Consider the following 57671-nt stretch of genomic DNA (forward strand, 5'->3'; position numbering starts at 1 on the left):
GTGTACGTCTCAGAGTGTTTCTAATCACAAGGGACGCGGTGCGCCGTGTGGGCGGTTTTTAAGGATGTCCCGTTCCATCCGGGCCTCGGCCAGCTCCCGACGCAGCTCCCGGTTCTCCGCAGCCAATGCGCTCAGGCTCGCTTGACTATGTTGTATCGCTCGACGGGTTGCCGGTGTCGTTGTGGCGCTGCCATGTAGAACCTGTCCCATAGGTCATCCTTTCGTAGCTGGCTATAGATTAGACCAACACACTGTAGGACTAAACACCTAGCCTTCTTGACTCATATACTCAAAAAATCTTGAACAGATTCAAACAGCAAATTGAGTACACTTAGTACACTAATTTTCTCTGCTCAGGCTCAAAGGAGCTGATCCTAGAGAAAAACCTAACTCGACCCGCTCTTTACATCAACTCCCGCCATGTTGCACGCTCGATACGGACACCTTTGGCTGGTGGAAGAATTGTGTTTGACTCACATTTCTCGCTACCTATCTCGCAATGAAGCAGAACACCGCTAGAAGCTGAGTTGTTAACAACATAGGTCGTATAGACACCTGAGGTATTACTTTCCTTTAGCGCGACCCCACTACCTGCACCCGCTCCCAACACCCCACCGACTGCACTAATAACATTCGCCGCATCAGTAAAGGGATTCGTGTTACTGATAAATGATGTTTCCGTCGGAATACCATTCACTTCATAACCACTAGCATATGCAGTCTCTGTACCAAACTTCAGTGCATCTCCGCTATCAGACCTCCCGCTCTTGTTAACATCGACAAAACTATACTTTTTATCCTTGTAGCGCACTGTCGAGCCCGTCAAAGGATCCAAACCCATTATCCACCCTTTGCCACCAGGTAAACACTTCTCATTGGATTGGGTGATCCCGGTACCAAAAATAACTTTATCAGAGAACACCAATGGTGAAGAAACAAGACGCTCAGTCGGGACAGGCAAGTTCATATACCAACCCTTAACCGAGCTCAGACTAGGCTCCACTTTCAAGTCAATTACATTGTCGGTAACATGGCGATAGCTCCCAGATCGCTGATCTGTCGCTGTAGCAGTCGCAGTCGCATCGATCTTTTGCTCAACCAGCTTGGTCATATCCACTGTTATTGGCGTTTGATCCATGATATCAAGCACACCATAGAATGCTTGCATTGTCGTGGTTAGTCGATCAGCATCCGTCAACAATTTACCAGTGCCAAACAAAATCAAATTACCACGAACAGGTTTTTCTCCCGAACCTGCCGCTTCACCCAGCACTTGTAGTACAGCTGGCCGCTGAATAATCGGCTGCCCAGCCGGTGTCTTGAATATGGGTGAAGAGGCCACCTTGAATTGGGCAGGGTCGGTACTCGTCAAATCAAAGCGCCACATATTGCCATTCTCATCACCAGCATACACATAGTCGAGAATACCATCGAATTTATCATCCAATCCCGCGGGAGATGACAATCCCGTACTACCCGCAGGTAAATCAATCTTCTTAATCAATGCACCCGTCGCCGCATTTAAGATATAGAGTGCTGATGACTTGGTCGCGGCCTTCTTTCCTCCGACCGCAGTATCGTCATAATCATTTTCATATCCATTTGTTAAAATCACTGCCGGTGTCGTACCTAGACTAGAAGTCCGGACATTATAAATAATCGGCGTCCCAAATGAATAACCAACTTGGGTATCCTTCTGATCGTTCCATTCCCATTTAACGGTATCTGTTGCATTAGCAAAATTAACTTCACTGGTCACATCTAAGGCAAAGTAGCCCTGCCCCCCCTGACCTAATCCGCCAACTAATAAAGTACGCCAATCACTCCCAACCTTGATATCAGCAGTTACCGTATTACCATTAACATGATAAACATGAGGTGCTGCAATCTTCCCATACTCTGGATTAGCAAGTGTTTTTAGCTTTGGATAGATCATTGAGGGGATATAACCAACCACCTCAGACATCTGACTAGTATTAAAACCATGCATCATTCCATCATTCGCCCCGATAAAAACCATACCACGGCTTTTCTGAGCAGCTTTGAATGATTCATAAGTCGGGTCTGTTGAGAAGGCCACTGGTGGCCCAACAAAGACCGGTTGACTATCAATAATATCGCCTAACAAGCTAACACGCGTACGCAGCCCTGCTTCAGTTTTGCTACCCCGCAGAAAGCGTATTATCTGCTGCTGTTCGGCAGTAGTGGTACCTAGTAAGGTTTTCTGAGCGGGTAACATCGCTGTTAATCCCGCAGAATCATTAAACTCAAATGACTTTGTTACACCAGACTCCGTTTTAGCAGAATATATTTTTCTAGCAGCAATACTTGATACATTACGCGCATTTAAAATAGCCCCGGCCTCTACTTTAGTAGTAAGGTCAATCACCCCAGCTTCTGAAATTGGGTAACGACGTAGCTCTCCATACCACCCATCCGGATTAAATACTGGTTGATACACATAGTTACTTGCAGATTTAATCGCTGACTCCACAGCCAAACCACCGGCATTAGAAATCGAAGCCTTAATACCAGAAACTGCGTCTGTCAGTGCAGCGGTGAGAGATGCTTCATTGTCTGCCGTAAAATATTTACCCCCACCCACAGTAGCAGCTGCTGGCAGCACTTCATTTGTGACACCAAAGCCAATGGTATAGGTTTGCAAGCTTTGCTTTTTAAATGCCTCATCATTGAATGACTTTCCATCCAAATCGAACCCAGATGTCTTGAAGTCAGCATCTGCTGCATACTTCACCACATCACGCAACGCCCGGAATCGATTTCCAGTATTACCAAAGTCTCGTGCGACTGTTGCACCTTCTAAAACAGCAGGACAATCTGCACTTGCAGCTGTGCATACAGAGAAATTCTTGTTAACCTGTTTATTGCTAGAGTCATAAGTAATATAGGGTAATGCCACTCTACCACTGCCCGGAAGATTATCCTCACCTGAAGCATCACCATCCGTTATTACAATAACAAAGTTTTTCTGACACCTATATTTAATAGGACTAGTGTAATTACCTGATATTTTCGAATAGTATGAGGAATCCCCAGCAAAGTAACGTGTTACTTCTAGCATGGCTTCACCTAATGGTGTTGCCGTTCTCGCCTTTATATTACTTATTGAACTAGTCAGAATATCTAAATTACTAGTACCATAGGTTTTTTCTTCCGGTATAAGTACCGAATTACGCAGGATACCTGACTCGGTACGCTCATTACCACCAATCGTAGTATCATCTTTTACATCAAAAGAGAATATTCCCCAACCAAGCGACTGATTATTCTTAATCAGTGAAGTAGCCACCCGTTTAGCAATATTCATTTTTGTGTTGGGTGTTATCGTGGCGCTGTCCAGATTAGTACGCCATTGATTTACATTATAATTGATGCAATTTGGCCAATTAGCGTCCGGATTCCCATAACAATCCGCTGCACGCATCCATTGATTCTGGCTATCCTGCAGCATACTGGCTGAGTTATCGATTAGCAGGACGATATTTGGCGCAACAGATGTGGAAAGTGTCGGAGGCAGTGAAGGATAGGGCTCTGCAGCCAGTACCTCGACGGAATTAAGTAAGAACGCCATTCCAACAAACGTACACAGTGGCTTGATCTTGAACTTACGCATCGTGGATTCCTCACTTTCTACAACCGTCCAGGGGAATAGCTGTTCAAGGTCATCTATTTGATGGCTTGGATAAACCACAGTCGGCAGTGCATTTGGCCTTGCCGGCGTTTCGAAAACATAGTATGAGCAATGGTTAAAATGCTCCGCATCGGCCTGACAAGCGTTGCAATCCAACACACCAACGGCATTTCATTTAACCCCGCCAATTACCGATATCCGGTCTATGCCGCGTTAGACAAAGGGCTGGCTTACTTTATATGCCACTCAAGCCAGTATTGCCGAATAGCAAGGCCCTTTTAAGGCTCAAACTATTTACCTGTAGCTAGTTGTCCACATGTGAAGGACCCAATGCATAAAGCCCCGACATCCCAATACTGCTAAGAACGTCGGGGCGATGTAGCGTAATTACAGCTTGGATAGTTTCTTAGAACCTGTTCAAAGTCTGCTGCACGTCAGTAGTACGGCGTCGAAAACATCCTCGGAATGCTCATTTACCCTATGTAAACTCCGCTTCCTCAGTTGTTTTCGCCTTGTCTTGCATTAGCTTGCAAGACTCTAAACAGGTTCTTAAAAGAACCCGAGCGGGTCTTCGCTATAGCTGACCAACAGATTTTTCGTTTGTTGGTAATGATCAAGCATCATCTTGTGATTCTCACGCCCAATACCAGACTGTTTGTAGCCACCAAACGCCGCGTGGGCGGGATAAGCGTGGTAGCAGTTGGTCCATACCCGGCCAGCTTCTACGGCACGTCCAACGCGAAACGCCGTGTTCATGTCACGCGTCCATAGCCCTGCCCCTAAGCCAAAACTTGTGTCATTGGCGATATGGATCGCTTCCTCTTCATCGCGGAATTTGGTGACCGAAAGCACTGGACCGAAAATTTCCTCCTGGAAGATACGCATCTTGTTGTGGCCAGCGAATACAGTTGGCTTTACGTAGTACCCGCCTTCCAGCGGCCCACTAAGCATCTGGCGACCACCGCCAATCAAACACTGCGCACCCTCTGCCCGCCCGATATCCATATAGCCCAGTATCTTGTCCAACTGCTCTTGCGATGCCTGGGCACCAATCATGGTGTCACGTTCCAGTGGGTTGCCTTGTTTAATTACAGCTACACGCTTGAGGGCTTTTTCCATGAACTGATCGTAGATGGACTCATGAACAAGCGAACGTGACGGACAGGTACAGACTTCCCCCTGGTTCAAGGCGAACATCACGAAGCCTTCGACGGCTTTGTCCAGATAGCGGTCGTCCTTGGCGCATACATCACCGAAAAAGATGTTTGGCGACTTCCCACCCAACTCCAACGTTACGGGTATCAGATTCTGGCTGGCATACTGCATGATCAGCCGCCCGGTACTGGTCTCGCCGGTAAAAGCGATCTTGGCAATACGCTTACTGGACGCAAGCGGCTTACCAGCCTCCAACCCAAAGCCATTCACTACATTCAGCACACCCGGCGGCAACAGATCGCCAATAATCTCCAGCAATACCAGAATGGATGCCGGCGTCTGCTCTGCTGGCTTAAGCACCACGCAATTACCTGCTGCCAAGGCTGGGGCAAGCTTCCAAGCCGCCATCAATATCGGGAAATTCCATGGGATGATTTGCCCGACAACACCTAACGGTTCGCGAAAGTGATAGGCGTAAGTGGTATGGTCTATCTCGCCGATACTACCCTCCTCGGCGCGCAAACAACCTGCGAAATAGCGGAAATGATCGATTGCCAGCGGGATATCTGCTGCCAAGGTCTCACGAATCGGCTTCCCGTTATCCCATGTCTCAGCAGTCGCAAGCCGTTCCAGATTCGCCTCCATACGGTCGGCAATCTTCAGCAGAATGCCTGAACGAACCGTAGTGGATGTTTTTCCCCATGCTTGCTTCGCCGCATGTGCTGCGTCCAGCGCGCGTTCGATATCAGCTTCGTTCGACCTGGGGACCTCGCAGAATGCCCTACCGGTAATCGGTGTGATGTTTTCGAAATACTGGCGACTCAGCGGCTCAACCCACTGACCATTGATGTAATTGCCGTAGCGGGATTTAAAGAGAGCGGTCTGACCAAATTGGCCCGGCTCGAGAGCATGCATGAGGGTCCCCTATTTTTTTATGCGTACGCCCAATGCGCAGCAGATAAGAGATCGCAGCAAACATGCCACCTTGGCAAAGGCATAAATACAACGTTACTAACACCCTGATAAAAAATAAGTATTCCCTCGCCGTCCCCTAGATCGCCAACACGCCACAACCGCTAGCCCCATAATCGGCTGCAAATGAATAGATTTGCCTGTCGCAGACTGCGACAAAAACATGTCGCACAGACATTGCAAGCGACAATGTGACGAGGAGAATGCTGTGCCAAACGCCAACAGCACATTGTTATCCCTGGCTCGCCAACGGTTTTTTGATCGTGGAGAATTACCGGCCGGGAGCGTACCGGATGCGATTCTGCGCTCCTGGCAACGAAGTAGCATGTTGATACGGACTACAGTACCTGATCCCGTACTGACAAAACTGCAATTGCGTGAACACCAGGAACGTCATACCGCGCTTTGCCGCGCGATCCAGCCTGTACAAGAACGATTGATGGCGGAAGTATTACAGTTTGGCGGCATGGTAGCCCTGGCCGCGCCAGATGGGCTGATTCTGGATACAGCTGGCGATCTTGCTTTTTTAAGTAATGCCAACCGGGTGGCGCTCAAACCAGGGAATAATTGGTCGGAAGCAAGCAAAGGCACCAACGCGATTGGTACTGCACTGGCCGAACGTAGCGCTATCGTGGTCTCTGGAGCAGAACACTATCTAGACAGTAATCGTATCCTGAGCTGCACAGCCACCCCATTGCTTGGGGCAGATGGCAACTTGGCCGGTGTCCTAGACATATCCTGCAAGGCAGGTCGATTGCCTGCCGGTATGCCATCAATGTTGCGGCTCGCTGCAGGCTTGGTGGAATACCAGTTGTTGGTTGAGAGCGCAGGCCCCCTGCCCCGCTTACATTTTCGTTGCCCATCCCCGCTCTCCGGCAGCTACAGGGAAGGTGTATTGGTCATCGATAACGACCATATCATCCACGCTAACGACAGTGCCCTGCATCTGCTTGCTACCCAACGTACCCAGTTGATTGGTTCATCCCTGACAGACTGGTTCTGCAAACCGCCGGCCAGCCATCGGGGAAGCCAATCGCAGACCTTTCATACCCATACCGGTTTGGCACTGATCGGGCATTGGGTAAATGCGCCCCCACGCATTACTACTGCCAATCTTAAGCCGACCCATACGACGTTAAACCCATTGAAACTGCTACTCGATAAAGGGGTGCGAGTATTCAATACCGGGCTGAGCATCCTCTTGCAGGGTGAAACCGGCGTAGGAAAAGAAGTGTTTGCACGCCAGCTGCATACCGCCAGTCAACGACAACAGGGGCCGTTTGTCGCGGTTAACTGTGCCGCACTGCCAGAAAACCTGATCGAATCGGAATTGTTCGGTTACGAAGAAGGCGCCTTCAGTGGCGCACGCAAGCGCGGCATGCCCGGCCGGGTACGGGAGGCCGTGGGCGGTGTATTGTTCCTGGATGAAATAGGCGACATGCCGCTTGCCCTGCAAGCAAGGTTGTTACGTGTGTTGCAGGACAAAACGGTCACCCCATTAGGTGGCGGAAAGACGGTGCGGGTCGACTTCGGGCTGATCTGCGCCACACACCGCAATCTTAACGAATTGGTTGCTACAGGTCAGTTCCGGGCCGATCTCCTTTTTCGCCTGCGTGAATTCGATATTGAACTCCCCTCACTGCGCCTACGTGACGACAAGGCCAAGCTGCTGGATGAGTTATTTACAAAGCTCGGGGGGACAGCCAATGGCTTACAGCTCGACCTCGCTGCCCGCCAAGCCTTATTGCAGCATGCGTGGCCCGGCAACATACGCGAACTGGTCAGCACACTGCGCACGTTGATTGCATTGGCTGACCCAGGCAGTACGCTTACCATTGCCGATTTACCCGCAACCATCCGACCAGAAGTTCAGCCAACCCAGAACCTGACAGCTTTGACGCACGATGCCATAGCCACAGCGCTGGCCAACCATAAAGGGGGCGTCAATGCTGCTGCCAAGCAGTTAGGTATTCATCGCAGCACGCTGTACAGATACCTTGCGCGTAATGACACCAACACCTCATAAGAACCTGCTTACGATCTTACTGCGCAGCTGTGATCAGGGCTTATGTGCTGCTCGAAATCCTCATGTACAAAAGTACACTCCGGTTTCTGCGCTGCTCTGCACCCTGCTGACAACTGCTCGCGACAGATCGTAAACAGGCCTTAAGTCTTTATACACTTTGAATAGGCTCTTAACTGACCTTGCGCCAACCCGCCACAAACAGGCACCCCCAACCAAAGAGGAACGCCAAGCCACCGAGCGGAGTGATCATGCCCAACTTCGGTGTTGCGGTAAGCGTAAGTAGATAGAGACTGCCGGAGAACAATACGACGCCAGCCACGAAAGCATTGGCAGCCCACTGCCCCAATCTGCCCAGCCGTTCGCTATAACCGGCCAGCACCAGTAAGGCGAGGCTATGGATAAACTGGTAATGCACCCCGGTTTGGAACACTGTCAAATGGGCTGGCGACAGCGTTGCCTGCAAGCCGTGCGCGGCAAATGCCCCCAGAGCCACACCGCTACCGCATCCCAAAGCCGCCAACATCAGCCAGCGTCGATTCATCTTTTATATCTTTCGAAAGCAGAAAACGCCTTGCAGGCTACGGCAAAGCTGCTTATTCGCCTACGGTAGGGATGTTTGCTATCGCTTGTACCACCTATTCAGCCAACGGTTTGCGCATCTGGCAATAGGCGGGGCCTGCAGAGCCTGGAGGGAAACAATTCATGGTTAGCAATGCCTAGGCCATCCCTAGAAACCCAGACGCATCGGCGGAACATATTGCTTCCCATGTCTGTCCACGCCCTGCTGCAAATCTATGGTTTGTGCCGATGGGTCATCGAACGCCCCCGTAGTACATCGCTCGTCATCACCCAAAAGTACATCCCTTATATGCAGATGCCGCACCAATGCGATCCACACGCCACAAAGCGATGCACTGAATCTGGGAAACGCTTTATTTACAGTACTTTTGTGCACAGGTAGAAATGCCACCGCACAAGGAGAGAGAACACATGTCACAGCACAATCAGGATTGGCTGGCTCGCAGCCGTCGGGCCGTCTGGCACCCCTGTACACAAATGAAACAGCACGAGCAGCTACCCATTGTTCCTATCGCACGGGGAGAGGGTGCATGGCTCATCGACTTTGAAGGCCGGCGATTCCTCGACGGTGTCAGCAGCTGGTGGGTAAACCTGTTTGGGCACGCCAACCCTCGCATCAACGTTGCGTTGATGGACCAGATGAATACGCTGGAACACGTGATTCTGGCAGGCTTTACTCAAAAACCCGTCGTGGAGTTATCAGAAAAACTCGGTGAACTGACTGGTTTGGGTCACGCATTCTACGGCTCGGATGGCGCAAGTGCGACCGAAATCGCTCTGAAGATGAGCTACCACTACTGGCGCAATCGTGGTCAGGAGAAGAAAACAGGGTTTGTCAGCCTGAAAAATAGTTACCACGGCGAAACTCTTGGGGCGCTAAGCGTAACGGACGTACCGCTGTTCAGCGCGACCTACGCACCATTGCTGCGGGAAACACACCGGGTGATGTCACCTGACTGGCGTCTGGCTGAACTGGGCGAAAGTGCCGAAGCCTATGCACTACGGGCAGCCGATCAATTGGAGGCTCTGTTCAAGCAACATGCCACCGATCTGGCGGCCTTTATTGTCGAACCGCTCTGCCAGGGCGCGGCAGGTATGGCGATGTACCATCCGGTTTATTTGCGTCGTGTACGCGAACTCTGTGACGAATACAACGTACATCTGGTTGCCGACGAAATCGCAATGGGTTTTGGACGTACCGGTACCCTGTTCGCCTGTGAGCATGCCGGCATCAAGCCCGATCTCATCTGCTTATCGAAAGGCATTACTGGTGGCTATCTGCCACTATCGGCAGTACTTACCACTGACGAAATCTACGCAGCCTTCTACGCTGATGATGTAAGCCGGGGCTTTTTACATAGTCATAGTTACACAGGCAATGCCCTGGCATGTCGTGCCGCGTTGGAGGTCCTGCACATCTTCAAAGACGAAGACGTCTTGGCCACCAACCGACAAAAGGCTTCAATCGTTGCGCCTGACTTTGCACGGCTTAGCGCACACCCACGCGTACGAAATGCACGTCAGCTGGGCATGATCTGGGCATTTGATGTCACCGATACTCAACCGGGGTTCGCCGGTAGACTGTTTACCGCCGCTTTGGCACATGGTGTGCTATTACGACCCATTGGCAGTACGATTTATTTAATGCCACCTTACGTGGTTACCGTCGCAGAATTGCAGCAAGTCTTTACTACCTTGCTCACGTTGCTCGACGAAAACATAAGCTAGGTGCTCAGTGGTGGGCAGTTACCAAAGGGGATGGCAGCCCACCCACAACAGCATTATGGGAACCTGTTCAAAGCGGGTTTCAATAAACGGTAGCAACATAATTCTGCCAGCAAGCCACTCGTATCCTTTAATTACAAAACAAGCGCACCTCCACTGCAGATATCCATGTCAATTGCTCTACGTGTGCCGGAACCCATTACCGGCCGCTCCATTGCCGTCGAAACCAATCCCCAGGCCCTGAAAGCCTGGCTGGTCTCCCTGTCATCCGCTAATGCGGCCGAGACAGCGCGCGCTATCTTCGATGCACTGACAACGCTGAACCGCATCCGGCTTGATGGCGACAACCGCCTCAAGCTGCTCGAGCAATATCAGACGAACATCAACATGCTCGATGTTCCGTTGGAAGCCACTTATGCATCCGCCACCGCGCCGGCAAAGGAAAAAGCCAAACATGCCGCCATTCTGGCGCGCAATCTGCAATTGGAACTGGCCAATGGCTACAAGCTGGTGTTGCTCGAACGGTTGAGTGCGCGCTTTGGCTTTGGCAAACGCGATGTGCCTGATCTGATTCACCACCTGCTGATTACCTACCAGCGGCTGATGTGGATATGTTGCAAAAGCTACAGTCCCGTACCTACCGGCGTCTGGCTGGAAACCCATGCGCTCTTCCGCCATGCCATCCAGCACAAGATGATCGATGGGCCGGAAGAGGCGGATCATCAAAGCAAAACCATAGGGGGCTGCTATAAGCAGATTCTGCTGCTGGCGTTGTCCGACCCCTATCGCTATCACCCGCTCGAACACGACAAGATCAACGATCTGATCCAGAACTATGGCTCGGCAACCCAGTTCCAGCCTTTGAACGATCACCCCCACCCCGCTGGACTTTTCCTGGTGCGTCTGGACCAGGACCAGCCTCCAGCCTTCTTTGGGCAGCGTCCACAGGAAGTGGAATCCAGTAATTCCATCATGCTCGTTACCATCGAGATGGCAAAGTTGCTGCAAAAAGCGCTGCATTCTGTTGAGCAGAAATTCCCTACCGCCAGCGACCGCAGCAAAGCACAGGCATGGATGGACCTATTGCGTCGCGTATCCCGCCAGTGGAGCATTTCTCCCAAACGGGTATTTCAACGCATACGCGCCAACAGCCCGGTACAGATGACCGGCGGCCTTCGCATGACCAACTATCAACTGAACAACGCCCAGCCGCTGTTCGAGCCGCTGCTACTCGACGGCGGTCTACCTTCTGAAGAAAGGCAACTGACCTTCCAGGATGGCGAGCACACCCAACCGGACAACTGGGTCGTATTGAACGAAAGCCCAGGGGGCTTTGCACTGAGACTGAAGCCGATTCCCCAGCATGGCATCTACCGCGTCGGCGATGTTGTCGGTCTACGCAGTCAGGGAGTGGAAGATTGGATGGTGGGCTGCGTACGCTGGATGCAAACCACGGAGCTTGGCGATGCTGTAGAAGTCGGCATCCAGGTGCTCGCCCCGCATGGCAACTCAGGTATGTTACGACCTACCGTGGCGCATACGGGCGGAACACTGCAGCCTTGTCTACAACTGCCAGAAATACCCGCCATCAAGCAGTCATCACTGATTCTTGCACCACGCGGCACCTTTACACCCAATCGTGAACTGGCCATTTACACCAACGATGGCGAGCAGCTGGTGCAGGCTTCCCGTTTGGTTGAGCAGGCGGTGGGGTTTGATCTGTTTGAATATACCGTTAGCGCTTAGAATCTATCCACGATCTTACTGTGCAGCCGTGATCAGGGCTTATGTGCTGCTCGAAAGCCTCATGTACACAAGTACATTCCGGTTTCTGCGCTGCTCTGCACCCTGCTGACAGCTGCTCGCAACAGATCGTAAACAGGTTCTTAGAACCAGCTCAAGTCTGCTGCGCGTCGGCAATACGGCGTTGAAAATCCCCTCGGAATGCTCATTTACTATTAGTAAACTCCGCTTCCTCGGGCATTTTCGCCTTGTCTTGCTTTAGCTCGCGAGACTTTGGACAGTTTTTTATTACGCAGCCGAATTCAGGGGTTATGTGCAGCTCGAAAGCCTCATGTACACAAGTACATTCCGGTTTCTGTGCTGCTCTGCACCCTGCTGACAGCTGCTCATGACAGATCGTACCAATACCAAGTCTGTTGTGAACCAGCACCTACCCCAAGGGCGTCAGAGCTTCAGCCTGGGCGACATGCTCGGCATCTTTGCGATACCTCAGTTTGGCCAGCTCGGCTAGATTCACCTCCAATGTCTGGTTGATCAGATCGAACCTTTCAGACAGTACAACATGCAACCCGTCAGCAGCCCGCGGCGGTACAACCGGTCGGGCAATCAGCAGATGGTAAAGCGCCTGCAGCGTAATGCGCTCCAATGGGCAACCCAATAGCCATCCATCGCTGCGGGTGGACTGCACCCAACCTCGCATGGACAAGAGTTCAAGCAATTCATGCAATTCATCCTGCCCCAGTGCCAGCGCACGACGTAGGCGGCCCAAGCTGGGTGCCGCACCCTGTTCGCGAGCTTCTTCCAACTTCAATAACAAACGTACTGCATCGTATAAACGCTGGCCGGGGTCAGCCCGTTTACGCCATGCCTCCCCATGCCAATAAGACAGGCTCGCACTTAATACGGCTCCCGCCAATACAATCACCCAGATCAGGTACAACCAGAGCAAAAAGATAGGCAGACTGGCAAATGCGCCGTAAACCAATTTGAAGGTGGCGAATTTCTTGATGTAAAGGCCGAACAAACCCTTCATCAACGTCAGCGACAAAGTGCTGAAAAACGCAGCGGTAACAGCGTGGCTTTGCGGAACCGGGCAATTGGGCACTACGCGATACAACAAGGTGAAACCGAGCAATGCCAGCGCAAAGCCACTGCCCTGCATCAGCGTCGCGAAGCCACCATCCCCCCCGGCCTTGCCGGATATCCACCCAGTCAACGTAAGCCCCACGCCCAGCAATATCGGCCCCAGCGTCAACACGCCCCAATAGGTCAATGTCTTCAACATCCAGGGGCGCTGGCGGCGAATGCGCCAGATACGGTTGAATGCGCGGTCTATGGTCGCCATCATGGCCAGTGCCGTCACACCCAACGTAGCCATACCAACTGCCGTGAGCTTGCCGGTATTCTCGGTAAATTGGCGCATCGGCCCGGTAATCACTTTGCCAGCGGAATCGGGCACCAGATTTTTCAATAGAAATATCCGTACCTGGCTGGAGACATCGTCAAACATCGGGAATGCCGACACTACCGTCAAGGCGATAGTCAGGAACGGCACCAATGCTAGCAAGGTGGTGAATGTCAGGCTGCCGGCGGCTTCCAGGCAGCGGTCATCCCGCAGGCGGCGCAGTACGAAAAGCGCGAAATCCAGCGGTGCCGGTAAGCGGGAAGTGACTTTGCGACGATAGTCAGACAGTCTGGTCATACGGTGAAAGCAACGATTCTGAAATGGTCACGACTATCCATGAAATATGCCAGATGGCAAAGCCCTATAATCCTGCCTTTATTGTCTTCTTGAAGATGCCGCATGGCCGATATCCTGATCCTCTATTACTCACGTCACGGTGCTACCAAGCAACTCGCCCAGCTTGTCGCCCGTGGTGTTGAATCGGTGCCGGGCTGCAATGCCCGCTTGCGCACCGTACCGGCAGTCTCCACTGTAGTGGAAGCTGTGGAACCTGCCGTGCCGGATGCCGGCGCCCCTTATGTGGAACTGAGCGACCTGAAGGAGTGCTCTGGCTTGGCGCTGGGCAGCCCGACCCGTTTTGGCAACATGGCAGCACCGCTCAAATACTTTCTCGACGGTACAAGCAGCGACTGGTTGGCCGGTACGCTGGTCGGCAAACCCGCCGCCGTCTTTACCAGTACCAGCAGCCCACACGGCGGGAATGAATCCACCCTGCTCACCATGATGCTGCCCTTGCTGCACCATGGTATGTGCGTGCTCGGCATCCCCTACAGCGAACCGGGGCTGACGCTCACAGAAGGTGGCGGCACCCCCTATGGCGCAAGCCATGTGGCCGGTCATGATGGCCGCCGCGCTGTCGATGAACACGAAAAAGCGCTCGCCATGGCACTAGGTAAACGCTTGGCGGAAACCGCTGTGAAACTGGCCTGCCCTTTATGATGACCGCCGCACTGAATACCAACGATCTGGTCCGCCTGAGCCGTAACAGTACGCTCGCAGGCATGCTGGCCCTGCTGGTCCTGTGTTTCCTATGGGAAGCTTGGCTTGCTCCATTACGACCCGGTTCGCTGCTCTGGGTAAAAGCCCTACCACTGCTTCTCCCGTTGCCCGGCGTATTGCGCGGCCGGCGCTATACCTATCAATGGCTGTCCATGTTCATCCTGATCTGGTTTATCGAGGGTGTGATGCGTGGCTGGAGCGATAGTGGCGCGCTGCGTTACCTGGCCCTGATGGAAGTGGCGCTTAGTGTGTGGGTATTCTGTTTCGCCGTACTGTATGCACGCCTCACACGAGCCCCCGCATGAGCCCCTTCCCCCTGCTGCGTCTTCTGTCGCATGAAGATTTCCGCCCCGGCCCACAACTGGCCGAAGTACTAGGCGTATCGCGCGCGTCGGTTTCACTTGCGCTCAAGGGCGCCGCCGAAATGGGGGTAGAGGTTCAAGCAGTAAAAAGCCGCGGCTATAAGCTTGCTCATCCGCTCGATTGGGTCGATGAAACCGTGGTTGCCCGCCATCTTGCGGAAAACGCCCGGTTTTTTGACCTGCATTGCTTTGATGAGATCGACTCGACCAATCTCGCCTTGATGGCCAAAGCCCATACTGGCGCGCCATCCGGCCTTTGTTATGCCGCAGAGCGTCAAACCGCAGGGCGTGGTCGCCGTGGCCGGGCTTGGCATGGTGCACCGGGCGACACGCTGATGTTCTCGCTGTTGTGGCGCTTCAATCTGGGCGTGGCCGACTTGTCCGGCCTCAGCCTGGCAGTTGGACTGGCCGTTATACGGGCCCTGCAGAAACATGGTGTGAATGGTGCAATGCTCAAATGGCCCAATGACATCGTAGCCCCTGGCGGCAAGCTGGGCGGCATCCTCATCGAGCTTTCCGGCGACGCGCTCGGCCCTTCTGCAGTCGTTATCGGTATCGGGCTGAATGTCGGCTTACGCGATAATGCACGCAAAGCGCTCGACCAAGCCGCCGAAGCGCTGCATACGCTAGGCTACAGGGCAGACCGCAATACTTTGCTGGCCGCTATCCTGACCGAACTGGCAAGCCTGCTGCCCGCATTCGAACGCCATGGCTTCGCTCCCCTCCGCGATGAGTGGGAAGCATGCCATGCCATGCAAAACCAGACTGTCAGACTATTGATGCCGAGTGGCGATGTCCTGCAAGGCATTGCCCGTGGTGTAAGCAACCATGGCGCACTGCGCTTCGAAACGCCGGGTGGCGAGCAGCAATTTCACAGCGGCGAAGTCAGCTTGCGGAGTGTGGTATGAGTGCGGTTTTACTATTGGATGCTGGCAACACGCGACTGAAATGGGCACTGGTATCTGGCAGTCAATGGCTGGCGGAAGGTATTGCCGACTATGCCACGCTGGATACATTCCAGGCCCATCTGGCCAATCTACCTGCCCCGACACGTATTCTTGGCAGCAATGTGGCAGGCACTACGGTAGCAGCCAGTATCGCAGCATTGTTCCCGCAACATCAGCTGGAATGGCTGCAAAGCAAGCCAACGGAAACTGGGCTGCATAATCAATACCGCGAACCAAGCCAGCTCGGTTCCGATCGTTGGGCTGCAATGATCGGTGCCCGTTCGTCAAGCACTGGCGACCTGTTGGTTGTGATGGCCGGCACCGCCATGACAGTGGACGCCGTCATAGCAGAGGGCGACTTTCTTGGCGGCATCATCACCCCGGGTTTTCGCCTGATGCGTGAATCACTGGCACACGGCACTGCAGACCTTGGCCTGCCTGAGGGAACAACCGCTGCCTTCCCCCAATCCACCGGAGAAGCCATCGTCAATGGTGCGCTCGCGGCGTTAGCTGGCGCCATCGCCGGGCAATACGCACTGCTGACGCAACGAACCGGCCGTACTGTCCGCATCGTCCTGTCGGGCGGTGATGCTCCTCTTATTACAAGCAAGTTAACACCTGCGCTGGCCGAACAACTGATGCCCATCGATAATCTGGTACTGCGCGGGCTGAATTGTCTGGCGCAACTCGACCCTACCCAGGAAACCCAGTAATGAAATGGCTGTTTGTACTGCTACTCATCGGCAATCTGCTGTTCTATGGGTACACCCAACTGGAAACCCCTGTGCAGTCCGTTGACTGGCGCAGCAAGGAAATCAATGCCGATCAGCTAAAGCAGATCGCATTCAATGAAGTCCAGATTGCCGGAGGCGATAAGAAGTCTGGCGAAAACGCCCCTCCTGGTGGGATTACACCACCCGATGCCGCCCCCCCCAAAAAACCGGAGCCGAAACCTGAGGCAAAGCCGGCAGCCTCTCCTGGCCCAATGGGATGTTTTGCTTGGCATGGGTTATTGGCTGCCGACCTGCCCAATGCCCGTAAAAAGCTGGCTGCGCTGCAACTGGGGGGGGAAATAAAACTGATCAATAACGAAGCCGCGAACCCAACACGTTTCTGGGTCTATATCGCACCCCGCCCCTCTCTGGAAGATGCCCAGAAAAAAACAGAGGAGCTCAAGGCTCTCGGTATCTCGGACTTCTTTGTGGTCAACGATGGCTCACAATGGAGCCGTGCCGTGTCGTTGGGTCTTTATTCAACGCGTGAGGCTGCACAACGTCGGCTGGAAACACTCAGGCAGCAAGGTGTTCGCTCAGCATCGATGCGCGAGAAGGGTGAAGGAGACAACGCCACGCTAATGGTGAGAAATGTTCCAAAGTCCGCGCGGCTGAACCTGGGCCGAGCAGCGATGAATTTTCGTGGTAGTTCGATCAGTGAAGTTGATTGCTAAACGCCAAAAAGCTTTTGTTACACGCATAAAAACGGCGACCAATCGGTCGCCGTTTTCACATTGCCAAGCGACAGACAACGCTGACAATCACATTGAAGTGACATTTCTATCAAAAGCCAATAGTCAGGCCCACGTTCAACACAGGCCAAGCCTTGAAGCCCTTCAAGCCATCCTCAAGCTTGCGACGCTCTGATTCGAGGTCATTGCGGATGTTGATACACTGGGCTGCTGGCAGATTACCGCAGCTCACATTCAGATTGGCTTTCGCACCGCCTTGCAGAATCACGCCCAGGTCGCCGTAGAAGTTCACCCCTGCACCCGACACATTGCCGTAACCCACACCAAAATATGGCGCAACGCGGTTCTTGGCCTTGACATCACCATTAATGACGACACCGTCCGCATTATAGGTGTTGCCATTGAGCTGGAAGTTGCCATTGGTTGGCTTGCCTTTCAGAGAGAACTTATTCCCGGAAGCAACCAAGCCTGCGGTCAGACGGAAAGGTCCCAAGGGATGCCAGTCGATCAGACCACTTAGGTTGTTGAGCTTCATGCGCGCGTTGTAATCGATGTTCGACTCTTTTACCGTGCCATTGAGATTCAATGCGCTAAAGCCAACCCGCGCCGAAAATGTGGGGAAGATATCCCAAGCGACATCGCCACCCAAACCCGTCGTACCCGCACGTACGCCAACACCTGCGGCGTAGCTGTTACCTGCGATCAATGCCAGCATCAGCGGCGCAATCATTTTCTTCATACCAGTTCCTTCAAATAAACGTACCTTGATATTCAAGGCTTAAACAATTCACAAAAACACACCCCACTCAACCACAAACCAGGTTGGGTCACATCACGGTTTCAATTGGATAAGACACACTATAAGAAGGTTCGGAGGCTATCAGACAGCGCGCTTGACGAAAATAAGGTCCCACACCCCATGCCCGAGGTTAAGACCCCGTTGTTCAAACTTGGTCAACGGACGCCAGGCCGGGCGCTCGGCATAGGTCTGTGCTGTGTTTTGCAGCTGGGCATTGGCAGACAGCACTTCCAGCATCTGTACTGCATAGTCTTCCCAATCGGTAGCCATATGAATATAGGCGCCAGGTTTCAGACGCTTGACGATGCGCTCAAGAAATTCCGGCTGCACCAGGCGGCGTTTGTGATGCCGCTTTTTCGGCCAAGGATCGGGGAAATAGAGGTGGAAGCCATCCAGGCTGTTTTCGGCCAGCATATGCTCAAGCACTTCAACCGCATCGTGGCGCATGACCCGGATATTCGTCAGCTGCTTTTCTTCAATCAGCTTCAGCAGATTCCCCACCCCTGGGCCATGAACCTCGATGCCCAGGAAATCGGTATCCGGACGAGCTGCAGCGATATCGGCGGTCGCCCCGCCCATACCAAAACCGATTTCCAATACCTTGGGCGCGGTACGACCAAAGGCCGTATCGAGATCAATCAACTCAGGGCGATATTCGATCCCCCAAAGTGGCAAACCCGCCTCTACAGCGCGGGTCTGAGCTTCGGAAAAATGGCCTTGCCGCAATACAAAGCTGCGGATATGGCGGTGTTTCGGGTCTTCCATCTAAAGGCTTTCTGAAATTCAAATCCAATATGAACCTGTTTACGCTCTTTACTGCACAAGCGGTTGGCGCTTATGTGCTGCTCACGACAGATCGTAAACAAGCTTTAGGCAATCATGCCCACAGTGGGTGAGCTGGGGCTGGCCGAATAGAACTTTTTCGGCATCCGCCCAGCGAGGAAAGCTTCACGACCCGCTTCGACGCCTTTTCTCATGGCGCTTGCCATCAGTACCGGGTCTTGTGCTGCAGCAATCGCCGTATTCATGAGCACACCATCGCAACCGAGCTCCATGGCAATTGCTGCATCCGATGCAGTACCAACCCCAGCATCAACAATCACCGGCACACGGGACTGTTCGATGATGAGTTTGAGATTCCAGGGGTTGAGAATGCCCATGCCCGAGCCGATCAAGCTGGCCAAGGGCATGATGGCACAGCAACCGATCTCTTCGAGCTGCCTGGCAACAATAGGGTCATCCGAGGTATAAACCATCACATCGAAACCCTCCTTGACCAGCGTTTGGGCAGCTTTCAGCGTTTCCAACACATTGGGGAACAGGGTATGTGGGTCACCCAGCACTTCCAGCTTGACCAATTTGTGGCCATCGAGCAGTTCACGCGCCAAGCGCAAAGTACGCACAGCATCATCCGCGCTATAGCAGCCTGCGGTATTGGGTAGGTAAGTGAACCGATCGGGTGGCACAAAATCAAGCAGGCTGGGTGTATTTGCTTCCTGACCGATGTTTACCCGGCGGATGGCGACGGTCACAATCTCTGCGCCAGAAGCATCAATCGCTGCGCGTGTCTCTGCAAAATCCTTGTATTTACCAGTGCCGACCAGCAAGCGTGAGCCGTAATCGCGGCCCGCTATGGAAAGGGGCATGCCTATTTGCATGGGGAACTCCTAAGAACCTGTTTACGATCTTAGAACCTGTTCAAAATCTGCTGCGCATCAGCAATACGGCGTTGAAAACCCCCTTGGAATGCGCATTTACCACGCGTAAACGCCACTTCCTTAGTTGTTTTCGCCTTGTCTTGCTCTAGCTAGCAAGCTTTGAACAGGCTCTATACTGCGCAGCCTTGCTAAAGACTCATGGGCTGAAAAATCGGAACACCTTCCGAAAAATCAGATGGGCATGAATCCGGTGCCGCAATTGAAACCAGCCAATATCAAGCGTCAACCACCACCCACTGCCACGACGATTTCCAACTTATCGCCAGACTGCAGCAGGGTTTCGTTGAACATGCCCTTGGGCACGATCTCACCATTACGCTCAATGGCAATACGACGGCCTGCGTGGCCCAACTGCGTAATCAGCGCAGCAAGCGTCAAGGCGGTAGAGAATTGATGGCTGACGCCATTGATTTGGATGTCGATCACGATAATGCGGGTAGGAAAAACAGATTGCGATTTTAATCAAGAATGGCCGCCGCTGCCCTTGAGCCGATGAATGCGAACAACACGTTCCAGGCTGCGCAGCGCTTGCATGACGCGGGCGAGATGCTGACGGTTCTCGACCTGCACGGTGAAACTAATTTCGGTGTAACGGTCGCCATCGGCGTCCTTGTCCATGCGCACATTCTCGATATTGGCGGCGGCATCTGAGATAGAAGCGGCGATTTCCGCCAATGCCCCACGCTCATGCATGGCCAATACCCTGATCTGCACATCGAAAAGCTTACCGATCGGCACGTCCCATTCCACTTCCAGGAGCTTATCCGGGTCGAACTTGCTGTGCCTGCCCACCACCTGCGGGCAATCATGGGTATGGATCACCAAGCCCTGGCCCTGCTTGATCAGGCCGATGATAGGGTCACCGGGGATAGGGTTACAGCAGCGCGAGAATTGCACCGCAACACCTTCGGTACCGCGGATCAGAATTGGGCCGCTATTGGCTTCGCCTTCCGACAACAGCCCAGCAAGGGTCAACAACCGTTGCCCAACCACTACCCCCAGACGTTTGCCCAGGCCGATATCTGCGAGGATCTCATCACGCTTGGATGGTGCATTTTCCTTCAAATAACGATCCCATGCCTCGGCAGGCAGCTCGGTCACCTGGTTCATCAAGGCGCGTACCGATTGGTTTAGCATACGCTCACCCAGCGTCACTGCCTCCTCATAACGCATGGTCTTGAGGAAATGACGGATGTGCGAACGTGCCTTGCCGGTCACGACAAAATTCAACCAACTGGGGTTGGGTCGCGCAGTGGTGGCGGTGATGATCTCGACCTGGTCCCCTGTTTTCAAGGTTGTACGCAAGGGCATCAGGTCGTAATTGATACGCACGGCGATGCAGCGATTACCGATATCCGAGTGCACCGCATAGGCAAAGTCAACTGCACTGGCGCCTTGCGGCAACGTCAATATCTTGCCTTTGGGCGTGAAGACATAGACTTCGCCGGGGAACAGGTCGACCTTGATATGTTCGAGGAACTCCACCGAGTCACCCGACATCGACTGGATCTCAAGCAGCGACTGCAACCATTGGTGGGTCTTCTGCTGCACATCGCTTACACCATCGTCACCGGACTTATACATCCAGTGCGAAGCGACCCCCGCCTGCGCCACCTTATGCATATCGTGCGTGCGTACCTGCACTTCGATAGGCGTACCGTAAGGACCGGAAAGCGCAGTGTGCAGGCTCTGGTAGCCGTTGGGCTTTGGAATGGCGATATAGTCCTTGAACGTACCGGGCCGAGGCTTGTACAAGCCGTGCAAAGTACCCAAAGCCAAGTAGCAGGTGGGTACATCTTTGACGATGACCCGGAAACCATAGATATCCAACACCTCGGAAAAACTCAGGTGCTTTTCCTGCATCTTCTTGTAGATGCTGGCCAGATGCTTCTCCCGGCCATAGACGGTCGCCTCAACTTGCGCTTCCGCCAGCTTATGCTTGATCGCATCGAGTATCTTGCTGACAACCTCACGTCGGTTACCGCGCGCAGCTTTCAATGCCTTGCCCAGCACCTCATAGCGCATCGGGTGCAGATACCTGAAGCTCCAATCCTCCAGCTCCTGATAGATGCCGTGCAAGCCGATACGGTTGGCGATAGGGGCATAGATTTCCAGCGTTTCAGCCGCAATGCGCTTTTGCTTGTCCTCGCGCATATGGCTGAGGGTCCGCATATTGTGCAAGCGGTCAGCAAGCTTCACGAGGATAACGCGCACATCACGCGCCATCGCCATCAGCATCTTACGGAAGTTCTCCGCCTGCGCTTCCTCTTTACTCTGGAATTCCAGCTTCTCAAGCTTGGACAGACCATCGACAAGGTCGGCAATCGGCTTACCGAAGCGCTCCGTCAGTTCGATCTTGGTGACACCCGTATCTTCCATGGTGTCGTGCAGAAAGGCCGCCATCAGGGCCTGTGCATCCAGGTGATGGTCTGCCAGGATATCGGCGACTGCCAGGGGATGGGTGATATAAGGCTCGCCACTCTTACGCAGCTGCGTCTTGTGGCATTCGGCGCTGAACTTGAAAGCAGCTTCGAGCAGCGGTAAATCTTCAGGCTTCAGGTAACCGGCCACCTTGGCCAGCAAAGTATTGGCATCCTGCGCCACACGGGTGGCGTATTCCTCAGGGACTGGCAGTTCGGCGGCGTATAGCATAGCTGCAAAGGGACAAAAAGCGGGCTCGGGCCCGCTTTTTGTCTACCTGCCTATCTTTAGCTGCGTGTACGCGTCAGCATTTCCAGGCCGATCTTACCTGCGGCCATTTCACGCAGGGCAACCACCGTCGGCTTATCGCGACCAGCGCCTTCCACCAGCGGTGTGGAACCATTGGCCAGCTGACGGGCACGGTAGGCCGCAGCGAGGGTCAGGTCGAAACGGTTAGGGATACGATCCAGACAATCTTCAACAGTAATACGGGCCATTTCACTACTCCAGATAAACGACCGGCATGGCGGCCGGCACGAAAAACAATTGGGCTCAGCCTTGCAGGCTGGCAATCAGGTCGCGGTGACGATCAGCCTGCGCGATATAACGCAAGCGTTCCGCCCGTACTACACCGATGATGTCACGAACGGCTTCATCGATATGCTCGTTGACGATCACATAATCAAATTCACCAACGTGGGTGATTTCCTGACGGGCATTCGCCAAGCGCTTGACGATGGCATCTTCGCTGTCTGTGCCACGGTTACGCAGGCGGCGCTCCAACACCTCAGCGCTCGGCGGCAGAACAAACACACCAACTGAGTTATCGAATACCCGGCGCACCTGCTGGGCGCCTTGCACATCGATCTCAAGCAGGATGTCCTGGCCACGGCTCATGGCATCGTTGATCCATTTTTGCGAAGTGCCATACAGGTTGCCATGCACTTCAGCATGCTCAAGAAACTCACCACGGCTTGCCATGGCGAGGAATTCCTCGCGGCTGACAAAATGGTATTCACGCCCATTTTTCTCCCCTTCACGCGGTGCACGCGAAGTAAAGGAAATGGACAACTGTACCTTGGAATCCGCTGCCAGCAACGCGTGAACCAGGGTTGCCTTGCCAGCGCCCGAAGGCCCCGCAAGGATGAAAAGCTTGCCTTTGCTCATTTGCAGTATCTCATTGATTCGAACGGCTTCATTGCAGCGTAACACAATCGCCACGCCGCCACAGCTATCTGCTATTGCTAAATGGTTCACAGCGTAGTACAGAGGAACCGGGCACGCCTTCCACAAGGGCCTGGCGCATACGAATGTCAGGACTTCACCCCTCGCGACACGCTTGTCTACTCGATGTTCTGCACCTGCTCACGCATCTGTTCAATCAACACCTTCAATTCCAACGATGCCTGGCTTGTCTCGACCGCTACCGACTTTGAGCCCAAAGTGTTGGCTTCACGATGCAATTCCTGCATCAGGAAATCCAACCGTTTGCCGACTGCACCACCGGCTTTCAGGATACGGCGCAGCTCGGTAATATGGGTAGTCAGCCGCGTCAATTCCTCAGCGACATCGATTTTCTGTGCAAACAACGCAACTTCCTGACGGACGCGATCGTCATCGGCACTGCCAAGCGCTTCGACAAGACGCTGCTTCAGCTTCTCGTCATAAGCGGCCACAATGGCTGGCAGGCGTGGCTGCACTTCAGCAACGATTGCCGCCATCTTGTCCACGCGCTCCACCATGGAAGCGGCAAGTTTCTCGCCCTCCCGGCCCCGCGTCGCCGCAAAATCCGCCAGCGCCAGATCCAGCAACGCCAATGCAGTCTGCTGCATGGCTTCAGGCGTTACCGAATCGGTCACCAGCACACCAGGCCAGCGCAGGAGCTCTCCCATACGCAGGTCTCCTGCGTTAGGCGCTACTTCATGAGCTTGGTTCGACAGAACGACCAGTTGCTTGAGAAGATCCGTATTCAACTGCAACCGCGGCTGGGTTTCGGCACGCGCAGAGAAACCGATCCGACAATCCAGTTTGCCACGCGACACCCTACCGGCCAGCTTCTCGCGCAGCTGATTTTCAATCAAACGTAACTCTTCTGGCAGACGCAAGCTAAGATCGAGGAAACGATGGTTTACTGCGCGTAACTCAACGCTCAGCAGCCCACCCGCGAGCTCCCTGGTGGCAACGGCATAGCCTGTCATACTTAGGATCATGCGGAACTCCAAATTCAGGTTCTATTGACTATGGGGAAAGCCGGTTTCAGCCGACCATGCCCCAGAAGCAAAGGAAAACAGCGTGCAGCCCAGTCAATCTATGTTAGCGGCTTTGGCAAAGCACACAGATGCAGAGAAGAAGGCTAGCCTGCTGTTTTATCGGGACAATAAGTTGCTACATGTTGTTCAGCCACCCCTATTGCACCGCATCCGCAACACAGTTGCCCACTTCGACCCCCGGCGGATGCAAATGGCATACAGACATCCGCCAGACCAAATAAGATATGCGCCCGCTTTGACTTTGTTGCGAGGCAAAACCACAATCTGCAGCAGAAGCAACAAAAACACCGGATCGAAGTGGCCCGGATTCTACCACAGCGACCAAGCATGCCCTGATGCCACCACCGAGTAATCTACCGCTAGAGCGCGGCTATCAGCTGCTCAACTACACCATCGTCAAGCAATTGTCGGCGGGCGGGTTTTCCATCGTCTACTTGGCGCACGATGAGCACGACCAACCTGTTGCCATCAAGGAATACCTGCCCAACGCCCTGGCGCTGCGTAGCGAGGGCGAACGCGTAGTCGCCACCTCGGCCGACAATCTGGCTTTGTTCCGGCACGGAATGAAGTGTTTCTTCGAAGAAGGCAAAACGCTGGCGCAGATCCGCCACCCGAATATTGTGCGTGTAATCAACTTCTTCCGCGCCAATGAAACCGTTTACATGGTGATGGAATATGAGCGGGGCCGGACGCTGCAAAAGGAAATTCAACTGACGGAAGGCGGCGTAAAAGAAAACATGATTCTTTACGTGTTCGCCCATCTTTTGAATGGCCTGCGTGAAGTGCATTTGAAGAAAATGCTGCACCTCGATATCAAACCCGCCAACCTGTACATCCGTCGTGATGGCAGCCCGGTGCTGCTCGATTTTGGTTCCGCGCGCGAAGCCTTGAATCAAACGGCGCTAAGTAAATTCACCCCCATGTATACCCCTGGGTTCGCCTCGCCCGAGCAATATGCCGACCGGGATAAGCTCGGGCCATGGAGTGACATTTACAGCGTAGGTGCAACTTTATTTGCCTGCATGTGCGGCATGGCGCCACAAGCGGCGGACCAGCGCGTGAAAGATGACCGTTACCAGTCAGTCAAAAAAGCCTGGTCAGGCCGTTACTCGCCCCGCTTGCTGGAATTGGTTGACTGGAGCTTGCAGCTCGATCCGCTGGCTCGGCCCCAAAGTGTGCGCGAAGTACAAAAAATCCTGGTCGACATCGCAACTGAACCCATGGTCAAGCAGGGGGGACTGCTTGCTAGCCTCAAGACCACCGTGACCCGCTTTGGTCGCATGGATGTCTTGGCAAGGGGCAAGGGAGAAACAAAATGAAATTCACCATATTCCAAGAAACACGCCGGGGGGCGCGCCAGTACAACCAGGACCGCATGTGCTATTCCTACAGCCGCGATTCATTGCTGATGGTCGTAGCCGACGGGATGGGCGGGCATTTGCACGGTGAAGTCGCAGCGCAGGTCACGGTTGAATTGATGGCGGAACTGTTCCAGAAGAAAGCCAAGCCTACCATCCAGAACCCACATCAGTTCATGGCTGATGGCTGCATGAAGTGCCACGATGCCATTTTCAATTACGCAGCCAACCACAGCCTGCTGGAAACCCCACGCACGACGGTGGTCTCCGCAATCATTCAGGATGGTGTGCTGTACTGGGCTCATGTCGGTGATTCGCGCCTGTATGTCATCCGCAATAACCAGGCAGTTGTGCGTACCCGCGATCATTCCAAGGTACAGCAGTTGGTGGAACAGGGCCGGCTGACCGCCGCCGAGGCCGAACGGCACCCGGAAAAGAACAAAATCTATAACTGCCTGGGCTCGATGTTTCCACCCGAGGTGGAAATAGGCGGCAAAATACCACTGAAGGATGGCGACACCATATTGCTCTGTACGGACGGACTATGGGGTGGCGTTACCCAGACAGAGCTGGAACAGATGCTGACAGACTATCCCGTCCTGTATGCCTTGCCTCAGTTGCTCGACCGCGCAGAAATCCGCGGCGGCCCTCATTGTGACAACCTGACCGTTGTCGGCATAAATTGGCACGATGAGGATGACTCCAGCAGTAGCGGCAGCCTCTCCACCAAACAGCTGTCCGACGGTGAAGTTACCACCAAGCTCAATACCCTGAGTGCCGACAAGTCACTAAAGGACAGCAAGGAAATCACTGAGGCTGATATTGAAGCCGCGATTGAAGAAATCCAGAACGCGATCAATAAATACTCCCGCTGATTGCCTGCCCTAGAAAAATCCTCCAAACACCGTGCAAATCACTTTACACGGTGTTTGTTTTTCAGAAGCCTGTCGCGCTGCACTCTAGCTGTTTGAGGCTGCGATATACTCAGCACCTTGATTTGCAAGGAGGTCTACCCATGCGCCCATCCGGCCGTACACCACAGCAGCTTCGTACTGTTCGTATCACCCGTAACTTCACCCGTCATGCCGAAGGTTCGGTGTTGATCGAAATGGGTGACACCAAGGTCATCTGCACCGCGTCAGTAGAGGAAAGCGTGCCGCCGTTCCTGAAGGGCATGGGCGAGGGTTGGGTTACCGCCGAATATGGCATGCTGCCACGCTCCACCAACAGTCGCATGAAGCGCGAAGCCGCCAGCGGCAAGCAAAGCGGCCGTACGCAGGAAATTCAACGCCTGATCGGGCGCAGCCTGCGCGCGGTTGTCGATCTCAAAGCATTGGGTGAAAGGCAGATCAGTATCGACTGCGACGTGATCCAGGCAGACGGGGGCACCCGCTGCGCCAGCATTACCGGTGCCTTTGTCGCACTGCAAGACGCCATCAACAAGCTGATTGCAACCGGAAAATTGACGAGCAGTCCCATCCGTGAACACGTGGCCGCCGTATCAGTCGGTGTTTTCAAAGGCCAGCCGGTGCTTGACCTCGACTATATCGAAGACAGCGATTGCGATACTGATATGAACGTGGTGATGACAGCAGCCGGTGGTTTTGTTGAGCTCCAGGGCACCGCCGAAGGTGCGCCCTTTAGCCGCAGCGAGATGAACGCCTTGATCGAACTGGCGGAAGGCGGTATTCGCGAACTCATCGCTGCCCAACGAACTGCGCTAGTGAATTAAACGTCTGCTTTGGTGTGCCATGCCCATCGGATTCCGTGCAGGACGGCAACAAACCGGCTATCAGACCTTCACTTTTCTGCATGTGAAGTGGCCTGCATGGCTCGGTGGGCGTTTACTTGGGTTTGATGGGCACCTGATTCTTTACCCGACGGGCAGCCATATCCCACCCCATGTCGACAAAGTAAGCGATGGCTGCCATTACCGTATCAACCTTGTACTGTGGCAACCTGCCCGAGGTGGGAAATTTGAATGCCACGATGCGCAGGACCGCCCTTGCTGGTCAGTCGGCCAGCGTCTGTTTTTCTTCCGCCCCGATCAGATGACACACAGCGTCAGCCAATGTGAAAGCAGGCGTGTTGTATTAAGCCTCGGTTGGGCATTGCGCGATATGAAATGAGAGCCTGTTTACGGTCTTACAGTACGGTGGCCGCTGCTCAAAGTAGACCGTAAACGTGCCCTCACAACGCTAAGCTATCTATCCTGCACCTCTACCATGCGCTACCGGCTTGTCGCTCGGCAAAGGTATTTCGGAACCCACAGGCTGGTTCAACTTCTTCACATCCTCCCGCATCGCTTTAAGCAACGAGACAATGTAAAGCAGCAGCACCACTGAAAATGGCAACCCCGCCAGCACCACCACCGTTTGCATGGCAGCAAAATTGCCGGCGAACAACAGGCCTATCGTCACCACCGTCACGACAATCGACCAGAAGATGCGCAGCCAGTTCGGGGCATCTTCATCCAACTCTCTCCCGGTGCGCGACAGATTGGCCAACATCACCGAGCCCGAATCGGCCGGGGTGACGAACAATACAAAGCCAACGCAAATCGACAAGCCGATCACCAGCTTCGCAAACGGATAGTGCGCAAGCAGAAGATAGATAGACATGGCAGGCTGTTCCAACGCAGCCTTGGCGAGCACCGTGTCTTGCTGGTTCATCACCAGATCAAGCGCGCTATTACCAAATACCGATAGCCAGACCAGGGTGAAACCCAGCGGAATCAACAACACGCCACAGACAAGCTCACGCACGGTACGGCCACGGGAAATACGGGCGATGAACATGCCGACGAATGGTCCCCATGAAATCCACCATGCCCAGTAAAACAGGGTCCACAACCCCATCCAGGCCTCGCTCTTACCAGACTGACCGGTATACACGTACAGATCGAACGTCTTCAACACCAAGCCATTGAGGTAGTCCCCCACATTCTGGACCAGGCAGTTGAGCAGATGCAGCGTGTTGCCCGAAAACAAAACAAACAACAACAGGCAGCAGAACAGCACGATATTGAGGTTGGACAGCCGGCGAATGCCACGTTCGATGCCCGACACCGCAGCCAACGTCGCCACAAGGCTCATCAAAAGAATCACCGCCAGCAAACCACCTTGGCTGCTCATCCAACCGAAGAGGTAGTTCAAGCCTGAATACACCTGCAAAGCCCCAATGCCCAGATTGGTCACAAGGCCCAGCAAAGTCACGCAAATACCAAAGCAATCCACAGCATTGCCCACGCCGCCTTTCATCAGGCGCTCACCAAAAATCGGATAAAGCGCCGAGCGCAAAGCCAGTGGCTGGTTATGCCTGTAAGCGAAATACCCCACGGCCAAACCTACCAGCGCATAAATCGCCCAACCGTGCACCCCCCAGTGCAGAAAGGTCAGCTGCAATGCCTGGCGAGCAACCTGCTGAGTATTTGGCGCCCCCTCAGGAGGATTGAAAAGATGGTCGATCGGCTCAGACGCGGCGAAGTACAACAGCGAGATACCGATGCCTGATGAAAACAACATACCTGTCCACGCCATGAAACTGAATGCGGGTCGTTCGTGGTCAGCCCCCAGTTTCAATTCACCGAAGCGGGAAAAAGCGACATAGATCACAAAAAACAGGTATATCCCGATCGCCAGCATGTAATACCAGCCAAAACCTCGCGAAAGCTGGCTTTGTGCCTTCGAAAGCCAGTTACCGGCATTATCGGGAAAAAGAATCAGCAACAGGGTCAGAGCCAGACTCAATATCGTCGAGCCCCAAAAAACCACAGGGTTCAGCTGCGCATGCCCTGTTGCTTTTGTTATGGGTAAAGCAGTTGTCATCCAGGTGTCTCTCCATGCTTTACAAGCCATTGTTTTGTTGTATTGGCAAATCGGCGTAAAACCGCATACCGCCAGCCTGCGGCAGGCAATCTACCGTTCGATGACAAGCCGGTCTATGTTTTTTTGTTTGAGTGTTCAATAAAAATACAATAGGGTTAGCAGATTGCCCGGCGAGGTTGTAACCGTTCGCAAGAACTTGTTCACAATCTGTAGCGAGCAGTTGTCAGTAGGGTACAGAGCAGCACATAAGCCCTTGTCACAACTGCGCCGCAAGATTGTGAACGGTTCTAAGAACCTGTCCAAAGGGCAGCCGAACTATGCCGATAACCCAAGGAAACCATAATGCCCCGATTCGCAGAACAACAGCTCTATCTGGGTGGGTGTTACGTGAATGCCCGCAGCGGAAATACCTTCGAAACAATCAATCCTACCAATGGCGAAGTGCTGGCAAAGGTGCAGAGCGCTGGCAGGGAAGATGTGGAATTGGCCATTGCCAGTGCAGTCGAAGGGCAGAAGCGTTGGGCAGCAATGCCAGCCATGCAACGCTCCCGTGTTATGCGACGTGCGGTGGACATTCTGCGGCAAAACAACAATGCGCTCGCAGAACTGGAAACCTTGGATACCGGCAAGCCGCTGGCTGAAACCCTTACAGTGGACATCCTGAGCGGCACAGATGTATTGGAGTACTACGCTGGGCTGATCCCGGCCATTGAAGGTACACAGATTCCCCTGCGTGAAAGCAGCTTCATCTATACCCGTCGCGAACCGCTGGGCGTGGTGGTGGGCATCGGTGCGTGGAATTACCCCATCCAGATCGCCTTATGGAAATCGGCCCCAGCACTTGCAGCCGGCAATGCAATGATCTTCAAACCCAGCGAGATCACACCGCTTTCAGCGCTGAAACTGGCAGAAATCTACACCGAAGCTGGTTTGCCCGATGGCCTGTTCAACGTGCTCAATGGCCGTGGACCTGAAGTAGGCCAATGGTTAACCGAACACCCAGCCATCGCGAAGGTTTCCTTTACCGGCGGCACAGCGACGGGCAAGAAAGTCATGGCCAGCGCCTCGAGTTCCTCGCTGAAGGAGGTGACCATGGAGCTGGGGGGGAAATCCCCGCTCATTATCTGTGCGGATGCCGATCTGGACCGTGCAGCCGACATTGCTGTCATGGCCAACTATTTCAGCGTCGGCCAGGTTTGTACCAACGGCACCCGTGTTTTTGTACCGCGCACACTGCAAGCCGCCTTCGAAGCCAAGGTGGTCGAACGCGTACGGCGCATCCGTATGGGCGACCCGCTGCAACCCGAGACCAACTTCGGTCCGCTATCGAGCTTCGGCCACCTCGACAAGGTGCTCAGCTATATCGAACTCGGCAAACAACAAGGTGCCCGCTTACTGATTGGCGGTGAACGCCCCACCGCAGCGCCATTCGCAAACGGTGCTTATGTCACCCCGACTGTCTTCAGCGAATGTACCGATGATATGGCCATCGTCCGCGATGAAATCTTCGGCCCGGTGATGAGCATCCTCGCCTACGACACGGAAGAAGAAGTCATCGCGCGCGCCAACAATACAGACTATGGCCTGGCAGCCGGCGTCGTCACGCCATCACTCGCGCAGGCGCATCGCATCATCCACCAGCTGGAAGCCGGCATCTGCTGGATCAATACCTGGGGCGAATCCCCTGCGGAGATGCCGGTTGGCGGTTACAAGCAATCGGGCGTAGGTCGTGAGAACGGATTGTCGACGCTCAATCATTACACCCGCATCAAGTCGGTGCAGGTGGAGATGGGTGAGTTCACTTCTGTCTTCTAGGACCTCTCCTCGCGATCTTACTGCGCAGCCGTGATCAGGGCTCATGTGCTGCTCGAAAGCCCCCGCAAGGGGGACGCCGAACTGCTACGGCGCAAGCGCCAAGAAGTTCGCAGCCTCATGTACAAAAGTACATTCCGGTTTCTGCGCTGCGCTTCACCCTGCTGACGCCTGCTCGCGACAGATCGCACACAGGTTCCCCACCCACGCTTCACGCAGCAGATACCTAAGTACGCTTTCACATTAAAGATAAAAGAGAGGGGTCAAAACGGAGACCCCCCCTCTCCACCAATACGGAGAAGAGACATGGAATTTGATTACATCATCATCGGTGCGGGTTCCGCAGGTAATGTGCTTGCCACACGGCTCACCGAAGACCCAGACGTAACGGTGCTGCTGCTGGAAGCCGGCGGCCCCGACTACCGGTTCGACTTCCGTACCCAGATGCCCGCAGCCCTCGCCTATCCATTGCAAGGGCGGCGCTACAACTGGGCGTATGAGACCGAGCCGGAACCCCATATGAATAACCGCCGTATGGAATGCGGACGAGGCAAAGGCTTAGGCGGGTCCTCGCTCATCAACGGCATGTGCTACATCCGCGGTAATGCGCTCGACTTTGACAATTGGGCCAAAGCACCCGGGCTGGCGGACTGGACCTATCTGGATTGCCTGCCGTACTTTCGCAAGGCCGAGTCACGCGACATCGGCGCCAACGCTTACCACGGTGATGATGGCCCGACCAGTGTCGCCACGCCCAAAGCCGGCAATAACCCCTTGTTCCACGCTATGGTGGAAGCCGGCGTGCAAGCGGGTTATGCCCGTACTGACGACCTTAACGGTTACCGGCAGGAAGGCTTCGGGCCAATGGACCGTACCGTCACCCCCACAGGGCGGCGCTCCAGCACCGCCAGGGGTTACCTCGACCAGGCGCGTGACCGTGACAACCTAACCATCGTCACCTACGCGCTGACCGACCGCATCCTGTTCAGTGGCAAACGGGCTATCGGCGTGGCTTATCTGATCGACGACTCCCAGAAACCCGTAATTGCGCATGCCACACGGGAGGTATTGCTCTGTGGCGGCGCGATTGCCTCTCCGCAAATCCTGCAACGCTCTGGGGTAGGTCCTGCCGCGCTATTGCAGGAGCACGCCATCGCACTGGTGCATGACCTCCCCGGTGTGGGTGCAAATTTGCAAGACCACTTGGAGATGTACCTGCAATACGCCTGCAAGCAGCCAGTCTCCCTGTTCCCTGCACTGCAGTGGTGGAACCAACCTGCCATCGGCGCGGAATGGTTGATGCTCGGCAAAGGCATCGGTGCGAGCAACCAGTTCGAGGCAGGGGGATTTATCCGCACACGTGACGAATTCGAATGGCCGAATATCCAGTTCCATTTCCTGCCTGTGGCCATCAATTACAACGGCAGCAATGCCGTCAAGGAACATGGCTTTCAGGCGCATGTGGGTTCAATGCGCTCTCCAAGCCGTGGCCGCATACACATTAAGTCACGCGATCCGCGCCAGCACCCCAGCATCCTGTTCAATTACATGTCTACCGCACAAGACTGGCAGGAATTCCGCGACGGCATTCGCATCACCCGTGAAATCATGTCCCAACCGGCGCTTGAACCCTACCGCGGCAGAGAATTGAGCCCGGGGGCTTACCTCAAATCCGACGAAGAGCTCGATGCCTTTATTCGAGCCCGTGCCGAAACCGCCTTCCACCCCTCCTGTTCATGCAAGATGGGCGAAGACGACATGGCTGTTGTGGATGGCCAAGGCCGCGTACACGGGCTAGAAGGATTACGGGTGGTCGACGCCTCCATCATGCCGCGCATCATCACCGGCAACCTGAACGCCACCACCATCATGATCGCCGAGAAAATTGCCGATCGGATTCGAGGGCGCACACCGCTGGCGCGCAGCCATGTGGCGTATTACGTCGCGAAAGACGATGTGACCTGCCAACTACCGGAATTTGCAACGGTGTGAGAACGACTTGTGCCCCCCACCATAACGAGTGATGGGGCACTGACTCCTCAATCAGGAGCTGGCTAGACCTAGAAACTGCCTACGATCTGTCGCAAGCAGCCGTCAGTAGGGTGAAGCACAGCGCAGAAACCGGAATGTACTTGGGTGCATGAGGCTGCGAACTTCTTGGCGCTTGCGCCGTAGCAGTTCGGCGTCCCCCTTGCGTGGTGGGCTTTTCGAGCAGCACATGAGCCCTAATCACAGCTGCGCAGTAGGATCGTAAAGCTTATTACTGCTGTTGCTCTTTTTTGTTCCAAATCTCCATCAACTCCAGTATTTCCGGCAAATGGCTTTCGAATTCCTTCACCAACCGCGGTTCGAAGTGGGTACCTGAACCTTTGTGTATCTCAACCATGGCGTTATCCACGCTCCATGCCGGTTTGTAAGGGCGCCTCATGGTCAATGCGTCAAATACATCCACAAGGGAGACTATCCTGGCTGACTCGGGAATCGCCTCCCCGGCCAACGCCATCGGGTATCCGGAGCCATCCCATTTCTCGTGGTGATAACGTGCGATTTCAGCTGCCAGGACAAAAATCGGACTGTTAGACCGGCTCAATATCCGGTAGCCGATCTCTGGGTGCTGCTTCATGACCTCCCATTCTTCAGACATCAGCTTGCGCGGTGCTTGCAGAATGGCGTCGGGAATGCCGATCTTGCCCAAGTCGTGCATCGCCGCGGCATATTCGAGCCGTTCCGCCATCACGTCGGGCCACCCCGCTGCTGTCGCCAAAGCCCGGGCATAAGCTGCCATACGCCAGATGTGCACACCGGTATCGTTATCGTTGTAGTGCCCTGCAGCACCCAGCATGTAGATTGCTTCACGCTGGCTGTCCTCCAGTTCCTTGGCTCGCACCAACGAAAGATGGGTCTGAATTCTGCGCAGTACCACCGGGCCGGATACCGGCTTGAGGATATAGTCCACCGCACCGGCGTCGAACCCCAGCGACTCGTCTTCCACATCCCCCATCGCTGTCACGAAAATCACCGGGATATCCTCGGTGAGCTGGTTCGACTTGATCACCCGGCATACCTCATAGCCATTCATGCCCGGCATAGCGACATCAAGCAGCACCAAGTTGGGCATATGCTTTGCCACGGCTTCGAGCGCATGCTCACCGTTTGTGGCGAAGATCAATTGATAGTGGTCCTTCAGAATCTGCCTTAAAAGTTGCAGATTGTTGGGCTCGTCATCTACCACCAGGATTTTCTTTTGCATGGCTTAACGCTCCTCAATGGCCGCTAACTTGTTAGCCAATGCCGTCGCCTCGACTTTTGCCTCCTCAAATCGAAACGCCTCAAGCTCTGTCCTGATCGGCGCAAGGTCACCCGCCCTTACATAGCGGGCAAGCTCATCAAGAATGGGTTCGACCACATCCGGATTCAGTTCGTCCAACGCCTGTACCAAGGATGAAAACAATTGGCTGAGCGACTCCGCACTATGTGCCAGGGGCGGCGCAACCGCACTCTGGTCCGGCATTCGCAGCCGGCCTATTGCCGTGCAGGCACTATCCAGCATGCGCTTCAGGTCATCTACCCGAGATCGGGCCACGTTGATACGCCCGACTTTCAAGTCCGTATCGATTTCAGACGCCAGCCCAGCAACGCCTTCGATATACAGATTGCCTGCGACGCCCTTCAGCGCATGCGCCATGGCGCGAACCGGCTCGTAGCTCTCGGAGTCGAGAGACAAGAGCCGCGATATTTCCCCACCGTCGTTGCCATGTTGCGCCACGAACGAACCCAGTGCCTTGGCATAGACCGGTGCGCCCCCCCATACCTTGAGCGCCCGCCGTACATTGACTACACCCTCGATAGGGGTGAAATCCATGTCGACAGGTAGTTCGATATTGAATTTCTGCGAGACATTCGGCTTGCCCTTCCCCTCCGGCACGACCTGCTCCATTGAAGCAAACAAGCGGTTGAAGTCGAGCGGTTTGGCTTCAACGACATCCATGCCAACAGAAAGACACTTGCGATAATCGTCGTTCATCACACTGGCCGTCAGCGCCAGAATCGGGATGTGCTCACCGGTGTACTTTTCCCTGTCACGAATCTTGGCCGTCGCAGTCCAGCCATCCATCTCAGGCATCATGACGTCCATGAGGATCAGGTCAAAACCACCCTTCATATAAGCCTCAAGGGCCTGTTTGCCATCCGGGAACCATTCCACCGTGTGGCCTTGGCGCTTCAACCGCAATATCGCCAAGGTGGCATTGGCCTGTATGTCCTCAGCCAGCAGCACATGGAACAACCGTGGCGACACATACTCATCCACCATCGCATAGCCGCTTTCGTACAGGCAGTCGGCATCTGCCGGTGCTTCAGGCAAACGGGCCGTGAAATGGAAGGTGGAGCCCTTCCCGGGTTCACTCTCGATCCAGATCTTCCCTCCCATCATCTCCACAATCTGCTTGGAGATAGTCGTACCCAACCCCGTGCCGCCAAACCGCCTCGTGGTGCTGACATCCGCCTGGGTAAATGCCTCAAACACACTGGCGGTTTGCTCAGGCGTCATCCCGATACCGGTATCCTGCACAGCAAGCGCCACGACATCCCGCTCTTCCGTTGCTTTTGCCAAAATGGTGACGCTACCTCGTTCGGTGAATTTGATCGCATTGCTGACCAGATTCAGTATCACCTGTCGTAACCTGGCCGGGTCACCTATTACCCGGGCAGGCAGGCCCGTTTCGTATTCCAGGTGTACCTTGAGGTTCTTTTCAGCAGCCCGATGTTCGATCGTGGTCAGCGCGTCCGCCAATGCATTGGGCAGGTGAAAGCACACGTTCTCCAGGGTGAACTTGCCGCTTTCAAGTTTCGAAACATCCAGTACATCGTTGATGATGCCCATCAAGGCATTGGCCGACCGCAATATGGTCTGGACGTATTTCTCCGCTGATGCCGACAGGCTGTGATCGTGCAGCACGAACTCGGCAAAGCCGATGATGGCATTCATCGGGGTACGTATTTCGTGGCTCATATTGGCCACGAACGCCGCCTTGGTCCTGGCGCCAGCTTCCGCATCTTCCTTGGCGCGCTTGAGTTCGGTAACGTCGGCAATGATGCCGACAAACATCGGCTCCCCCCCCACCCGCATTGCACCTACTGACAAATGCATAGGGAAGATCGAGCCGTCTTTCTTTCTGCCCTCCACTTCACGCCCCTTACCGATCACACGTGGGTCACCCTCGCTAAGATAACGGGCAAGGTAGCCATCGTGCTCCCCATGGTAGGGGTGAGGCATCAGGACATTGACGTTCTTGTTTAGGACCTCCTCGGAAAGATAACCAAACAACTTTTCGGCGGCAGGGTTGAACGACTGCACGATGCACGAGGCGTTGATCGTGATGATGGGGTTGACCGCGGTATCCAGAATGGCACGTGTGGTTTCAAGGCTGGCTGCAAGCCCTTCTTCCGCCGCCTTCAACTTACTGATGTCAGCAATGATGCCAACGAACATCCGCCCACCGGTGACCTGCATCTCTCCCACGGACAAGTGCATGGGGAACGTAGATTGGTCCTTTCGACGGCCGATAACCTCCCGCCCCTTGCCAATAACACGTGGTTCGCCACCAGAAAGATAACGCTGCAGATACCCATCGTGCCCAGCTTTGTAAGGCTCCGGCATCAGCATATTGACGTTCTGGCCAACCACCTCGCGCCAGTCATAACCGAATAATTTTTCCGCAGCAGGGTTGAACGAACGGATAATCCCGTTTGCATCGATGGTGATGATGGGGTTGACCGCGGTATCCAGAATAGCCCTGGTAGTCTCGAGGCTGGATGCAAGGTCGGCCTCGACCAGCTTCTGTTCAGACAGGTCCACCACCGAACCAACGAAAACCCGCTCATCACTCAGACGCACTTCGTTGACCGCCAGCCAGATCGGGAAATGCTCGCCATCCTTACGCTGGCCGATAACTTCACGCCCCTTACCGATCACACGCGGATCGCCTTCGCTGTTGAAACGCTTCAGATACCCATCGTGCTCCGAGTGATAAGGTTCTGGCATCAGATCGAGACATTCTTGCCGATCACCTCCTCACTCACATAACCGAATATCCGTTCGGACACCGCGTCAAAAGACCGGACTTTACCCCGGTCATCGATGGTGATCGTGCCAACAGCGCTGATACTGGTACTGGTACTGGTACTGGTACTGGTACTGGTACTGGTGTGCAAGTTTTTCATGCGTGACCTTTAGCTCCCGGATCGTCCCTAAGGTAATAGGCCAAGAACCTATTTCAAAGGCTGGGAACGGGCCCCAGTCTTACCTCACCCACCAAAATTTCTGCTTGGCCCTACCAGCCGTGGGTACTCGCCATGGGCTGGCAGCCAAAGTTCATTCGAGGGAAAAGGAAGCTATTAGCAACTGGTAAACCGCTGGGTAAGACAAGATATTCAGCAGGATTCCTCTTCCCCAATACGCACCCACAATGGGCGTGCGCTTGCCGTCTGATTCACGACTATTTGGTTTAGTGATAGATCAAGGACTGGCCGAATAACAAGCGTGCCCCTCTGGGAGGAAAAGCACGCCAAAGTATTGAATTGGCCACATGGCGACAATGAAAAGTCGGGTACTCTCTCTGAAAACTACTTGGCTATTTCTATAACCTGTCCACGACCTCACTGCGCTGCGGTGATCAGGGCTCCTGCGCTAAGCTTCACCTTGCTGATAGCCGCCCGTGACAGATCGTGGCCAGGGTGTAAGGTTCCAAACCCCAAGGGAAACTTATTTAAATAGGTTGGTGATTCAGTCAGGCTCTGCAGCCTGATTTTCCTGGCCAAACGTACTGACAGGTAAACGCGTTATGCCCAAAGTGGGAATGCATCCGATTCGACGCTCGCAGCTGATCCAGGCCACGCTCAGGTCGATTCATGAAGTTGGGCTCAGCGATGCCAGTATTGCGTACATCGCGCGGCGGGCGGGCTTATCCAATGGCATCATCAGCCATTATTTCCAGGACAAGAACGGTCTGCTGGAAGCCACCATGCGGCACCTGATGCATTCGCTAAGCCAGGCGCTGCGCGAACGCCGCAAACTGGTGGACAATGCCGATGCAAAGGCGCATCTGCGTGCCATCATCGAAGCAAATTTCAATGAAAGCCAGGTAAACGGTCCAGCCATCCAGACTTGGCTCGCATTCTGGGCAACCAGCATGCATCACCCTGCTTTGCAACGCCTGCAACGCGTGAATAACCGCCGGTTGTATTCAAACCTCTGCTTTCATTTCCGCCGTGTGTTACCCGCGGCCAAAGCCCGTACCGCCGCCCATGGTCTTGCCGCCCTGATCGACGGGCTGTGGTTGCGTAGTGCGCTGGCAGGAGGAACATTCGATACCGGCTATGCGCTTTCGATCGCCTTTGATTATGTGGAAGAACGTTTGAAAAACTCCGGTACCTAAACTGTTAATGATGCATAACCCTGATTAGATTCAACACACAGATTCACTAATGACTACACAAACCCTGCAACAGGTCCCAAAGGGCATCCTTCTCCTTACCGGTACATTGGGTTCAGGCAAAACCACCGTTGCCACCGAAGTAGGCCGCCAGCTTGAAGAGGCTGGCATCACCTCTGCCGTCATCGACCTCGATTGGCTCTGCTGGGCCAACCTGGGAGATACCGTACCTGACGACCTGTACGACAAGCTCATCCTGCAAAACCTGCTGACGATCTGGCCAAACTTCCGTGCTGTTGGCGTCGATTACCTCGTCCTTCCCAGAGGATTACTGGATGAAACCATTCCAACCGCATTACGAAAAACATTTCCAGAGACACCTATTTCGATCCTGCGCCTGCATGCCTCGCACCCTACGTTAGAGGAAAGACTGTCCCGTCGCGACAAGGGGGAAATTCTGGACGAGCATCTGAGGGAGTGCGGCCCGATGACCGAAATGGTCGAAAACCTGAAACTGGAGGATGCCGTGGTACACAACGATGGCCGCAGCGTGGCAGAAGTAGCACGCCAGATTCTGGACATACTTGGCTGGAAATAAAGGCAAGAACCTACTCAAAGCCCCGCGAGCTAGGGCAAAACAAGGCGAAAACACCCAAGGAAGCAGAGCTTACAAATGGTAAATGAGCATTCCGAGGGTGCTTTTAATGCCGTATTGCCTACGTACAGCAGACTTTAAACAGGTTCTTGCCGGCTAGGTATCATCCGTTTGACCACATCCGCCGGCAAATACTTACTGAATATTCTTTCCAGCGTTCCATCATCTCGCATGGCACGCATTCCCTTACGTATATGTGCCTCCGCCTCTTTAGGAATACGTTTGCGTGAAAGAATCAAGCCATAAGAGACGATATCCTCGGGGGAAAGATCGAGAATGCTGACCTTTCCGTCTAATTGGTAGTGCTTGAGCAATGGCCCCCAGACAACAGGTATCGAAAGAAAGCCATCCGCACGGCCAAGACTGAAAATACGTGCAACGGTATCCGCATCCGGGTATTCGTCAACCCGCCCTTGTTCGCGCAACTTGCCGATCCATTGGTCAAAATTCTTACCGTGCTTGAAAGACCTTACTACTGCCAGGCGTAGCTTGGAGTCGGATAAGAAGTCATCCAGCGAATTGATCTGCGTAGCAAGTTCCGGACGTACTATCAAATAATTACAAGCCTGAAAGTAAATGACGAAACGGGCAAATTTCTCGCGTTCCGGGGTTGGTATACCCGCTACCGACATATCAAGGGAGCCATCAGCCAGATGGGTCCAGATACGTACCCGGGAGTCGAGGAAAGGTTTAAATTTACAACCCGTACGGTTGCCCAATTCTTCGATAACGTCCTTGTCGATGCCCACATGACCTTTGGCATCATCATCGTAGTAATAGAGCGACCCAAACTCATACAGCGCCACATTGAATGGGCCGCAATTGATGCCCGCACCCCAGGCAAATTGTTGCTGCCCCCACAAGCTGATAACGCAGGTAAGGATCAATTTTCCAACCAAATACCGCGCCATCTATCAGACTCCTACAAAGCCATTTCCCGCGAAATAACGTACGAAATGTAGTAGTTGGATTTACTCTCTCATCAAGCATAGTTGGTTTACGAATCTCCTCAGCACCTTGCTAGCTGGGCTCAGCATGCCAATCATAAATAAATGGCCACGCTTCAAAACCTCCTCTGCTACCTGGTTGCGATCTACATCGGGTTTTGCATCACCCTGTATTTCGCCCAGCGCTCCCTCATTTACCACCCTACTCATGGGGAGGGATTAATTGCCTCAGCGGTAACTGAGCTCGAAGTAGACGGCTTGTCCATCAAGGTTTCAGCACGTGAACACCCCGGTCCCAATGCACTCATCTACTTCGGCGGGAATGCGGAAGCCGTAGCCCAGAGCCTGCCCGACTACAGCCAAGCATTTCCCAATCACGCGATCTATATGCTGCATTACCGAGGCTACGATGGCAGCGCCGGTATGCCTAGTGAAGCAGCGTTACATACCGATGCAAAAGCACTGTTTGATAAGGTAAAGACTCAACACCCGAATGTGACCCTTATCGGGCGCAGCCTGGGGAGCGGTGTAGCCGTAAGGCTGGCAGCAACCACCGATGTACACGGCCTCGTGCTGATCACCCCTTACGACAGTATTCTCAATATCGCCCGCACGCAGTTTCCATGGCTGCCCGTAGGCTTACTGCTCAAAGATCGGTTCGAATCGGCACGTTTTGCACCCCTAGTGAAAGCCAGAACCATCATTCTGGCAGCGCAGGACGACCAGATTATTCCCAAGGAAAGCACCCAGGCGCTCTTGGAAGCATTTCGCCCAGACATAGCCAAAATCAGCTGGATTCCAGAGGTCGACCACAATTCAATATCCGATGTGCGGAACTACTTCGAGCTAATGAGTATCGAACAGGGCCGCAGTTAGCTTCATGAGCCTTATTTGCCTAAACCATGTCGAATAGAGTTTTCCTTCTCGCAGCTCTGCCCATTCTCCTTCTCGTAAATGCAGAAGCGATGCCTAGCAAATGTAGCCACCTACAAGGAGTGGAGCGTGATAAATGCTTACGGCGCGAAGTGAACTGTGAAAGCAAATTCACGTGGCATGATCGTAATGAATGCCTACGAAAAAAAGAACAGAAGATATCATTCACGATAGATACTTCTTCTGAAGCTCAACTGGATTTAAATCCAAAGAAAAAGCATCAACCTGCAACCAAGCCCGCCAATACACCTATTTGCTTCACCCGGTCGGACAATGGAGAAAAGGTCTGCACAAAAGAGGTACCTGAACCTCCTTTTAAATAGATATCTTTGGCTGGCTATCCAAGCCCTACAGAGAGACAAAGAATAATTAAAAAGCTTGCTGATAAAAATTGCGGCACAGATGCATAATTGAATAGCAGCCATATGACTCATGATATTCCATTGCATTTCTAGTTACCGCGCCCAGATTTTCTCCTGACTGCCACGCTTATCAGCCGTAAAGACTAAGCGATGCCCTACCCTGCGCAGCTACCGCCTGTAGATACGCCATGCCGGCAACTTGTGCAGTGACTACAATTCATCTGCAAGCAGATTTGACCAACTCATAAAATAAGGATCTATAAAGTTGGCGTTACCAACAACTCATCTTTCATAAAAAAATAGCCAGATGGAAATGATGAAGCTTTCAGATAATTAGTTATAGAAAGGAGAGGGAAATTGAAACCCGAAACAATTACACTCACTCAAGAATCCTGGAAGAAAGTATCCGCAATTGGTCCACAAGCCGCGGCGCTTTTCTATAAAAACCTTTTTGCTGCAGACCCCACCCTGCAATCTCTGTTCAAAGGCAATATCGAAGAACAGGGCCTGAAACTGATGCATATGATTGGTATGGCAGTAGGTAAACTGAATAATCTGGAAGCATTGGTCCCCATTCTTCAGGCCTTGGCAAAACGCCACGCCAGTTACGGTGTGCAGCCCGCACATTATCAAACCGTAGGTGCAGCCTTGATTCAGACATTGGAACAAGGGCTGGGTAAGGATTTTACGCCAGCGGTAAAAGAAGCATGGACCGAGGTATATACCACGATGGCAGGCGTTATGATCCCTGCTTCGACCCAATAAGCTGAATTGGTGAGTGGGGTCATAGCCAGATTAAGCACAGTGCAGAAACCAAAATGTACCTTTTCACATGAGGATTTCGAGCAACACATAAGCTCTAATCACAACTGCGCAGTAAGATCGTGGGCAGACTCTTAGTGACTTTATTTGCCACAACCTATTCTCACCCCACCGCAGGAGAAACAAATGAAACAATGCAGCGCCGAGTTTCTAGGAACATTCTGGCTTGTACTTGGAGGCTGCGGCAGCGCGGTACTCGCCGCAGCATTCCCAAATGTTGGGATTGGCCTGCACGGCGTTTCGCTCGCCTTCGGCTTAACCGTCCTGACAATGGCTTACGCTATCGGCCGCATCTCGGGTTGCCATCTTAACCCTGCGGTTTCCATCGGCTTGTGGGCTGGTGGCCGTTTTCCAGCCAATAAACTGGTCCCATATATCATTGCGCAGGTTTTGGGGGCTATTGCCGCAGGCGCCGTCCTGTACTTTATCGCCAGTGGTGCTGCCGGCTTTGACGTCACCAAAGGTTTTGCTTCAAATGGCTTTGATGCCCACTCTCCCGGTGGCTATTCCATGGGCGCAGCCTTGGTCACAGAAATAGTCATGACCATGTTCTTTCTATTGGTCATCCTCGGCTCAACAGATAAACGAGCCCCCGCCGGTTTCGCCCCTATTGCCATTGGTCTGGCACTCACGCTTATCCACCTCATCAGCATTCCAGTAACCAATACATCGGTCAATCCAGCCCGCAGTACTGGCGTGGCAGTTTTTGTTGGCGACTGGGCGATTGAACAGCTTTGGCTCTTCTGGGTTGCCCCAATTATTGGTGCAGTACTTGGTGCCGTGGCCTACCGCTTTATTGCAAGCGAAACAGCATGAGCGTAACCACCAAGAATAAATAGGGGCGGCAGGGTGCCTGCCTACCACTAGAAATAAAATTGGCCTTTGGTTTGCCCCTTAAATCTTGGCAAATGCAAAGGCCAATTTATTAGTAAAAGTATTTATTGGATTATAGATAAAACTCCAAATCCACTTTTACTCACACTTAAACAACATACTCATCTTTCCATCACTATCGGTATCGAAGGAAAAGAACATCTTGTAGCCAGTGGCCGTAAGAACCTTGTTAGCAACACTTTTTGCATTACGTTCCAACTCAGGCTTCGACTGATCTTCATTATTAAGCACAACTAAGCGCTTACCTTGGCTCTCACAAGTCTTGGTCGCTTTTTCAATGGCGCCATCTGTTGCTTCTCTGGGGGTAGAAGCGGTGGCAGTGATTTGGTAAACACCGTTTTCTCGTGGCAATATAGTTGTATGCAAGGTAGAACACCCAGCCAGCAGTACAGCAGCAACAGCCCCCGAAATAATATATTTACGACTTGTGCATTTCATATACAAACTCCCTATTAAGAAAAACTCTCGCAGTTATCGCATGAATAAGCGCAAAACATTTAAAACAATCTATTTAGTCGAGTGCATAAAAGCTTGCTAGCAAATTATCTTATTGGCTGGCTTAAAATATTTACCAAGTACAGTCAAATATTAAAAAAGCAAAATTGCCTTATCATACGAATTGCATTTAACCCACTATTAAATAAATATTCAGCCAATTCGTCCATAAGGGTAAACCTACACAACAAGACGTTTCATGCCTCATATGGTATTTTTCCCAAAATTTCACTATAAATTATATAAAGAAAAGAAAAGAGGAAGATCAAGCTCGTATATTGACAACATTACAAAATCATTCAGCTCTCTCTCATTACGTCCGACACCGAGTCGTATGCAGTAACCTTTCCATGCCTCCCGAGTGTGGCTCAGAGACTCGATAAGCACTACACAAGTGTTAATCAAGCTTACCGTTCAGAAAAGGTGCCTAGGTTTACGGGACTCGGTGACCCACCAGCCCCCTCCTTCGCTAAATGCAACGTCTCATCAAACTACCTACACCAAGCTACGCCCCAGTTCCAGCCCAACGGTCCTGATTTGACGTGTTTTTCTCACGGAAATATACGTGCCACACGGTAAACTATGGCACCCAATTTTGAGGTGACTTGGTTCATCAGCAGTACACCAAGCACATCAGAATACGTAGAGAATTCAGCTAGCCAAATAACGATGAAACCCGCACCAAATCAGGATTCAACAGCCAATCCTACACCTCGCAGAATCTGCTTGGCGCCGATGCTCGACTGGACAGACCGACACTTTCGCTTCTTCCTTCGGCAAATCTCACGTCATGCGTTCCTATACACCGAGATGGTCACAACCGGGGCGATTATCCATGGTGAACGCAGCCGTTTTCTGGACTTCAGCGATTGCGAACATCCAGTCGCATTACAACTGGGTGGATCGGACCCAGCCGATTTGACCCAATGCGCCAAGCTAGCCGAACAATGGGGTTATGACGAGGTGAACATCAATGTCGGCTGCCCCAGCGAACGGGTCCAGTCCGGCGCGTTTGGCGCTTGTCTGATGGAAGAACCGCAACTAGTAGCCGATTGTGTCAAAGCCATGCGCGATGCGGTAAGCATCCCAGTTACCGTTAAACACCGTATCGGCATCAATGAAGTGGAGCACTACGAATATCTGCGTGATTTTGTCGGCACCGTGGCGGATGCAGGATGCGAAGTATTTATCGCCCATGCCCGCAATGCGATTCTCAAGGGGTTGTCGCCCAAAGAAAACCGAGAGATCCCGCCGTTGAAGTATGACTATGTCCACAGGTTAAAGCGTGACTTCCCGCATCTGGAAATCATCATCAATGGCGGCATCGACAACTGGGATACGGTGGACGAGCAACTACAACATGTGGATGGCGTGATGATAGGTCGGATGGCTTATCACGACCCCTATCAGTTCGCTATGGTTGATGCCCGCTACTATGGCGATAACCGTAGCGTTGCCAGCCGGGCCGAAGTGGCGCGTTCGTTGATGCCCTATATTGCAGAACGTGCGCAAGGGGGCCGTACTCTGCCCAAGCATATCGTCCGCCATATCCTCGGGCTGTACCAAGGAAAGGTTGGTGCGCGTAATTGGCGTCGTTTACTCAGCGACAGCAAGATGTTGCAAAACGCCGGCCCATCCATCATCGAAAGGGCATTGGCAGAAGTCGAACCTGCTTTGATTGCCTAAGGCCTATGCATTTCCACCTACCTGCCCTATTCGCCCTGTTACTCAGCCTGCCAGCTATGGCAGCAGCACCGGTTTTACTCGCTACGATGGGTAACAAGGTCTCGGTTTCGTTTGGTGGTAAACCCGTTACGATGAGTATCGGCCAGACCATGGAAGGCGTACGCCTTGTCGCCATCAATGCCGATTCAGCAGTTTTCGAATCCCACGGCAAGCGTCGCCAGATTGGGCTTGGCCAGGAATTCTTCGCCAGTGGCGGAAGCAGCGTGGCAGTACCCAATGTCAGCGATACCGCTACCCTGTACGATGCGGGTAATGGTCACTTCCTGGCGCAGATCAGTACCGGGCAGTCTTCTGTACGCGGTGTTATCGACACGGGTGCGACCTTTCTCTCATTGTCGAGCCAGCATGCTGCACAGCTTGGCATCAACTACAGTCGTGACCGCCCGGTGCAACTGAGTACCGCACAAGGCCGCAAGATTGCTTGGCAAAGCAAGGCGACGATGATCAGACTCGAAGGCATTCCGCTGTATGAAGTGGATATCGTCGTCACCGAAGGAAATTTTCCGGAAATGCCGTTGATTGGGATGAGCGTGCTGAACCGGCTGCAAATGCAGCGCGATGGTGACAATATGACCCTGAGAAAAAAATACTGAGCCGTGGACAAGGTAATGAACACGTTGGAACGTGAATTGAAGCAATGGCTGATCTGGCCACCCGCCTTGGCCGTCTTAATTGCCTGGACCATCGGCATGTGGGTGTTGCGCACCATGATGCCGGCTGACGCCGTACTGATGGCCTACGTGATCGTCGGTATTGGCCTTGTCTGGTGGTTATTGCCACGGCTGGCATGCAAGATATGGCACGCGGGCGGCACCCTGCATTGGCGCTGGGGGCAGTTACACTACGGCGTAAATGGCCAACTTGCGCTGGCAGAAATTACCGAAGTCGAAGTGCTTCCCCTGCCCGACAAACCCACACAACCCATACGCCAGTTGAATGGGGCGGAAATCCATGGCGGCAACTTTACCCCGGCGCTCAACCGAGGCGTAAAGATCAGCTGTCGTAATGGGCGTGTTGTCTGGTTTGGCCTTCCTCAGCCAGAGAAATTCGCCACAGCATTACGCGCTGCCCTACCCCAGTCGGCTTAAGGCTGCCTCGATCCAATCAGAGAATACAGAATGAAGAAATTGGTATTGGCCAGCAATAATGCGGGCAAATTGAAGGAATTCAGCCGCCTGTTCGCATCTCTGGACATTGAGCTCATCCCACAAGGCCAGCTGGATGTCAGTGAAGCGGAAGAGCCTCATATCACCTTTGTGGAAAACGCGCTCGCCAAAGCACGCCACGCCGCAGCAGCTACCGGTCTGCCAGCACTTGCGGACGATTCAGGCATTTGCGTGCCAGCCCTGGGAGGCGCGCCCGGGGTGTACTCGGCTCGTTATGCTGGTGAACCGAAGTCCGACGCCCAAAACAACCAGAAGCTGGTGGCTGCATTGGCCAGCAGTGAAGATAAGCGTGCCTTTTACTATGCAGTGCTGGTGTTGGTGCGATCAGCCGACGACCCCCGCCCGCTCATCGTCGAAGGCCGGCTTGAGGGTACTATCGTGGCGGAACCACGTGGTGAAGGTGGTTTTGGCTACGACCCGCATTTTCTGATTCCCGCATTAGGCAAAACTGCTGCCGAGCTGAGCCCGGAAGAGAAAAACCCGATCAGCCACCGTGGCCGTGCCTTGGCTACGCTGCTGGCAAAGCTCAAGGAAGAATCCCTATGAGTACGCCCTGGCCCAAGTGGCTTAAAGACGATGGTGCAGTGGTCAGCTGTTTTGAGAAAGTCAAAGTCATGGAAGAGAATCTCAACGAGATCCGCCAGATGACCCAAGACGCTTTTGAAGATGGCCTGTTGATGGAGGTCAGCGAAGCACAGATGCGCGAGGCATTGCATCGCATGGTCGATGCGTTGGTTAATCCGTATGGCCGCTGAAACCCCGGTCGATGTCACTCCGCCTACCGTTACGCCCCCAAAGCCTGCTGGTGAAAAGCGGCGCTTTATCGTCCTGATTGTGCTCGGTCTTGCTTTCGCCGTGCTGCAAACATGGTTCATGCCCACAGGCCGTTCGCCATCACTGGCCCGTACCACAGCCGAACAAGCCTTTGCCTTGGCACATGAAACCCCGCAGCAGGTTACCTTCAGTCAACTCAACGATGGAAAGTGGCAAACCGCACGGCTCTATCAACCTGACGAAGACTTGATGGCAGCATGCGCCAGCTTGAAAGAAGGGCAGGAAGACTGCCGTACTGCGCTGACCAAACCACCCAAAGAAGTGATCCTGTTGGGGCTGACTGAGGGGAAGTTGACACGCATTGAGCAACTGCCAGCAAATTTGTTGGCCTTAAGCAGCTGTGGCAATGAACTGCGCAACGAACAAAAAGTGACCCTGACTCGTGATGCCGGCAGCAATAGGGCACATCTCAACTGTATTTCCTCTGCACCATGAGCATTCCGATCCACCCAGCCCCCACCTACCGGCCAGCCAAGCAACCTGTCAGCCGCGCCAACTGGCAGTTGACTGCGTTGCCACCCTTATCGCTATACATCCACTTTCCATGGTGTGTGCGTAAGTGCCCATATTGTGACTTCAACTCGCATGAGGTGAAGGGAGGGATCGATGAAGCAGGATATGTCGCCGCACTGCTGCAGGACTTGGAACACAGCCTACCGCTGATATGGGGCCGGCCAATCCATACCATCTTCATGGGTGGCGGCACACCCAGCCTGTTTTCGCCGGAATCAATAGACGCACTGCTGGCCGGTATCCGTGCCCGTACCAAGTTGTTGCCTGATGCTGAAATCACGCTGGAAGCCAATCCGGGCACAGTGGAGGCAGCCAAATTCAAGGGATACCGTGCAGCAGGCATCAACCGGCTTTCTATCGGCATCCAGAGCTTCAATGCAGCGCACCTCAAGACAATCGGCCGTATTCACGATGCCGACGAAGCCAAGCGCGCAGCGGCGTTAGCAGCTGAAACTTTCGACACATTCAACCTGGACCTGATGTTTGCCTTGCCGGGCCAGACTATCGATCAGGCCCTGGCCGATGTGGATACAGCCCTGAGCTTTGGCCCTACACATCTGAGCTGCTACCACCTGACGTTGGAGCCGAATACCTACTTCTACCGTTACCCACCCGAGCTGCCCGATGATGACGCTGCGGCCGTGATACACGACGCCATCGAATCCCGCTTACAGACCGCGGGGTTCGAACATTACGAGACCAGCGCCTTCGCCCGCCCTGGCCATCGGGCGCGCCACAATATGAACTATTGGCAATTTGGCGATTACCTTGGCATCGGTGCCGGCGCGCATGGCAAACTGAGCTTTCACGACCGCATCATCCGTCAGGCACGCTTCAAACAACCCGCAGCATATTTGAAGGCAGTAGCGGCCGGTAATGCGGTACAAACCGACGAGGTGGTAAGCCACACCGAATTGCCTTTCGAATTCATGCTCAATGCCTTGCGCTTGACGGAAGGCTTTCCTGTCGCGATGTTTGCCGAGCGTAGTGGATTACTCCTCAATGTGATTGAGCGCCAATTGCAAACTGCTGAGGCACAGGGTTTGATCGAGCGGGACTTCAAAGTCATCAAGCCCAGTGAACGCGGCCGACGTTACCAGAACGCGCTGTTGCAACTATTCCTGCATGAAGCGTAAACAGGCGGCCAACCGCCATCCCCACCCAAGGAGCACATCCCATGAAGAAAGAAGTCATCCACAGCGACAACTCACCCAAGGCCATTGGTGCCTATTCCCAAGCCATCAAAGTGGGCGATACGGTTTACCTAAGCGGCCAGTTAGGCCTTAACCCCACGACCATGGAGCTGGCCGAAGGGTTCGAAGCGCAGACCCACCAGATGTTCAAGAATCTACGCGCGGTCGCCCAGGCTGCAGGCGGCGACCTGAAGGACATCGTAAAACTCGGTGTATTTGTGGTGGACCTTGCCAACTTCGCCAAGCTGAACGAGATCATGGGCCAATACTTCGAAGCCCCCTATCCTGCACGCGCAGCCATCCAGGCCGCTGCGTTGCCGAAGGGGGGATTGGTTGAGGCGGATGCGGTGATGGTGTTGAGCTAAGCTTCTTATAGCCAGTTCGCGATCCTACTGCGCAGCCGTGATCAGGGCTTATGTGCTGCTCTGCACCCTGCTGACGCGCTGCTAGTGACGGATCGCCAGCCAGTTTCTTAGATGTGGAATAAAACGGGACACTGCGACGTCCCGTTTTTTAATTTGCAGTCATGTTGAAACACAAGATCGGAGCCCTGTATGAGCAAGACCTTTCTCATCATCGGTCTCATCGTCATCAGCAGCGTCTGCCTCGTACTTTGGCGGCGATATCTTGCATTACAGCGGGAAGCCTACATTCGGAATTTTGCACTGCCCAAAGGACTCTTCGACAAGCTCTGCAAACTACATCCACACCTTGACCTGAAAGAATGTCAGCTTGTCTCTCATGGGCTGCGGCAATTCTTTCTGGCGTACCACAAGAGCGGGTACAAATATGTGTCCATGCCCTCCCAGGTAGCGGATGATCTTTGGCACGAATTCATCCTGTACACAAAGAATTATCAGGGTTTCTGTAAAAAAGCCTTTGGGCGATTCCTCCACCATACGCCCGCATCGGCGTTGAACGATAACCGCCAAAGTAATGCCGGTTTACGACGCTGCTGGCGCTTTGTATGTCTCGATGAGAACATCAATCCGCTTTCACCAACGCGCCTGCCATTACTTTTTGCTTTGGATACCAAGCTAAGCATCGCAAATGGTTTCAAATACGCGGCGGATTGCCAATCACCCGGTAGTCCCGCAACGGCTGACGCTGGTAATGAGATCCACTGCGGGGGTGATTTCTCCAGCAATAGTTTTGATGGCGGCACCGATGGTTTTTCCGACAGCAGTAGTTCCAGCGATGGGGGCTGTGATAGTGGAGGAGATAGCGGCGGCGGTTGTGGTGGTGGGTGCGGCGGAGGCGATTAAGCACTCATTGATGCCTCTACCAACCGGTAAAACCAGGCTCACAACGTATTGCGACCCGGTTCTACCGAAAGCATCAAATTTCGCGACAGTTATTTCATGCCTTGCCAGAAGGCCGGCCCAAATAGCTTTCCAGTGAATCATCCATCGCATCCAGCCAAGGCGTATGGTGAACTGGCGACATCTTACCCGTCATTACTGAACGGTAGCTGCGGTTACGGAACCCGATAAAGTCTTCGGCTTTATGTTGGTCCCATTCCAGGAAAGTTTTATTCACAGCTTCAATATCAAAGGGCGGGTAATCGGTCAGCGCAATCAGCTCCTTTACCCTATCTCCCTGGAACGCTACTCCTTGCTCAACACTTTCAATCTTCTCTTCACGGGCGCGTCTTTCTGCACTGTGTTGTCGCATCTGCTCAAGACTCGGTAAGGTTTGGCGACCGAGAATAACATCTCGGGAATACCAAGCCTGTACATCGAACATATTGAAGCTGTAAAACTGATTCTGCATACCGATGTAATGCAACTTGGGATTATCTTCCCAAACCACACCCTGAAATAACTTAAGTGGCCATAGCCGATTATCCGTCCTTAGCCGTAAAGTATCCGGTAAGAAGGGAAAGTGATATTTGTAACCGGTACAGAGGATGATTGCATCAATCTGGCGTGATGTCCCATCTGCAAAATACGCAATGTTCTTATCAACCCGTTGCAATAGCGGCTTCTCTTCCCAGTTAGCCGGCCATTTATATCCCATCGGGCGGGAACGATAACTGGATATAATCGACTTTGCGCCATATTTATAACATTGCGAACCGATATCCTCTGCAGAATAACTGCGGCCTACGATTAGGACATCTTTTCCTTTGAATTCCACCGCATCACGGAAATCATGCGAGTGCAAAATACGGCCATTGAATGTTTCAAAGCCTGAAAATTCGGGAACATTCGGTACCGAGAAATGGCCAGATGCGACTATTACATAGTCAAACTCCTCAGTAGATGCTTCATCTGTTTGGCAATGCAAGTAGGTTACTGAGAATTTACCGCTTGCCTCATCATATTGGACTCGCTGTACTGCGGTCTGAAAACGAACCCAACCACGCACACCCGCCTTATCCAAGCGACCCTTAAAATAGTCGAGCAAAACAGTCCGCGGCGGATAGGAAGCGATGGGCTGGCCGAAATGTTCCTCAAAAGGATAATCCACAAACTCCAGGCATTCTTTTGGTGCATTTGTCCACAAGTAACGATACATACTGCCATGCACTGGCTCACCATGTTTATCGAGACCTGTACGCCAAGTGTAATTCCATAGACCGCCCCAATCATCCTGCTTCTCAAAGCAGACAATTTCTGGGATATCGGCACCTTTCTTCTTGGCTGATTGAAAAGCACGTAAGACTGCCGTACCAGAGGGACCCGCCCCAATTACTGCAACTCGTTTTTTCATTCTTCCTCCTTATTTGCTGAATTGCAATTTATTTCCATGAATAATATTTCTAAGTAAATATCATTTACTACAAGCCACATTGTGAATTTAGCAATTACTATTTATTCAAAAATAGCAGACCATATATTATTCACACTTGTAAATACTTGTCACGAAAAATAGCCGCAACCTAAGCTAAGGTAAAGAATATAGTTGCATGTCTGACACATAATTTATTTAACATCAACTCAGAATATTTCGATTTCCCAGTATATGTCTATGCCCACGAAAGCAGCGCCTCTAGATGGTTGATGAAAATCCCATTTGAATTACATTTGCTCTTTTTTTTCATTGAAACAACATGCAAACCAAGCACTATTAGCGCGGACATATTTAGCTTCGGACTTATTTTTCAGGTAGGACACGAAAAAAGAGATTACTTTGCAAAAAGCATAGTTTCTACGAGGCATCAACAACTTGCCTCAATACCGGCTGGGAATAGACACAAACTCTCAGAAGAATAAAATTCCCAGCCTTACCCGGCCTATTCATACCCAAGCAGAAAAACCAGATAGGGCAATCAAGCCCCTTGGATTTCAGAGTCGCTATTCGATGGCAACCAACGTGAGTAGATTGGTTGTACCCAACCGGTGTAGCTCAGCAGCTCCCACCTTACGAAGTTGATAGTGATGTCAAAATGCAGGCGTCCACGTTCGCTCCATTCTCTTGCCACTACGTTAAGCGCTAGCCAATCTGGCAATCTGACTCCCAGAAAATGGCTTTGTGCGCTGTGCTGGAACAATACGTCCTCGCGGACATCATTAACCAGCGAAAGGCTGAGCAGGCCAATGGACTCGTGCAGACCATCCTCAGTCATGTATTGACGCGAAACCATGAAGCGATCAGCAAAACGGCGCTGCCAGACTTCCTGTTCGCCCTTAACAGCCAACTGCACGGTAACGCCTACACCCTGCCCTTCCTTAGGAAAGCGGCCCAAGCAGAGCAACAGGCGTAGTAATAGGTTCTTGCTCCGGCGCACAGTCGCTTCCCCCTGCCAAACAGTACCGGCCTCGGTATGAAAGCGTTGCAGCAATGGCGCCAGCTGGCTAAAAGCCGGCCCAAGGACAGTTGGATAAAGACTAAACATGCGTTTGCTACCTCAAATCATGTCCTGTGCAGTATCGCCCTGCCGGAACATTTAACAGTATCGGAAAAAAATATTGCTGCCTAAAAAATCCGGTGTCGTTGCAATAGGCTGGAAACCCATCCACGAACTACCACAAGCTATAACCCATCAAATAAAGCAGCATAAAATCCTGTGCCGTCCCATTACTTCTAATTAAAGGATAACGGTCGATATATAGTATCGATCAGCCAGCGCTTAAGTAGTGAACCCAACAAGCCCGTACGTAAGAGCCTGTCCAGAGCCTCACAAAAAAAGCGCTACATAACAAGGAGTAATAAAGGCAGCGGAGTCTATAAGTGATTCAATAAATATGCCATAGGCATTTTTAACGCTGCATGGCTGACAAGCAACAAGCTATCAACAGGTTCTTACGTCGGCTTGTGCACCATCAACCAGTACACCACGATCAAACCACCAAAAGCAGGAAAACCCAGCGCAGTCCATATGCGCTCATAGGTCCAATAGCGATCCGGCAAATCAGTTCTATCGCGGGCGGCTATTGCAGCCATATCGCGCATGCGTAGCTGCAGCCAAACTACGGGCAGCCAGCAAAGACCCGCCAATACATATAAACCGAGCGACCAGACTATCCAGCGAGACTCCAGCGGGAAGCCCGCCAGGTACACCATCCAGAAGCCACTAAGTGGTTGAATGACGATTGATGGCGTAGTGAACCACCAATCTGCTCGTACTACCCATTGGGTCACCACCGCGATGGCTTGTACATTCCGACTACGATTAGCGCAGAACATATAGAAGGCGGTACCAAAACCCGTGCCGAACATCAGCGTGGCCGAGAGGATATGTACCCATTTGGTGATCAGATAATCCACAGGCACCCTCCCTTTATCACATACCTGCTTTGCGAGATTGCATGCTATGCAGCAGCCCCAGCACTAACAACACAGGTAAGTTCTTACTGATAGGCCCGAACGGGTGCAACCACCATTCAGGCAGGTAGAGGCTGACAATGGCGGTGTAACCCACTATCAACCCGATTTGCCCCAGCCATAGCAAGCGGTTCGGCCAAAACAGGGTTAGCAAACCCATTAGGGTATCGACCCCTATGCCAGCCCATAGGGCAACTGGCTGCCACGCTACAGACAACCCCATCTGCGCCAGTAAAGCCAAGCCTGTTTGCCACTGTGAATAGGAAACCCATGCGGTAAAAATCCAAAGCCAGGCCAATACCAACCGAGCGATTGGCAACCAATTCGCCAGCTGTGCCTGAGGCAGGAGAGCGGGATGTGTAAAGCGGGTTGGCGCAATACTGGCCGTCCAAACCGTATCAGATGTGTAGCTTCCTTGGCGTAGCATGAGCAGGCTTTCCGGGCTTAACAGTTCCGCAGGAGCCCAACGTACCAACCCCTGCATTATCCCGGCTGGCAGCGCTACCACTTTGGCTGTTGGCAACCCCATGCCCGTGCGTAATGCCTGCAGGTAGTCTGTCCACGTAAGTGTGTGCGGTCCGACCGCAGCAATTACACGTTGACCAACATGCTGTGTTTCGACCAGTTGCAGCAGCAACGAAGCCAGGTCATTGATATGAATAGGCTGCACCAAGCCTGCATCTGCTGGGACAAATAGTACTGGCCACACCGCCATGCGACGAAATAACACACTGCTGTTACCCTCATCGGCATATACCAGCGAAGGTCGAACAATGGCCCAATCGAGTTCAGTCTGCATCAATGCAGCGTCGCCCACCGCCTTGCTACGCCAGTACTCTGTAATAGCCCCGGGTGCTGCCCCCAAAGAAGAAACCTGAATTACTCTGTTTACACCTGCTTTTATACAAGCCTCGAACAGGGCAGCAGGCATCTCGGCATGTATGGCAGCAAGCTCCCCAGGCCTTGTTTCCCGAAATATCCCTGCGCAGTTAACGACGGTTGTTACACCTTCCAGCATGGGCAGCCAGTCATCCGGGCTGTGCAAAGTCGCCAAATCCACCGCCAGCCAGGACACCCCATTCAATACCTGGGCTGGCGACTTACGGCATAGGGCGTGAACGGTGTGGCCCGCAGCCAGCAACTTCGCAAGCAGTGCATCGCCTATTAAGCCACTTGCACCTGTTAGCAGAATTTTCATATCGAATCAGCCACCGTGTTGATGCCGTATCCAGGTGTTTTCAATGAGCACTACCCATTACGCAGGTATTTCACGCACATCGAATCCTTGCAATGCCGCTAGGTATTCCTCAACCGTCAGCAAACCCATACATGGCATAGCGCCATGTGGCAGTTTGTCGCCACGGGCAAGCTTTACAGCCAAGGCAATGGAAGCGCCACACGGTATATGCGGACCATGGTTCTGAGCGGCGACCAGATGCCAATCCAGCTTCAGCGGCTGGCCATCGATACCGACACCTTCCAACGAAACAAACATACCTCCCTTGTCACTGACCCAGGGCTCCATCCATTGGCTTATCGTATGCAGCGGCTTAACCAATGGTCTGGCACTAGATAAGAGGTGCATTCGTACAAGTTGCGACACGCACCATACGAACAGGTGTCCCAACGGACTTGCAAAGCCCGCATGAAAAACGACGGTGTGAACATCCGGATAGCGATGGGGAAACAAAACCAGATCGGGCACATCGCAACTCCCCAACAGGCGTGCTCCTACAGGTGATGGGAACCGGTAGCAGGTCAAATCCAGCCAGCCTCGCGTAGTCTGCCAACGCCCCGCCTGCAGCCGGGAAAATGCTTTGCCGCAATAGCCGAATACACCTCGCATAGTGGCCAGACCTGGCGCTCTCGCACCCGAACCTATACCGTGTCTGATCGATTCAATACGGCTGAATCTGCTCAGATACCGATCCACCACTGCCGATGAAAGCGCTGGCAGAGAACTGGCCCCGCTCGTAACAAACACCCCTTGATCACGAGCGGCGGAATCAAGCTCCGCTATACCCGCAACAAACTCGCGTCCATCAGCCAAGTCGATATAGTTTGCACCAGCCCCAATCGCTGAACGCGCCACTGAATAGTCCTGCCCCTGAAATGGTCCCGCGGTATGTATCACGGTATCGACATTCAACGCTTTCAAACGCTGAGCAAGATCTGGCGCATGGGCATCAATCGCAATACCCTGGTCTGTGTTCAACGAAAGCTTGCTTGCAAGCGTCTGGGCCTGCACAACATCACGCCCACCAATCAACAGGTGGATAGCCTTGTTCGACGCAAGGGCCTGACAGATGCGGCTACCAAAGAAACCATAGCCACCTAGAACGAGTGTGGTATGCATAGCATTAAACCCATTTGCGATCTTGCTGCGCAGCCGTGATCAAGTTTCTGTGCTGCGCTCCACCCTGCTGGTATCTGCTCCCGATAGAGCGTAAGCAGGTTCTTACACACAATTGTTTCCATAATTTCTGTATCAACAGAAATTTGAAGGTAAAAAATTCAACGCATCCGCAAGTCGCACACACCATCCGGGCAGCGATAGCCTAGCAACCGGCTGGCTCGATAACGGTTACGCGCAAACCAACGGTACGTCTTTCGCCATAAGGGCTTTGTCAGCGCCAGCTTCAGTGGCCATACCAGCCAAGCAAAACCTACTGCTGAATACGCAGCGGCAATCGCATCGATACCTACCAATAATCGACCATCCACATCCAAGCCATGTAGTTCGGCGTCCATCGCTGCCAGGGTGGTACCGTAATCCGCAGCATCAAACCCTTCACCATGCATGTCGATATAAGCAAGCCGACCGTGCTTATCCCACCTTTCCAAACGGCGCATTTCAGCGGAACACAGTGGACAACGACTATCGAAAAACAACGTCAGGGCAGTAGTCATACCATTTCCTTTTCGTCGGAACCCAGCAGACGGGCAATCTTTCCGCCCGCTTTGAGAAAACGCTGCAACGTAGGCGGCGGCAAGTGTTTGAAGTCGTCATAGGCACGCATCAGTATCTCAAGAAAGACCAGCACCTCATCCATTCTGACTCGGGTCGCCGCGTCCAACGCGGTATCGTCTTTCGCTTCCAAGGCACACTCACGCAATACCGTCAGCGTCGGGTCGAGCTCCCGCTTTTTGCGCTCTTCCATAATCACCCGGAAGATTTCCCACACATCCTGTAGCGCGACAAAGTGATCGCGCCTGTCCCCCATCACATGGGTGACACGGATCAACCCCCAACTTTGCAATTCCTTGAGGCTAGTACTGACATTTGAACGCGCCACATTCAAGGTTTCGCTGATTTCCTCGGCATGCAGGGGTTTGCCGCTGAGAAATAGCAAGGCGTGTAACTGCGCCACAGTGCGGTTCACCCCCCAACGAGTTCCCATTTCTCCCCAGTGGAGGATGTACTTCTGGGTGGTTGGGCTAAGCGTCATATCTGTTTTCTTCAATTTCTGTCATTACAGAAATTAAATACCAAACTGCTCCTTATGGTCAAGCGCAACTTTGCCAAGTCATAAACAAGCGCACAGAGCCAGCTCGCAACAATCCACAGATTTTGACAGTGGTTCTTACCCGCGACGGCTACGCCATCTCACAA

54 protein-coding genes and 1 pseudogene (1 of these 55 running past the window's edge) are annotated in these 57671 nt (G+C 53.2%); 28 read left to right on the top strand and 27 right to left on the bottom strand.

Annotated features, from left to right (window positions below; all coding sequences use genetic code 11):
* Positions 1–24: 24 nt before the first annotated feature.
* From ACUHMQ_RS09360 to adh, 3 genes are all read right to left on the bottom strand, one after another.
* Complete coding sequence (locus ACUHMQ_RS09360) at positions 25–210, bottom strand: hypothetical protein (protein ID WP_445295249.1); 186 nt, start codon at positions 208–210, stop codon at positions 25–27.
* Positions 211–403: 193 nt separating this feature from the next.
* Positions 404–3634, bottom strand: a complete 3231-nt coding sequence (locus tag ACUHMQ_RS09365; RefSeq protein ID WP_445295195.1) for a pilus assembly protein — start codon at positions 3632–3634, stop codon at positions 404–406.
* A 567-nt stretch (positions 3635–4201) separates the two neighbouring features.
* Positions 4202–5722, bottom strand: coding sequence for an aldehyde dehydrogenase (gene adh, locus ACUHMQ_RS09370; protein ID WP_445295196.1), 1521 nt, complete (start codon positions 5720–5722; stop codon positions 4202–4204).
* A 265-nt stretch (positions 5723–5987) separates the two neighbouring features.
* Here adh and ACUHMQ_RS09375 point away from each other — a divergent pair, with 265 nt between their 5' ends.
* A complete protein-coding gene (locus ACUHMQ_RS09375; protein ID WP_445295197.1) occupies positions 5988–7805 on the top strand; it encodes a sigma-54-dependent Fis family transcriptional regulator in 1818 nt (605 codons plus the stop codon).
* 169 nt (positions 7806–7974) lie between these two features.
* On the opposite strand, the gene ACUHMQ_RS09380 is transcribed toward ACUHMQ_RS09375, so the two are convergent.
* A complete protein-coding gene (locus tag ACUHMQ_RS09380; protein WP_445295198.1) occupies positions 7975–8346 on the bottom strand; it encodes a DUF423 domain-containing protein in 372 nt (123 codons plus the stop codon).
* Between the two features lie 449 nt (positions 8347–8795).
* Here ACUHMQ_RS09380 and bioA point away from each other — a divergent pair, with 449 nt between their 5' ends.
* Positions 8796–10112 (top strand): adenosylmethionine--8-amino-7-oxononanoate transaminase, encoded by a 1317-nt coding sequence (gene bioA / locus ACUHMQ_RS09385; RefSeq protein ID WP_445295199.1) that lies wholly within the window; start codon positions 8796–8798, stop codon positions 10110–10112.
* A 165-nt stretch (positions 10113–10277) separates the two neighbouring features.
* Positions 10278–11855, top strand: a complete 1578-nt coding sequence (locus tag ACUHMQ_RS09390; RefSeq protein ID WP_445295200.1) for a cyclic-di-GMP receptor FimW-related protein — start codon at positions 10278–10280, stop codon at positions 11853–11855.
* Between the two features lie 427 nt (positions 11856–12282).
* Here ACUHMQ_RS09390 and ACUHMQ_RS09395 read toward each other — a convergent pair whose 3' ends face one another.
* On the bottom strand, positions 12283–13554 hold the full coding sequence (locus ACUHMQ_RS09395; RefSeq protein WP_445295201.1) for a YihY family inner membrane protein: 1272 nt from the start codon (positions 13552–13554) through the stop codon (positions 12283–12285).
* 102 nt (positions 13555–13656) lie between these two features.
* Between ACUHMQ_RS09395 and wrbA the strand changes: the two genes are divergently transcribed.
* Genes wrbA through ACUHMQ_RS09420 form a run of 5 tightly spaced genes read left to right on the top strand, consistent with a single transcriptional unit; the run spans position 13657 to position 17072 of the window.
* Positions 13657–14256, top strand: a complete 600-nt coding sequence (gene wrbA, locus ACUHMQ_RS09400) for an NAD(P)H:quinone oxidoreductase (RefSeq protein ID WP_445295202.1) — start codon at positions 13657–13659, stop codon at positions 14254–14256.
* A complete protein-coding gene (locus ACUHMQ_RS09405; protein WP_445295203.1) occupies positions 14253–14621 on the top strand; it encodes a DUF2069 domain-containing protein in 369 nt (122 codons plus the stop codon). Before wrbA ends, ACUHMQ_RS09405 begins: the two co-directional genes overlap by 4 nt.
* Positions 14618–15586, top strand: a complete 969-nt coding sequence (locus ACUHMQ_RS09410; protein ID WP_445295204.1) for a biotin--[acetyl-CoA-carboxylase] ligase — start codon at positions 14618–14620, stop codon at positions 15584–15586. Before ACUHMQ_RS09405 ends, ACUHMQ_RS09410 begins: the two co-directional genes overlap by 4 nt.
* Positions 15583–16338, top strand: a complete 756-nt coding sequence (locus ACUHMQ_RS09415; protein ID WP_445295205.1) for a type III pantothenate kinase — start codon at positions 15583–15585, stop codon at positions 16336–16338. The genes ACUHMQ_RS09410 and ACUHMQ_RS09415 overlap by 4 nt, the downstream gene beginning before the upstream one ends.
* The gene (locus tag ACUHMQ_RS09420) at positions 16338–17072 is read left to right on the top strand and encodes an SPOR domain-containing protein (RefSeq protein ID WP_445295206.1); all 735 of its coding nucleotides are present in this window, start codon (positions 16338–16340) and stop codon (positions 17070–17072) included. The genes ACUHMQ_RS09415 and ACUHMQ_RS09420 overlap by 1 nt, the downstream gene beginning before the upstream one ends.
* 109 nt (positions 17073–17181) lie before the next feature.
* Here ACUHMQ_RS09420 and ACUHMQ_RS09425 read toward each other — a convergent pair whose 3' ends face one another.
* The 8 genes from ACUHMQ_RS09425 to ACUHMQ_RS09460 form a co-directional block, all read right to left on the bottom strand.
* Positions 17182–17829: a hypothetical protein gene (locus tag ACUHMQ_RS09425; protein WP_445295207.1), complete on the bottom strand. Its 648-nt coding sequence runs from the start codon at positions 17827–17829 to the stop codon at positions 17182–17184.
* Positions 17830–17970: 141 nt separating this feature from the next.
* The gene (gene trmB, locus ACUHMQ_RS09430; protein WP_445295208.1) at positions 17971–18654 is read right to left on the bottom strand and encodes a tRNA (guanosine(46)-N7)-methyltransferase TrmB; all 684 of its coding nucleotides are present in this window, start codon (positions 18652–18654) and stop codon (positions 17971–17973) included.
* A gap of 104 nt (positions 18655–18758) precedes the next feature.
* Positions 18759–19547, bottom strand: a complete 789-nt coding sequence (locus tag ACUHMQ_RS09435; protein WP_445295209.1) for a thiazole synthase — start codon at positions 19545–19547, stop codon at positions 18759–18761.
* Between the two features lie 282 nt (positions 19548–19829).
* Positions 19830–20033: a sulfur carrier protein ThiS gene (gene thiS / locus ACUHMQ_RS09440; protein ID WP_445295210.1), complete on the bottom strand. Its 204-nt coding sequence runs from the start codon at positions 20031–20033 to the stop codon at positions 19830–19832.
* Between the two features lie 36 nt (positions 20034–20069).
* On the bottom strand, positions 20070–22259 hold the full coding sequence (locus tag ACUHMQ_RS09445; RefSeq protein WP_445295211.1) for a RelA/SpoT family protein: 2190 nt from the start codon (positions 22257–22259) through the stop codon (positions 20070–20072).
* A gap of 56 nt (positions 22260–22315) precedes the next feature.
* Positions 22316–22525 carry a DNA-directed RNA polymerase subunit omega gene (gene rpoZ, locus ACUHMQ_RS09450; protein WP_445295212.1) on the bottom strand — a complete coding sequence of 70 codons (210 nt, stop codon included), beginning with the start codon at positions 22523–22525 and terminating at the stop codon, positions 22316–22318.
* Between the two features lie 55 nt (positions 22526–22580).
* Entirely contained in the window at positions 22581–23195 is a 615-nt protein-coding gene (gmk, locus tag ACUHMQ_RS09455; RefSeq protein ID WP_445295213.1) for a guanylate kinase, read from the bottom strand.
* A 176-nt stretch (positions 23196–23371) separates the two neighbouring features.
* Complete coding sequence (locus ACUHMQ_RS09460; protein ID WP_445295214.1) at positions 23372–24238, bottom strand: YicC/YloC family endoribonuclease; 867 nt, start codon at positions 24236–24238, stop codon at positions 23372–23374.
* A 395-nt stretch (positions 24239–24633) separates the two neighbouring features.
* Between ACUHMQ_RS09460 and ACUHMQ_RS09465 the strand changes: the two genes are divergently transcribed.
* The 4 genes from ACUHMQ_RS09465 to ACUHMQ_RS09480 all read left to right on the top strand — a co-directional run bounded on the left by ACUHMQ_RS09465 (position 24634) and on the right by ACUHMQ_RS09480 (position 27785).
* Positions 24634–25617, top strand: coding sequence for a serine/threonine protein kinase (locus tag ACUHMQ_RS09465; RefSeq protein WP_445295215.1), 984 nt, complete (start codon positions 24634–24636; stop codon positions 25615–25617).
* On the top strand, positions 25614–26531 hold the full coding sequence (locus tag ACUHMQ_RS09470; protein WP_445295216.1) for a PP2C family protein-serine/threonine phosphatase: 918 nt from the start codon (positions 25614–25616) through the stop codon (positions 26529–26531). Before ACUHMQ_RS09465 ends, ACUHMQ_RS09470 begins: the two co-directional genes overlap by 4 nt.
* A gap of 140 nt (positions 26532–26671) precedes the next feature.
* Positions 26672–27388 (top strand): ribonuclease PH, encoded by a 717-nt coding sequence (rph, locus tag ACUHMQ_RS09475; RefSeq protein WP_445295217.1) that lies wholly within the window; start codon positions 26672–26674, stop codon positions 27386–27388.
* A gap of 19 nt (positions 27389–27407) precedes the next feature.
* Positions 27408–27785 carry a 2OG-Fe(II) oxygenase gene (locus ACUHMQ_RS09480; RefSeq protein ID WP_445295218.1) on the top strand — a complete coding sequence of 126 codons (378 nt, stop codon included), beginning with the start codon at positions 27408–27410 and terminating at the stop codon, positions 27783–27785.
* A 78-nt stretch (positions 27786–27863) separates the two neighbouring features.
* On the opposite strand, the gene ACUHMQ_RS09485 is transcribed toward ACUHMQ_RS09480, so the two are convergent.
* On the bottom strand, positions 27864–29483 hold the full coding sequence (locus tag ACUHMQ_RS09485; protein ID WP_445295219.1) for a BCCT family transporter: 1620 nt from the start codon (positions 29481–29483) through the stop codon (positions 27864–27866).
* 342 nt (positions 29484–29825) lie between these two features.
* Between ACUHMQ_RS09485 and betB the strand changes: the two genes are divergently transcribed.
* Together betB and betA are read left to right on the top strand one after the other, a co-directional pair.
* The gene (gene betB, locus ACUHMQ_RS09490; RefSeq protein ID WP_445295220.1) at positions 29826–31298 is read left to right on the top strand and encodes a betaine-aldehyde dehydrogenase; all 1473 of its coding nucleotides are present in this window, start codon (positions 29826–29828) and stop codon (positions 31296–31298) included.
* A gap of 303 nt (positions 31299–31601) precedes the next feature.
* A complete protein-coding gene (gene betA, locus ACUHMQ_RS09495; protein ID WP_445295221.1) occupies positions 31602–33287 on the top strand; it encodes a choline dehydrogenase in 1686 nt (561 codons plus the stop codon).
* A gap of 268 nt (positions 33288–33555) precedes the next feature.
* On the opposite strand, the gene ACUHMQ_RS09500 is transcribed toward betA, so the two are convergent.
* From ACUHMQ_RS09500 to ACUHMQ_RS09510, 3 genes and pseudogenes are all read right to left on the bottom strand, one after another.
* Positions 33556–34545: a response regulator gene (locus ACUHMQ_RS09500; protein WP_445295222.1), complete on the bottom strand. Its 990-nt coding sequence runs from the start codon at positions 34543–34545 to the stop codon at positions 33556–33558.
* Positions 34546–34548: 3 nt separating this feature from the next.
* Entirely contained in the window at positions 34549–35607 is a 1059-nt protein-coding gene (locus tag ACUHMQ_RS09505) for a response regulator (protein WP_445295248.1), read from the bottom strand.
* Positions 35608–35664: 57 nt separating this feature from the next.
* Positions 35665–37517: pseudogene (locus tag ACUHMQ_RS09510) on the bottom strand (PAS domain S-box protein); the annotation flags it as partial.
* A 620-nt stretch (positions 37518–38137) separates the two neighbouring features.
* Here ACUHMQ_RS09510 and betI point away from each other — a divergent pair.
* Entirely contained in the window at positions 38138–38731 is a 594-nt protein-coding gene (betI, locus tag ACUHMQ_RS09515) for a transcriptional regulator BetI (protein WP_445295223.1), read from the top strand.
* 49 nt (positions 38732–38780) lie between these two features.
* Positions 38781–39326: an adenylyl-sulfate kinase gene (locus ACUHMQ_RS09520; RefSeq protein WP_445295224.1), complete on the top strand. Its 546-nt coding sequence runs from the start codon at positions 38781–38783 to the stop codon at positions 39324–39326.
* Between the two features lie 134 nt (positions 39327–39460).
* On the opposite strand, the gene ACUHMQ_RS09525 is transcribed toward ACUHMQ_RS09520, so the two are convergent.
* Complete coding sequence (locus ACUHMQ_RS09525; protein WP_445295225.1) at positions 39461–40294, bottom strand: substrate-binding periplasmic protein; 834 nt, start codon at positions 40292–40294, stop codon at positions 39461–39463.
* A gap of 141 nt (positions 40295–40435) precedes the next feature.
* Between ACUHMQ_RS09525 and ACUHMQ_RS09530 the strand changes: the two genes are divergently transcribed.
* The 3 genes from ACUHMQ_RS09530 (at position 40436) to aqpZ (ending at position 43263) form a co-directional block, all read left to right on the top strand.
* A complete protein-coding gene (locus tag ACUHMQ_RS09530; protein WP_445295226.1) occupies positions 40436–41206 on the top strand; it encodes an alpha/beta hydrolase in 771 nt (256 codons plus the stop codon).
* Positions 41207–41982: 776 nt separating this feature from the next.
* The gene (locus tag ACUHMQ_RS09535) at positions 41983–42390 is read left to right on the top strand and encodes a globin family protein (protein ID WP_445295227.1); all 408 of its coding nucleotides are present in this window, start codon (positions 41983–41985) and stop codon (positions 42388–42390) included.
* Positions 42391–42573: 183 nt separating this feature from the next.
* On the top strand, positions 42574–43263 hold the full coding sequence (aqpZ, locus tag ACUHMQ_RS09540; RefSeq protein WP_445295228.1) for an aquaporin Z: 690 nt from the start codon (positions 42574–42576) through the stop codon (positions 43261–43263).
* Between the two features lie 156 nt (positions 43264–43419).
* Here the strand turns inward: aqpZ and ACUHMQ_RS09545 are convergent, their stop codons facing one another.
* Positions 43420–43779, bottom strand: a complete 360-nt coding sequence (locus tag ACUHMQ_RS09545; protein WP_445295229.1) for a hypothetical protein — start codon at positions 43777–43779, stop codon at positions 43420–43422.
* Between the two features lie 726 nt (positions 43780–44505).
* Here ACUHMQ_RS09545 and dusA point away from each other — a divergent pair.
* The 9 genes from dusA (at position 44506) to ACUHMQ_RS09590 (ending at position 50553) form a co-directional block, all read left to right on the top strand.
* On the top strand, positions 44506–45522 hold the full coding sequence (gene dusA / locus ACUHMQ_RS09550; RefSeq protein WP_445295230.1) for a tRNA dihydrouridine(20/20a) synthase DusA: 1017 nt from the start codon (positions 44506–44508) through the stop codon (positions 45520–45522).
* 5 nt (positions 45523–45527) lie between these two features.
* Positions 45528–46175: a retropepsin-like aspartic protease family protein gene (locus ACUHMQ_RS09555; RefSeq protein WP_445295231.1), complete on the top strand. Its 648-nt coding sequence runs from the start codon at positions 45528–45530 to the stop codon at positions 46173–46175.
* A gap of 15 nt (positions 46176–46190) precedes the next feature.
* Positions 46191–46670: a hypothetical protein gene (locus tag ACUHMQ_RS09560; protein ID WP_445295232.1), complete on the top strand. Its 480-nt coding sequence runs from the start codon at positions 46191–46193 to the stop codon at positions 46668–46670.
* 30 nt (positions 46671–46700) lie between these two features.
* Positions 46701–47294, top strand: a complete 594-nt coding sequence (rdgB, locus tag ACUHMQ_RS09565; RefSeq protein ID WP_445295233.1) for an RdgB/HAM1 family non-canonical purine NTP pyrophosphatase — start codon at positions 46701–46703, stop codon at positions 47292–47294.
* Positions 47291–47503: a hypothetical protein gene (locus ACUHMQ_RS09570; RefSeq protein ID WP_445295234.1), complete on the top strand. Its 213-nt coding sequence runs from the start codon at positions 47291–47293 to the stop codon at positions 47501–47503. The genes rdgB and ACUHMQ_RS09570 overlap by 4 nt, the downstream gene beginning before the upstream one ends.
* Complete coding sequence (locus ACUHMQ_RS09575) at positions 47493–48017, top strand: hypothetical protein (protein ID WP_445295235.1); 525 nt, start codon at positions 47493–47495, stop codon at positions 48015–48017. The genes ACUHMQ_RS09570 and ACUHMQ_RS09575 overlap by 11 nt, the downstream gene beginning before the upstream one ends.
* A complete protein-coding gene (gene hemW / locus ACUHMQ_RS09580) occupies positions 48014–49231 on the top strand; it encodes a radical SAM family heme chaperone HemW (RefSeq protein ID WP_445295236.1) in 1218 nt (405 codons plus the stop codon). Before ACUHMQ_RS09575 ends, hemW begins: the two co-directional genes overlap by 4 nt.
* A 41-nt stretch (positions 49232–49272) precedes the next feature.
* Positions 49273–49653 (top strand): Rid family detoxifying hydrolase, encoded by a 381-nt coding sequence (locus tag ACUHMQ_RS09585; RefSeq protein WP_445295237.1) that lies wholly within the window; start codon positions 49273–49275, stop codon positions 49651–49653.
* 189 nt (positions 49654–49842) lie between these two features.
* The gene (locus ACUHMQ_RS09590; RefSeq protein ID WP_445295238.1) at positions 49843–50553 is read left to right on the top strand and encodes a glycine-rich domain-containing protein; all 711 of its coding nucleotides are present in this window, start codon (positions 49843–49845) and stop codon (positions 50551–50553) included.
* A 94-nt stretch (positions 50554–50647) separates the two neighbouring features.
* On the opposite strand, the gene ACUHMQ_RS09595 is transcribed toward ACUHMQ_RS09590, so the two are convergent.
* From ACUHMQ_RS09595 to lnt, 8 genes are all read right to left on the bottom strand, one after another.
* Positions 50648–52003, bottom strand: a complete 1356-nt coding sequence (locus ACUHMQ_RS09595) for a trimethylamine monooxygenase (RefSeq protein ID WP_445295239.1) — start codon at positions 52001–52003, stop codon at positions 50648–50650.
* Positions 52004–52562: 559 nt separating this feature from the next.
* Positions 52563–53129, bottom strand: coding sequence for a DUF4166 domain-containing protein (locus tag ACUHMQ_RS09600; protein WP_445295240.1), 567 nt, complete (start codon positions 53127–53129; stop codon positions 52563–52565).
* Positions 53130–53536: 407 nt separating this feature from the next.
* Entirely contained in the window at positions 53537–54001 is a 465-nt protein-coding gene (locus ACUHMQ_RS09605; protein WP_445295241.1) for a DUF2269 family protein, read from the bottom strand.
* 16 nt (positions 54002–54017) lie between these two features.
* Positions 54018–55256: an SDR family oxidoreductase gene (locus ACUHMQ_RS09610; protein WP_445295242.1), complete on the bottom strand. Its 1239-nt coding sequence runs from the start codon at positions 55254–55256 to the stop codon at positions 54018–54020.
* 57 nt (positions 55257–55313) lie between these two features.
* Positions 55314–56414 carry a saccharopine dehydrogenase family protein gene (locus tag ACUHMQ_RS09615; protein ID WP_445295243.1) on the bottom strand — a complete coding sequence of 367 codons (1101 nt, stop codon included), beginning with the start codon at positions 56412–56414 and terminating at the stop codon, positions 55314–55316.
* 158 nt (positions 56415–56572) lie between these two features.
* Positions 56573–56968, bottom strand: coding sequence for a thiol-disulfide oxidoreductase DCC family protein (locus ACUHMQ_RS09620; RefSeq protein ID WP_445295244.1), 396 nt, complete (start codon positions 56966–56968; stop codon positions 56573–56575).
* Complete coding sequence (locus ACUHMQ_RS09625; protein ID WP_445295245.1) at positions 56965–57507, bottom strand: GbsR/MarR family transcriptional regulator; 543 nt, start codon at positions 57505–57507, stop codon at positions 56965–56967. Before ACUHMQ_RS09625 ends, ACUHMQ_RS09620 begins: the two co-directional genes overlap by 4 nt.
* 135 nt (positions 57508–57642) lie before the next feature.
* Positions 57643–57671 carry the end of an apolipoprotein N-acyltransferase gene (gene lnt, locus ACUHMQ_RS09630; RefSeq protein ID WP_445295246.1) on the bottom strand. It continues 1492 nt past the right edge of the window, so only the last 29 of its 1521 coding nucleotides appear in the window; the start codon falls outside the window, past its right edge — the gene reads right to left on this strand; it ends in the stop codon at positions 57643–57645.

It is taken from the genome of Chitinimonas violaceus (assembly GCF_052601015.1).

Bases quoted from the DNA above. Each gene is read 5' to 3' on its own strand.
- ACUHMQ_RS09485 (WP_445295219.1), bottom strand. From the start codon at position 29,483: ATGACAACTGCTTTACCCATAACAAAAGCAACAGGGCATGCGCAGCTG.
- ACUHMQ_RS09415 (WP_445295205.1), top strand. From the start codon at position 15,583: ATGAGTGCGGTTTTACTATTGGATGCTGGCAACACGCGACTGAAATGG.
- wrbA (WP_445295202.1), top strand. From the start codon at position 13,657: ATGGCCGATATCCTGATCCTCTATTACTCACGTCACGGTGCTACCAAG.
- ACUHMQ_RS09525 (WP_445295225.1), bottom strand. From the start codon at position 40,294: ATGGCGCGGTATTTGGTTGGAAAATTGATCCTTACCTGCGTTATCAGC.
- hemW (WP_445295236.1), top strand. From the start codon at position 48,014: ATGAGCATTCCGATCCACCCAGCCCCCACCTACCGGCCAGCCAAGCAA.
- ACUHMQ_RS09405 (WP_445295203.1), top strand. From the start codon at position 14,253: ATGATGACCGCCGCACTGAATACCAACGATCTGGTCCGCCTGAGCCGT.
- ACUHMQ_RS09545 (WP_445295229.1), bottom strand. From the start codon at position 43,779: ATGAAATGCACAAGTCGTAAATATATTATTTCGGGGGCTGTTGCTGCT.
- adh (WP_445295196.1), bottom strand. From the start codon at position 5,722: ATGCATGCTCTCGAGCCGGGCCAATTTGGTCAGACCGCTCTCTTTAAA.
- ACUHMQ_RS09590 (WP_445295238.1), top strand. From the start codon at position 49,843: ATGAGCAAGACCTTTCTCATCATCGGTCTCATCGTCATCAGCAGCGTC.
- ACUHMQ_RS09560 (WP_445295232.1), top strand. From the start codon at position 46,191: ATGAACACGTTGGAACGTGAATTGAAGCAATGGCTGATCTGGCCACCC.
- ACUHMQ_RS09360 (WP_445295249.1), bottom strand. From the start codon at position 210: ATGGGACAGGTTCTACATGGCAGCGCCACAACGACACCGGCAACCCGT.
- ACUHMQ_RS09585 (WP_445295237.1), top strand. From the start codon at position 49,273: ATGAAGAAAGAAGTCATCCACAGCGACAACTCACCCAAGGCCATTGGT.
- ACUHMQ_RS09480 (WP_445295218.1), top strand. From the start codon at position 27,408: ATGCCCATCGGATTCCGTGCAGGACGGCAACAAACCGGCTATCAGACC.
- betA (WP_445295221.1), top strand. From the start codon at position 31,602: ATGGAATTTGATTACATCATCATCGGTGCGGGTTCCGCAGGTAATGTG.
- ACUHMQ_RS09620 (WP_445295244.1), bottom strand. From the start codon at position 56,968: ATGACTACTGCCCTGACGTTGTTTTTCGATAGTCGTTGTCCACTGTGT.
- ACUHMQ_RS09615 (WP_445295243.1), bottom strand. From the start codon at position 56,414: ATGCATACCACACTCGTTCTAGGTGGCTATGGTTTCTTTGGTAGCCGC.
- ACUHMQ_RS09380 (WP_445295198.1), bottom strand. From the start codon at position 8,346: ATGAATCGACGCTGGCTGATGTTGGCGGCTTTGGGATGCGGTAGCGGT.
- ACUHMQ_RS09365 (WP_445295195.1), bottom strand. From the start codon at position 3,634: ATGCGTAAGTTCAAGATCAAGCCACTGTGTACGTTTGTTGGAATGGCG.
- ACUHMQ_RS09470 (WP_445295216.1), top strand. From the start codon at position 25,614: ATGAAATTCACCATATTCCAAGAAACACGCCGGGGGGCGCGCCAGTAC.
- ACUHMQ_RS09465 (WP_445295215.1), top strand. From the start codon at position 24,634: ATGCCACCACCGAGTAATCTACCGCTAGAGCGCGGCTATCAGCTGCTC.
- ACUHMQ_RS09600 (WP_445295240.1), bottom strand. From the start codon at position 53,129: ATGTTTAGTCTTTATCCAACTGTCCTTGGGCCGGCTTTTAGCCAGCTG.
- ACUHMQ_RS09575 (WP_445295235.1), top strand. From the start codon at position 47,493: ATGGCCGCTGAAACCCCGGTCGATGTCACTCCGCCTACCGTTACGCCC.
- ACUHMQ_RS09625 (WP_445295245.1), bottom strand. From the start codon at position 57,507: ATGACGCTTAGCCCAACCACCCAGAAGTACATCCTCCACTGGGGAGAA.
- rpoZ (WP_445295212.1), bottom strand. From the start codon at position 22,525: ATGGCCCGTATTACTGTTGAAGATTGTCTGGATCGTATCCCTAACCGT.
- ACUHMQ_RS09530 (WP_445295226.1), top strand. From the start codon at position 40,436: ATGGCCACGCTTCAAAACCTCCTCTGCTACCTGGTTGCGATCTACATC.
- betI (WP_445295223.1), top strand. From the start codon at position 38,138: ATGCCCAAAGTGGGAATGCATCCGATTCGACGCTCGCAGCTGATCCAG.
- rph (WP_445295217.1), top strand. From the start codon at position 26,672: ATGCGCCCATCCGGCCGTACACCACAGCAGCTTCGTACTGTTCGTATC.
- trmB (WP_445295208.1), bottom strand. From the start codon at position 18,654: ATGGAAGACCCGAAACACCGCCATATCCGCAGCTTTGTATTGCGGCAA.
- aqpZ (WP_445295228.1), top strand. From the start codon at position 42,574: ATGAAACAATGCAGCGCCGAGTTTCTAGGAACATTCTGGCTTGTACTT.
- ACUHMQ_RS09570 (WP_445295234.1), top strand. From the start codon at position 47,291: ATGAGTACGCCCTGGCCCAAGTGGCTTAAAGACGATGGTGCAGTGGTC.
- betB (WP_445295220.1), top strand. From the start codon at position 29,826: ATGCCCCGATTCGCAGAACAACAGCTCTATCTGGGTGGGTGTTACGTG.
- ACUHMQ_RS09410 (WP_445295204.1), top strand. From the start codon at position 14,618: ATGAGCCCCTTCCCCCTGCTGCGTCTTCTGTCGCATGAAGATTTCCGC.
- dusA (WP_445295230.1), top strand. From the start codon at position 44,506: ATGAAACCCGCACCAAATCAGGATTCAACAGCCAATCCTACACCTCGC.
- ACUHMQ_RS09390 (WP_445295200.1), top strand. From the start codon at position 10,278: ATGTCAATTGCTCTACGTGTGCCGGAACCCATTACCGGCCGCTCCATT.
- ACUHMQ_RS09420 (WP_445295206.1), top strand. From the start codon at position 16,338: ATGAAATGGCTGTTTGTACTGCTACTCATCGGCAATCTGCTGTTCTAT.
- gmk (WP_445295213.1), bottom strand. From the start codon at position 23,195: ATGAGCAAAGGCAAGCTTTTCATCCTTGCGGGGCCTTCGGGCGCTGGC.
- bioA (WP_445295199.1), top strand. From the start codon at position 8,796: ATGTCACAGCACAATCAGGATTGGCTGGCTCGCAGCCGTCGGGCCGTC.
- ACUHMQ_RS09460 (WP_445295214.1), bottom strand. From the start codon at position 24,238: ATGATCCTAAGTATGACAGGCTATGCCGTTGCCACCAGGGAGCTCGCG.
- ACUHMQ_RS09445 (WP_445295211.1), bottom strand. From the start codon at position 22,259: ATGCTATACGCCGCCGAACTGCCAGTCCCTGAGGAATACGCCACCCGT.
- ACUHMQ_RS09435 (WP_445295209.1), bottom strand. From the start codon at position 19,547: ATGCAAATAGGCATGCCCCTTTCCATAGCGGGCCGCGATTACGGCTCA.
- ACUHMQ_RS09555 (WP_445295231.1), top strand. From the start codon at position 45,528: ATGCATTTCCACCTACCTGCCCTATTCGCCCTGTTACTCAGCCTGCCA.
- ACUHMQ_RS09505 (WP_445295248.1), bottom strand. From the start codon at position 35,607: ATGGTGGATGAGTATGTGTCGCCACGGTTGTTCCATGTGCTGCTGGCT.
- ACUHMQ_RS09500 (WP_445295222.1), bottom strand. From the start codon at position 34,545: ATGCAAAAGAAAATCCTGGTGGTAGATGACGAGCCCAACAATCTGCAA.
- rdgB (WP_445295233.1), top strand. From the start codon at position 46,701: ATGAAGAAATTGGTATTGGCCAGCAATAATGCGGGCAAATTGAAGGAA.
- ACUHMQ_RS09395 (WP_445295201.1), bottom strand. From the start codon at position 13,554: ATGACCAGACTGTCTGACTATCGTCGCAAAGTCACTTCCCGCTTACCG.
- ACUHMQ_RS09520 (WP_445295224.1), top strand. From the start codon at position 38,781: ATGACTACACAAACCCTGCAACAGGTCCCAAAGGGCATCCTTCTCCTT.
- ACUHMQ_RS09610 (WP_445295242.1), bottom strand. From the start codon at position 55,256: ATGAAAATTCTGCTAACAGGTGCAAGTGGCTTAATAGGCGATGCACTG.
- ACUHMQ_RS09425 (WP_445295207.1), bottom strand. From the start codon at position 17,829: ATGAAGAAAATGATTGCGCCGCTGATGCTGGCATTGATCGCAGGTAAC.
- ACUHMQ_RS09595 (WP_445295239.1), bottom strand. From the start codon at position 52,003: ATGAAAAAACGAGTTGCAGTAATTGGGGCGGGTCCCTCTGGTACGGCA.